55 protein-coding genes, 1 pseudogene and 2 riboswitches (1 of these 58 running past the window's edge) are annotated in these 57,671 nt (G+C 37.3%); of the genes and pseudogenes, 34 read left to right on the forward strand and 22 right to left on the reverse strand.

The window, feature by feature from the left end; genetic code table 11:
* Window positions 1–262: 262 nt before the first annotated feature.
* From phnE (BN986_RS18675) to BN986_RS18690, 4 genes are all read right to left on the reverse strand, one after another.
* On the reverse strand, window positions 263–1,075 hold the full coding sequence (phnE, locus tag BN986_RS18675) for a phosphonate ABC transporter, permease protein PhnE (RefSeq protein ID WP_040983000.1): 813 nt from the start codon (window positions 1,073–1,075) through the stop codon (window positions 263–265).
* Window positions 1,072–1,863 (reverse strand): phosphonate ABC transporter, permease protein PhnE, encoded by a 792-nt coding sequence (phnE, locus tag BN986_RS18680; RefSeq protein ID WP_148417182.1) that lies wholly within the window; start codon window positions 1,861–1,863, stop codon window positions 1,072–1,074. The genes phnE (BN986_RS18675) and phnE (BN986_RS18680) overlap by 4 nt, the downstream gene beginning before the upstream one ends.
* Window positions 1,863–2,636 (reverse strand): phosphonate ABC transporter ATP-binding protein, encoded by a 774-nt coding sequence (gene phnC / locus BN986_RS18685; RefSeq protein WP_040983003.1) that lies wholly within the window; start codon window positions 2,634–2,636, stop codon window positions 1,863–1,865. Before phnC ends, phnE (BN986_RS18680) begins: the two co-directional genes overlap by 1 nt.
* Window positions 2,637–2,985: 349 nt before the next feature.
* Window positions 2,986–3,921, reverse strand: a complete 936-nt coding sequence (locus BN986_RS18690; RefSeq protein WP_040983005.1) for a phosphate/phosphite/phosphonate ABC transporter substrate-binding protein — start codon at window positions 3,919–3,921, stop codon at window positions 2,986–2,988.
* An 846-nt stretch (window positions 3,922–4,767) separates the two neighbouring features.
* Here BN986_RS18690 and BN986_RS18695 point away from each other — a divergent pair.
* The 4 genes from BN986_RS18695 to BN986_RS18710 all read left to right on the forward strand — a co-directional run bounded on the left by BN986_RS18695 (window position 4,768) and on the right by BN986_RS18710 (window position 10,790).
* The gene (locus BN986_RS18695) at window positions 4,768–5,901 is read left to right on the forward strand and encodes a M24 family metallopeptidase (RefSeq protein WP_040983007.1); all 1,134 of its coding nucleotides are present in this window, start codon (window positions 4,768–4,770) and stop codon (window positions 5,899–5,901) included.
* Window positions 5,902–6,664: 763 nt separating this feature from the next.
* Window positions 6,665–7,840, forward strand: a complete 1,176-nt coding sequence (locus BN986_RS18700) for a metal-dependent hydrolase family protein (protein ID WP_040983009.1) — start codon at window positions 6,665–6,667, stop codon at window positions 7,838–7,840.
* A 273-nt stretch (window positions 7,841–8,113) separates the two neighbouring features.
* Window positions 8,114–9,514 (forward strand): sodium:solute symporter family protein, encoded by a 1,401-nt coding sequence (locus BN986_RS18705; RefSeq protein ID WP_040983010.1) that lies wholly within the window; start codon window positions 8,114–8,116, stop codon window positions 9,512–9,514.
* A 142-nt stretch (window positions 9,515–9,656) separates the two neighbouring features.
* Window positions 9,657–10,790: a M24 family metallopeptidase gene (locus BN986_RS18710; protein ID WP_040983011.1), complete on the forward strand. Its 1,134-nt coding sequence runs from the start codon at window positions 9,657–9,659 to the stop codon at window positions 10,788–10,790.
* 341 nt (window positions 10,791–11,131) lie between these two features.
* On the opposite strand, the gene BN986_RS18715 is transcribed toward BN986_RS18710, so the two are convergent.
* A complete protein-coding gene (locus BN986_RS18715) occupies window positions 11,132–12,853 on the reverse strand; it encodes a sigma-54 interaction domain-containing protein (protein WP_040983013.1) in 1,722 nt (573 codons plus the stop codon).
* Window positions 12,854–13,643: 790 nt separating this feature from the next.
* Here BN986_RS18715 and BN986_RS18720 point away from each other — a divergent pair.
* The 19 genes and pseudogenes from BN986_RS18720 (at window position 13,644) to mdh (ending at window position 31,553) form a co-directional block, all read left to right on the forward strand.
* Entirely contained in the window at window positions 13,644–15,575 is a 1,932-nt protein-coding gene (locus BN986_RS18720; protein WP_040983014.1) for a fructose-bisphosphatase class III, read from the forward strand.
* A 127-nt stretch (window positions 15,576–15,702) separates the two neighbouring features.
* Window positions 15,703–15,888: riboswitch (cobalamin riboswitch) on the forward strand.
* 511 nt (window positions 15,889–16,399) lie between these two features.
* On the forward strand, window positions 16,400–17,530 hold the full coding sequence (locus BN986_RS18725; protein ID WP_040983016.1) for a 1-propanol dehydrogenase PduQ: 1,131 nt from the start codon (window positions 16,400–16,402) through the stop codon (window positions 17,528–17,530).
* Window positions 17,531–17,770: 240 nt separating this feature from the next.
* The gene (locus BN986_RS18730) at window positions 17,771–18,343 is read left to right on the forward strand and encodes an ANTAR domain-containing response regulator (RefSeq protein ID WP_040983018.1); all 573 of its coding nucleotides are present in this window, start codon (window positions 17,771–17,773) and stop codon (window positions 18,341–18,343) included.
* Window positions 18,336–19,721 (forward strand): histidine kinase N-terminal domain-containing protein, encoded by a 1,386-nt coding sequence (locus BN986_RS18735; RefSeq protein ID WP_040983020.1) that lies wholly within the window; start codon window positions 18,336–18,338, stop codon window positions 19,719–19,721. Before BN986_RS18730 ends, BN986_RS18735 begins: the two co-directional genes overlap by 8 nt.
* Window positions 19,722–19,836: 115 nt before the next feature.
* Window positions 19,837–21,264, forward strand: coding sequence for an ethanolamine ammonia-lyase reactivating factor EutA (gene eutA / locus BN986_RS18740; RefSeq protein ID WP_040983022.1), 1,428 nt, complete (start codon window positions 19,837–19,839; stop codon window positions 21,262–21,264).
* 28 nt (window positions 21,265–21,292) lie between these two features.
* Window positions 21,293–22,660: an ethanolamine ammonia-lyase subunit EutB gene (locus BN986_RS18745; RefSeq protein ID WP_040983023.1), complete on the forward strand. Its 1,368-nt coding sequence runs from the start codon at window positions 21,293–21,295 to the stop codon at window positions 22,658–22,660.
* 12 nt (window positions 22,661–22,672) lie between these two features.
* Window positions 22,673–23,566: an ethanolamine ammonia-lyase subunit EutC gene (gene eutC, locus BN986_RS18750; RefSeq protein ID WP_040983024.1), complete on the forward strand. Its 894-nt coding sequence runs from the start codon at window positions 22,673–22,675 to the stop codon at window positions 23,564–23,566.
* A 75-nt stretch (window positions 23,567–23,641) separates the two neighbouring features.
* The gene (gene eutL, locus BN986_RS18755; protein WP_040983025.1) at window positions 23,642–24,295 is read left to right on the forward strand and encodes an ethanolamine utilization microcompartment protein EutL; all 654 of its coding nucleotides are present in this window, start codon (window positions 23,642–23,644) and stop codon (window positions 24,293–24,295) included.
* Window positions 24,296–24,304: 9 nt separating this feature from the next.
* Window positions 24,305–24,847: a BMC domain-containing protein gene (locus BN986_RS27930; protein ID WP_040983027.1), complete on the forward strand. Its 543-nt coding sequence runs from the start codon at window positions 24,305–24,307 to the stop codon at window positions 24,845–24,847.
* Between the two features lie 24 nt (window positions 24,848–24,871).
* Window positions 24,872–25,162 carry a BMC domain-containing protein gene (locus BN986_RS18765; protein WP_148417170.1) on the forward strand — a complete coding sequence of 97 codons (291 nt, stop codon included), beginning with the start codon at window positions 24,872–24,874 and terminating at the stop codon, window positions 25,160–25,162.
* A gap of 48 nt (window positions 25,163–25,210) precedes the next feature.
* Window positions 25,211–25,837: pseudogene (eutD, locus tag BN986_RS18770) on the forward strand (ethanolamine utilization phosphate acetyltransferase EutD); the annotation flags it as partial.
* Between the two features lie 242 nt (window positions 25,838–26,079).
* Window positions 26,080–26,349 carry a EutN/CcmL family microcompartment protein gene (locus BN986_RS18775; RefSeq protein ID WP_040983031.1) on the forward strand — a complete coding sequence of 90 codons (270 nt, stop codon included), beginning with the start codon at window positions 26,080–26,082 and terminating at the stop codon, window positions 26,347–26,349.
* Between the two features lie 29 nt (window positions 26,350–26,378).
* Window positions 26,379–27,500: an ethanolamine utilization protein EutH gene (eutH, locus tag BN986_RS18780; protein WP_040983034.1), complete on the forward strand. Its 1,122-nt coding sequence runs from the start codon at window positions 26,379–26,381 to the stop codon at window positions 27,498–27,500.
* A 55-nt stretch (window positions 27,501–27,555) separates the two neighbouring features.
* Window positions 27,556–27,894, forward strand: coding sequence for an ethanolamine utilization microcompartment protein EutS (gene eutS, locus BN986_RS18785; protein ID WP_040983036.1), 339 nt, complete (start codon window positions 27,556–27,558; stop codon window positions 27,892–27,894).
* A 23-nt stretch (window positions 27,895–27,917) separates the two neighbouring features.
* Window positions 27,918–28,439, forward strand: coding sequence for a EutP/PduV family microcompartment system protein (locus BN986_RS18790; RefSeq protein WP_040983038.1), 522 nt, complete (start codon window positions 27,918–27,920; stop codon window positions 28,437–28,439).
* Window positions 28,440–28,470: 31 nt separating this feature from the next.
* Window positions 28,471–28,677, forward strand: coding sequence for a hypothetical protein (locus BN986_RS18795; RefSeq protein WP_040983040.1), 207 nt, complete (start codon window positions 28,471–28,473; stop codon window positions 28,675–28,677).
* A 20-nt stretch (window positions 28,678–28,697) separates the two neighbouring features.
* Window positions 28,698–30,221, forward strand: coding sequence for an aldehyde dehydrogenase family protein (locus BN986_RS18800; protein WP_052400928.1), 1,524 nt, complete (start codon window positions 28,698–28,700; stop codon window positions 30,219–30,221).
* Window positions 30,222–30,239: 18 nt separating this feature from the next.
* Entirely contained in the window at window positions 30,240–30,518 is a 279-nt protein-coding gene (locus BN986_RS18805) for a BMC domain-containing protein (protein WP_040983042.1), read from the forward strand.
* A gap of 87 nt (window positions 30,519–30,605) precedes the next feature.
* Window positions 30,606–31,553 (forward strand): malate dehydrogenase, encoded by a 948-nt coding sequence (gene mdh, locus BN986_RS18810; protein ID WP_040983043.1) that lies wholly within the window; start codon window positions 30,606–30,608, stop codon window positions 31,551–31,553.
* 201 nt (window positions 31,554–31,754) lie between these two features.
* Here the strand turns inward: mdh and BN986_RS18815 are convergent, their stop codons facing one another.
* The 4 genes from BN986_RS18815 to BN986_RS18830 all read right to left on the reverse strand — a co-directional run bounded on the left by BN986_RS18815 (window position 31,755) and on the right by BN986_RS18830 (window position 35,499).
* A complete protein-coding gene (locus BN986_RS18815; protein WP_040983045.1) occupies window positions 31,755–32,984 on the reverse strand; it encodes a CynX/NimT family MFS transporter in 1,230 nt (409 codons plus the stop codon).
* A gap of 226 nt (window positions 32,985–33,210) precedes the next feature.
* Window positions 33,211–34,443 carry a CynX/NimT family MFS transporter gene (locus tag BN986_RS18820; RefSeq protein WP_040983046.1) on the reverse strand — a complete coding sequence of 411 codons (1,233 nt, stop codon included), beginning with the start codon at window positions 34,441–34,443 and terminating at the stop codon, window positions 33,211–33,213.
* A gap of 141 nt (window positions 34,444–34,584) precedes the next feature.
* Window positions 34,585–35,052: a DinB family protein gene (locus BN986_RS18825; RefSeq protein WP_040983048.1), complete on the reverse strand. Its 468-nt coding sequence runs from the start codon at window positions 35,050–35,052 to the stop codon at window positions 34,585–34,587.
* Between the two features lie 237 nt (window positions 35,053–35,289).
* A complete protein-coding gene (locus BN986_RS18830; protein ID WP_040983050.1) occupies window positions 35,290–35,499 on the reverse strand; it encodes a zinc ribbon domain-containing protein in 210 nt (69 codons plus the stop codon).
* Between the two features lie 230 nt (window positions 35,500–35,729).
* On the opposite strand from BN986_RS18830, the gene BN986_RS18835 reads away from it, so the two are divergent.
* Complete coding sequence (locus BN986_RS18835; RefSeq protein ID WP_074435717.1) at window positions 35,730–36,197, forward strand: GNAT family N-acetyltransferase; 468 nt, start codon at window positions 35,730–35,732, stop codon at window positions 36,195–36,197.
* Between the two features lie 156 nt (window positions 36,198–36,353).
* On the opposite strand, the gene BN986_RS18840 is transcribed toward BN986_RS18835, so the two are convergent.
* The 8 genes from BN986_RS18840 to BN986_RS18875 form a co-directional block, all read right to left on the reverse strand.
* Window positions 36,354–37,592: an IS256 family transposase gene (locus BN986_RS18840; protein ID WP_040982718.1), complete on the reverse strand. Its 1,239-nt coding sequence runs from the start codon at window positions 37,590–37,592 to the stop codon at window positions 36,354–36,356.
* Between the two features lie 138 nt (window positions 37,593–37,730).
* A complete protein-coding gene (locus BN986_RS18845) occupies window positions 37,731–38,570 on the reverse strand; it encodes a class II fructose-bisphosphate aldolase (protein ID WP_244445046.1) in 840 nt (279 codons plus the stop codon).
* A gap of 14 nt (window positions 38,571–38,584) precedes the next feature.
* Window positions 38,585–38,968 (reverse strand): tetratricopeptide repeat protein, encoded by a 384-nt coding sequence (locus BN986_RS18850; protein ID WP_040983054.1) that lies wholly within the window; start codon window positions 38,966–38,968, stop codon window positions 38,585–38,587.
* Between the two features lie 15 nt (window positions 38,969–38,983).
* On the reverse strand, window positions 38,984–40,267 hold the full coding sequence (locus tag BN986_RS18855) for a PTS sugar transporter subunit IIC (RefSeq protein ID WP_040983056.1): 1,284 nt from the start codon (window positions 40,265–40,267) through the stop codon (window positions 38,984–38,986).
* A 16-nt stretch (window positions 40,268–40,283) separates the two neighbouring features.
* On the reverse strand, window positions 40,284–40,574 hold the full coding sequence (locus BN986_RS18860; protein ID WP_040983058.1) for a PTS sugar transporter subunit IIB: 291 nt from the start codon (window positions 40,572–40,574) through the stop codon (window positions 40,284–40,286).
* Between the two features lie 13 nt (window positions 40,575–40,587).
* Window positions 40,588–41,580, reverse strand: coding sequence for a 6-phosphofructokinase (locus BN986_RS18865; RefSeq protein ID WP_040983060.1), 993 nt, complete (start codon window positions 41,578–41,580; stop codon window positions 40,588–40,590).
* Window positions 41,580–42,020, reverse strand: a complete 441-nt coding sequence (locus BN986_RS18870; protein WP_040983062.1) for a PTS sugar transporter subunit IIA — start codon at window positions 42,018–42,020, stop codon at window positions 41,580–41,582. Before BN986_RS18870 ends, BN986_RS18865 begins: the two co-directional genes overlap by 1 nt.
* On the reverse strand, window positions 42,017–43,972 hold the full coding sequence (locus BN986_RS18875; RefSeq protein WP_040983064.1) for a BglG family transcription antiterminator: 1,956 nt from the start codon (window positions 43,970–43,972) through the stop codon (window positions 42,017–42,019). Before BN986_RS18875 ends, BN986_RS18870 begins: the two co-directional genes overlap by 4 nt.
* A gap of 137 nt (window positions 43,973–44,109) precedes the next feature.
* Between BN986_RS18875 and BN986_RS18880 the strand changes: the two genes are divergently transcribed.
* The 3 genes from BN986_RS18880 (at window position 44,110) to BN986_RS18890 (ending at window position 46,435) form a co-directional block, all read left to right on the forward strand.
* Window positions 44,110–44,757: a uridine kinase family protein gene (locus tag BN986_RS18880; RefSeq protein ID WP_040983066.1), complete on the forward strand. Its 648-nt coding sequence runs from the start codon at window positions 44,110–44,112 to the stop codon at window positions 44,755–44,757.
* 32 nt (window positions 44,758–44,789) lie between these two features.
* Window positions 44,790–45,215: a GNAT family N-acetyltransferase gene (locus BN986_RS18885; protein WP_040983068.1), complete on the forward strand. Its 426-nt coding sequence runs from the start codon at window positions 44,790–44,792 to the stop codon at window positions 45,213–45,215.
* 356 nt (window positions 45,216–45,571) lie between these two features.
* On the forward strand, window positions 45,572–46,435 hold the full coding sequence (locus BN986_RS18890; protein WP_052400932.1) for a YitT family protein: 864 nt from the start codon (window positions 45,572–45,574) through the stop codon (window positions 46,433–46,435).
* A gap of 291 nt (window positions 46,436–46,726) precedes the next feature.
* Here the strand turns inward: BN986_RS18890 and BN986_RS18895 are convergent, their stop codons facing one another.
* Window positions 46,727–47,026: a hypothetical protein gene (locus BN986_RS18895; RefSeq protein ID WP_148417171.1), complete on the reverse strand. Its 300-nt coding sequence runs from the start codon at window positions 47,024–47,026 to the stop codon at window positions 46,727–46,729.
* A 340-nt stretch (window positions 47,027–47,366) separates the two neighbouring features.
* Window positions 47,367–47,468, forward strand: a riboswitch (SAM riboswitch).
* A gap of 116 nt (window positions 47,469–47,584) precedes the next feature.
* Here BN986_RS18895 and BN986_RS18900 point away from each other — a divergent pair.
* From BN986_RS18900 to BN986_RS18920, 5 genes are all read left to right on the forward strand, one after another.
* Complete coding sequence (locus BN986_RS18900) at window positions 47,585–48,637, forward strand: homocysteine S-methyltransferase family protein (protein WP_040983073.1); 1,053 nt, start codon at window positions 47,585–47,587, stop codon at window positions 48,635–48,637.
* 27 nt (window positions 48,638–48,664) lie between these two features.
* Window positions 48,665–49,414, forward strand: coding sequence for a cyclase family protein (locus BN986_RS18905; RefSeq protein WP_040983075.1), 750 nt, complete (start codon window positions 48,665–48,667; stop codon window positions 49,412–49,414).
* Window positions 49,415–49,449: 35 nt separating this feature from the next.
* Window positions 49,450–50,565 (forward strand): 5-methyltetrahydropteroyltriglutamate--homocysteine S-methyltransferase, encoded by a 1,116-nt coding sequence (locus BN986_RS18910; protein ID WP_040983077.1) that lies wholly within the window; start codon window positions 49,450–49,452, stop codon window positions 50,563–50,565.
* A gap of 75 nt (window positions 50,566–50,640) precedes the next feature.
* A complete protein-coding gene (locus BN986_RS18915; protein WP_244445047.1) occupies window positions 50,641–51,333 on the forward strand; it encodes a histidine phosphatase family protein in 693 nt (230 codons plus the stop codon).
* A 77-nt stretch (window positions 51,334–51,410) separates the two neighbouring features.
* Window positions 51,411–51,734, forward strand: coding sequence for a hypothetical protein (locus BN986_RS18920; protein ID WP_040983079.1), 324 nt, complete (start codon window positions 51,411–51,413; stop codon window positions 51,732–51,734).
* A gap of 54 nt (window positions 51,735–51,788) precedes the next feature.
* Here the strand turns inward: BN986_RS18920 and rsgA are convergent, their stop codons facing one another.
* Both rsgA and BN986_RS18930 read right to left on the reverse strand, forming a co-directional pair.
* On the reverse strand, window positions 51,789–52,835 hold the full coding sequence (rsgA, locus tag BN986_RS18925; protein ID WP_244445048.1) for a ribosome small subunit-dependent GTPase A: 1,047 nt from the start codon (window positions 52,833–52,835) through the stop codon (window positions 51,789–51,791).
* A gap of 313 nt (window positions 52,836–53,148) precedes the next feature.
* On the reverse strand, window positions 53,149–53,922 hold the full coding sequence (locus tag BN986_RS18930; protein ID WP_040983081.1) for an acetoin reductase: 774 nt from the start codon (window positions 53,920–53,922) through the stop codon (window positions 53,149–53,151).
* A 339-nt stretch (window positions 53,923–54,261) separates the two neighbouring features.
* On the opposite strand from BN986_RS18930, the gene BN986_RS18935 reads away from it, so the two are divergent.
* Window positions 54,262–55,032, forward strand: a complete 771-nt coding sequence (locus tag BN986_RS18935) for an SDR family NAD(P)-dependent oxidoreductase (protein ID WP_040983083.1) — start codon at window positions 54,262–54,264, stop codon at window positions 55,030–55,032.
* A 110-nt stretch (window positions 55,033–55,142) separates the two neighbouring features.
* Here BN986_RS18935 and BN986_RS18940 read toward each other — a convergent pair whose 3' ends face one another.
* Both BN986_RS18940 and BN986_RS18945 read right to left on the reverse strand, forming a co-directional pair.
* Window positions 55,143–56,204, reverse strand: a complete 1,062-nt coding sequence (locus tag BN986_RS18940) for an Rpn family recombination-promoting nuclease/putative transposase (RefSeq protein WP_040983085.1) — start codon at window positions 56,202–56,204, stop codon at window positions 55,143–55,145.
* A gap of 665 nt (window positions 56,205–56,869) precedes the next feature.
* The gene (locus BN986_RS18945; protein ID WP_040983087.1) at window positions 56,870–57,424 is read right to left on the reverse strand and encodes a TetR/AcrR family transcriptional regulator; all 555 of its coding nucleotides are present in this window, start codon (window positions 57,422–57,424) and stop codon (window positions 56,870–56,872) included.
* A gap of 169 nt (window positions 57,425–57,593) precedes the next feature.
* Here BN986_RS18945 and BN986_RS18950 point away from each other — a divergent pair, with 169 nt between their 5' ends.
* Window positions 57,594–57,671, forward strand: the 5' portion of a protein-coding gene (locus BN986_RS18950) for an efflux RND transporter permease subunit (protein ID WP_187378588.1). It continues 1,998 nt past the right edge of the window; 78 of the gene's 2,076 nt are visible here — the first part of the coding sequence; the start codon lies at window positions 57,594–57,596; its stop codon lies beyond the right edge, outside the window.

The following is a 57,671-nucleotide window of genomic DNA, read 5'->3' on the forward strand; positions in this document are numbered from 1 at the left end:
TTTTTTCTGCGGGGTCTTCCCTCCGCGCTTTCCCACAGGAGTCTCCGTGTTTTTCCTCCGCTAGTTAGCCTTATTGCTATCTACCAGTATCAAACATAATCTTAATGAAATTCACTAACCTGACAACATTGAGACCTGCGATTACTCGGTCTATTAAAACCGTTGCTGCGGTTACTCGTCCCATCGTAAAGAGTTGTGCGTCGAAAACTCCCACTGCGTGAAGTTTCGTTTTATAATGACGGAATGAATTGATGATATTATTTTAAACAATTCTCTTTCTCAACGCACTGGAAATAAAATCAACGATTAATACAACGATGACAATTCCAATAATAATTATCCCGACGCGATCCCAGCTGCGTCCTTGAATCGCAAAAATTAATGATGTTCCGATTCCTCCAGCACCAATCAGCCCTAAAGTAGCTGCAGAACGCATATTGATTTCAAAACGATAGAGTGTCGCTGAAATAAAACCAGGCAATACTTGAGGAATAACCCCAAAAGCCAGCTGTTGCAATTTATTACCTCCGACAGCCGTAATGGATTCAACAGGTCCCGGATCCATTGCTTCGACCTCTTCCGCATACAATTTACCGAGCATTCCGATTGCTCCGATACCAAGAGCAAGCATACCTGCATAGGCACCAGGTCCGACTACTTTGATAAAAAGAAGTGCCAGAATAATATCAGGAAGGGTACGGAAAAAGCTCAATACTCCTTTACCACTTTGAGAAGTAATGGAGCTGGAACTTAAGTTTTTTGCTGCCCAAAGGCCGACGGGAACAGCCAGGATGACAGACAAGAAAATACCGACAATGGCTATGGCCAGTGTTTCCAGCAGCCCTCTGATTAAATCTTCCCCATCCGGACTGTATACATAACTCCAATCCGGGGAGATGAAGCCTTTTAAGATACTTTGGGTAACCGGTCCTGCTGTTTCTTGAATCCCTCTAAACTCAATCCCGGCAATTGCCCAAACATATAAGGCAATTAGAACAATAAGAATAAATGCAAATTTTCCTCTTTTTTTGGCTCGTGCCGCCCGCGCTTTTTTTAGTTGATCACGTTGACTCATAGTAGTTTCTCCCTTATTTTCAAACTAATTAAATCAATGATAATAACCACGACTAACGTATACAGGATCAGTGCCAGAACTTGATCGTAGGCAAAAAATCCAAGTGCACGGTCGTAATAGATACCAATCCCGCCCGCGCCTACTAAACCGAGAATGGCTGCAGCCCGGATATTGATTTCAAATGTATAAAGCACATAGGAAACAAAATGCGGCAGGATTTGTGGAACAACCCCGAAAGCAATCCATTGCAATTTGTTCGCCCCAACGGCAGTCATTGATTCCAGTGGGCCATTATCAATATTCTCAATTGCTTCAAAGGATAATTTTGCAATAATCCCAATTGAAAAGATAGATAAAGCAACAATTCCGGCGAGTGGAGAGAAACCAAGAATTGCGGCGAAAATAGCAGCTAAAAGCAGATCAGGAATGGTACGTAAAACATTCAAACCGATCCGTGATAATTCCACTAGCCAGCGAAGCCGGAAAATATTTCGTGCACATAAGAACATAATTGGAATAGAAAATATCATCCCGATGGTTGTTCCTAAAAGGGCCATGCGGATTGTCTCAAGCATGGCCGGTGTTGTCGTTGCTATATACGACCAAGCCGGCGGAAACATACTGACAATTAAATCAATCATATTGTCGCTGTTCTGGAAAAAAGTAAGCGGATTTGCTTCAATATAAATGGCACTTAACAACACAATTGCAAATAGACCAATAAGAAAAAAGTAAAATGCCCACCTTGAAGGCTTTGTCGGAAGGGGTCCATTCAATTTTGTGTCCATCATAGATTTTCCTCCCCAAGCAATTCATCTTCTTTTAGCGATCGACCATAAATCTCCTCGAATACTTCTTCTGTAGCTTCTTCTGGAGTTCCATCGAATACGACTTTTCCTGCCTGAAGGCCAATGATTCTTGTAGAATATTCTTTTGCCAAATCGACAAAATGTAAGTTGATAATGACAGTGACATCATCTTCTGTATTAATTTTTTTAAGATCATCCATTACCTGCTTAGTCGTTACTGGATCAAGTGACGCTGTCGGCTCATCTGCCAGAATGATCTTTGCTTCTTGAGCTAATGTGCGGGCAATTGACACACGCTGCTGCTGTCCACCTGATAGTTCACTAGAACGAGTATACGCTTTATCTAATATATTTACTCTTTCCAATGCTTTTAACGCAAGGTCTACATCCTTTTGAGGAAATAAGTTCAAAAGAGTCCGAAACGTATTATTATAAGCAACGCGTCCAGAGAGTACATTACGTAGTACACTGGAACGCTTTACGAGATTGAAACTCTGAAAAATCATTCCGATATCTCTTCGGATTAGTCGTAACTTCTTTTCTGATGCATAAGTGATCGATTTTTCATCTATTTTTATTTCACCAGAAGAAATATCAATGAGACGATTCATTGAACGAAGCAGCGTGGATTTACCAGCTCCTGATAAACCGACAATGGATACAAATTCGCCTTTATCAATTTTTAGATTAACGTCTTCTAATCCTTTTACACCATTTGAATAAACTTTAGAAACGTCATTTAACTCAATCATATTTACCCAACTTTCTTATCAGAAATAGCCGGCTATAGCCTGACTGTTGTATGCAGCACCCCGTAATAAGGTGTAGAAAGACTTTAAAAAATGCTGATAAATCTTAAAAAGGATGAATAAAAGGACTTACCCTTTTAGACATCCTTTCAGGAATGGTACTATAAAGCTTGACTTGTATAGCAATCTATCATGGAAAAACATCTGCCAGACTCCCGCTATTAAAAGGTTTTTGCGGGAGAGCAGTTGAGCAATTCCCTGAATTAAATAAAGCACATGAAGCAAAGACGAAAGCAGCCTTTACGAAATGAATTTTTAATCATTTACCAATTCTTTAAAACAGTATCCTCTACTACTCCTGAATTCGTTCTGAATATTCACGGACAATATCAAAATTGGAATCCTCGGATTCAACATAACCTTCGTGTGTGTATATGTCACGAACGATTTCCCTGCCTTCTTCTGACTCACCTACATTGATAAATGCCTGCTGGATTTTTTCTTTCCATTCTTCATCCATATTTGTTTGTACCGAGATAGTGTCGTTTGGTATAGGTTCGGTATAAGCAACCACTTTTGTATCTTCAAACACATCAGGGAAATCATTTACAACAACATTACGCGCATCCTGGAAGATTGCTGCTGCATCAGCTTCTCCATTAAGTACTGCGGTAACAGCTGCATCATGCCCTTGAAGAACTAATGGGTTCACATCTGATAAGGGATCAATCCCTTCATCCAATAGAGCAGCAGCTGGCCAAACATATCCAGCTGATGAAGTGATATCTTGAAATGCGATGGTTGTACCTTCCAAATCAGCGATGCTTTCAATATCGGAATCAGATCTTGTAATAAACATCGCGTAATAGGAATCCACAAGTTCATCTGTATTGGAACCATCTTCATTTACGCCGTAACGCTGGGATTGCAGCAGGACATCAGCTGCCTCATACTCATCATGTGCTTGCACATATGCGTTAGGCGGCAGGAATCCTACATCAATTTGCTCAGAGGCTAATGATTCGACAACCGTATTATAGTTTGTTGAAACGCTTACGGTAACATCAATATCAAGTTCATTCTCTAATAAATCTTCTAAAGGTTTTGCTCTTGCCTCTAAAGTTTCGGCATTTTGAGAAGGAACGAATTGTACTGTTAATGAATCGGGTACGTATGTATCGCCATCTGATGAATTATCGTCGCCGGAAGAGTCGTCAGAATCTCCACACGCGGCTAAAAACAATAAAGAAAAGACAAATAGAAAAATAGCTGCTTTCTTCCACGTCATTGATAAAACCTCCTAGTTTTAAATGTGAATAATAGATTCGATTATCTACTATTTCGAAATTCTACATAATTATAACACGGAGTATGTTAAATAATATATATAATTTTGCTAAAAAAAAGTAAATTTTGGCAAAGTATTTAATTAGCAATATTTATTGGGAAAATTCAATTAATTCATGTTGTTTTTACTTTTTTGATAGGGTAGAGATATTTAAAATTCAATTTCAAAATATTTTCTTTACTTTCCAATACGACTTTTTATTATTCACTAGAAATTTATGATAATGGCATAGATATTGCATTATTAATAATAAAAGCGAGGTGATGAAAATGAATGTTAAGTGTTTAATTTTAATGGTAAATGTATATGTAGTTAAAGAATCGTTACGTATTAATACTGCCGAGCTTCCATAAATAAAGAAGAAGAATACAGTTTGAGTAAAAAGTTTACCGTGTGAAAAATTGGATCTTATCTGTGAAATGATGAAGTAAATTTTGGAGAAATACTGCCCGGCTCGGAAGATACTTGTTTTATACAATCATAGACAGTGTAAAATTAAATTTACACGTAAAATCGAAAACTATATAGATGGAATTAAATCTAACTTTTGTGTCTAACATAATAAGTTATTTACTTCATGGTTAAACATTTTAACCAGCGCAGTGTTTTTCCGGAGCGAATCCGAGAAAGGAAGAAAGAAACAAAAATTACTTCAGAAGGCGAGGGACGAATGAAAGAATGCCGTATGTGAAAGAGGAGCAGCTGATAAGAATAAAAAATGAATCAAGTGAAAGGCTCTGATAGTAATTGATTAGCAGACCCGATGCATATAAGGAGGAATAAAACATGAAAGTAGATAAAAGATTAGATGAATTAAGAAATTATATGGATAGCAAAAAGATAGATTTATCTATTATTACAAGTCCGGATAACCAATTTTATTTAAGTGGATTTAAAGCTTTAACATACTCACGGCCAATTACATTGATGTTAGAAAAACAAGAAATAAAATTAAGTGTGCCAGCATTAGAAGAGATACATGCAAAAGAGGAATCCAATGTTGATGAAATTTTTGTTTATTATGAACATCCTGAAGGGGCACATAAGGGGACGCATCCTTATCATCATGTTGGAAAAAACCTATCTAAATATAAACCAGGCTCAAAGGTTGGAGTTGATAAGGCACACACAGCTTCACAATTAGTAGATTATATCGAAAATTTAAATTTCGAAGTAATCGATATTAGTAAAAAAATTGCAGAGATGCGATATATTAAGGATAAAGCAGAACTACAGTTGATCGAAAAAGCAGGAGAGCTAGTAAATCTAGGGGTAAGCGAATCGTTAAAAGTTTGTAAAGAAGGTATTACTGAAATGGAAATGGATGCTAAGGGAAATACAGCTATCTTTAAAGAAACAGCTAAAAGGTATCCAAAAGCAACACTCGATTTTATGGTAATGTCTCCTTCAGGTGTGGAAAGGACGGTAATGCCTCACGTATTTTCCAATACACGTAAACTAAAAAAAGGAGATATTATCATTCATAGTAGACAAGTAGCGTTGAATGGTTATCGAGCAGAATTAGAACGTACAGTTGTCTTAGGAGAGCTGACTGATAATCAAAAGAAAGCTTTTGATGCAGCAATAGAAGCGCAACAGATTGCCATTGACTTTATAAAACCAGGAACCACAGCAGCCGAAGTAGATGAAGTAGCAAGAAGGCTTTTAAAACAAAAGGGTTTTGGAGATTATGCAATTAATCGAATGGGTCACGGTATAGGGATCTCTTTACATGAAGAACCATCCTTAAGGTTTGATAATGATCTAATGCTTCAAGAGGGGATGGTGTTCACTATAGAACCAGGCATTTATATACCAGGTGTAGGAGGTTTTCGTCATTCAGATACTGTTATTCTAACCAAGGACGGCAGGAAACTAATAACAGAATATCCAAGAGAGATGGAACAATTAAATTTTTGACATGTGATTTCTCAAAATATGTGACTTTTCGTTTAGGATGAATAAATGGGTAAATGTTCAGTTTAGTAGTTTCCGGAATATCTATGAAAATCCGATAAGAGAACGGGTTCAGTTGTGAGCTATCAATAGAGTCTACGCTGATACCTGTTCTTTTTATTTTAACAAGGGAGCATATGTTTTATTTGAGAAAAAGCTTGGTCAGGATTTTACTGATAGAAATATTACTTCAAATAGATCCCATTATCATTCTATATAAATTCTATTCTAAAAAGTTATTCATGTATAGATTCTTATACACATTATTCATTCTTAACATAAAAGAGTTAAAAACAACTTTTTATATGATTTATTGATAGATGTCCTTATTTACAGGTTGAAGTTAAAGATGCTTTATAAAGGCGATTTAAACCCTTTAATAAAGGGGAAAATAATAATTTCCAAAGCATAAGAAAGGAATTTACGAACTAAATAATCGCAGGGTACCGGGCTGTAAGACTTCCACTTCAAGAATAGGGAAAACAGAAAATTTTAAAGTGGGAAATGAAACAACCGGTAAATGCTCAAATTGTTGTAGTTTACAGGATAAAGGCCGACGTCTCAATTCTAACACACCACACTGAAAACTGTTGCGTTTAGTCGCTGATAAGCATTGTGCTATGACATACTTTTCTAAATAAAATTCTACTTTATAAAATTGGCATCTTTCTTGCTAGTAAATAGGTAAGTTAAAATGAAAAACATACTACTATATAGGAGGATTTTAATGGATCAAATTATAACTGATGTGAATCTTCTTTACGGTGATGAGTTAATTGAAAAATCGGGGGATGCAGTGTGGATTAAGAATGGAGTTATTCATAAGGTAGGACCAAAGAGCGAACTTCCAACAGATTTACCAACAACCAGTGCTTCGGGTCTATACATGGTTCCCGGATTGATCGATCTTCATGTTCATTTAATGTGGGATGGGTCACTTAATCCTGTAGAGACACAGGAAAAAGAAAGCTATGAACAGATGATAATACGTGCAGTTTCCAATTGCCAAAAATATCTTCGTCATGGCATCACAACAGTGAGGGACGTTGGTTCGGTCAATGATATATCTTTGCAAGTTGCGCAAAGTGTAAAAAGAGAAATTATTGAAGGTCCTAATATCATTGCATGCGGTAAAACGTTAACGATGACCGGGGGACATGATCCTTTTTGGGCAAGGTTTCTTGACGGACCAACTGAAGCGTTAAAAGCGACACGTGAACAAATTTATAAAGGGGCCCAGGTGATAAAGGTAAGTGCAACAGGTGGTGTTTATGGAAGAGCTGAAGGGGAGTCCGTATTAAATGCTGAGCTTACTTATGAGGAGTTAAAAGTAATTTGTGAAGTTGCCCATGATTTTGGACTCAAGGTTGCATCCCATGCCATCGGGCGTGATGGTATTTTAAATTCTATCAGAGCAGGTGTGGATACGATAGAGCATGGTCATTTTTTAGATGAAGAACTCATTCACATGATGGAAGATAGCAATATAGCATGGGTACCGACTTTATATACCTATCAGCAAAATGCTTATGCTGATGGAATACCCGATTATGCTCAAGAGAAGGCGAAAGAAATAGTCAGAATTCATGAGGATGCTTTTCGTAATTATTTCAATAATGACATTTTAATAGGGTGCGGTACTGATGCTGGGGCGCCATGTGTTGAACATCCTTCCATAGTAGAGGAACTCGTAATGATGCAAAAAATTGTTTCTGAAAATTCAGAAGTGCTTAAAACAGCTACATCAAATGCTGGTAAAATTCTAGGTAAAATGATTGGACAAATTAAAGAAGATTATGAAGCTGATTTTATGTTGGTAAAGGAAAATCCTTTAGATAATTTAAATAACCTTAAAAAGGTGGAACAAGTATATAAAAAAGGTGAATTAGTTTTTAAACTTTAGTATGGATTGTATTTAAAGTAGTTGTCGTATTTTACAGTGACAAATAAAAGTTATAAAAGATATAACGTTAAAATAATTATCAACGTTATCTTACTTGTATGGCTAAAATTACTTATTCAAAAAGGCAGGTGAAAGAAACGTGGAGATCGAGAAGATATAGTTTCGTACTGTGCATTTGAATATATGGACGCTGGAAAACAAGCCAACGGATAAATTCGATTTATCATTTTTAACCGCATTTTTATACGAAAATGAAAGGTTTGGTGGGTGTTAATGCATATATTTATCATTGTGGTGTATGTTATCGGCATGATGTTTCTTGGTATTTACTTTGCTAAACGGGAAGTTAAAACGGGTGAAGATTTTTTGATAGCTGGACGTCGTTTGCCGGGAATTGTATTAGCCGGAACGTTACTGGCTACGTGGGTTGGGTCCGGAACCATTCTAGGTGGTGCCAGCTTTGTTTACCAGTATGGTCCGCTTGCAGGCATTATTTATTTTGCTGGTGCACCGATCGGGATTATCATTTTGTATTTTATAGCTGGTAAAGTAAGAGGGTTAGAAAAAACCACATTACCGGAGATTTTAGAGATGAAATTTGGAAGTGCTACTCGTTTAGTGGCTTCAATTTTCATGTTATTAGCCTACGTAGGTATTGCAACATATCAATTTATTGGAGGTGGTAACCTTTTAAGTATTATAACAGATTTATCGGCAGAGACGGGAGCATTGCTAATAGCGATTTTTGTTATATTTCTAGCCGCAACAGGAGGTATGTTCTCCGTTGCTTATACGGATTTTATCAGCTCTATATTAATCGTTTTCGGATTATTATTAGCTCTCCCCTTTGTTTTACCTAACGTGGACGGGTTCTCAGGATTAGCAAATGGAATCCCTTCCGAACAATTATCTTGGACCGGCGGTTTGTCAGTTATTCAACTAATTGGATTCTTTTTACCAACACTTATGTTGTTATTGGGCGATCAGAATATGTATAATCGTTTTTCATCCGCAAGAGATGTTAAAACAGCTAGTAAATCGACTGTGGCATTTTTCTTTGGAAACGCTTTAATTTTGACGGCTGTAATAATCATTGCAGCATCAGCAATTATTATGTATCCTTCTTTGGAAAATACGGATATGGCAATACTGCAAGTTGCTGCAGATGGAGTGCCTATCCCAATTGGTTCTATTATTTTAGTTGCAGCCATCGCGCTAATAATTACAACATCTAACTCATTTCTATTATCAGGTGCCGGCAATATTGTATATGATATCTACATTCAATTTAAAGGTAAAGTGTCTCACAAAAAATATTTACGTCTAAATCGTATAGCCGTTGTTGGTCTTGGCGTTTTTGGTTATTTTTTGGGAGCTTTTTTTCCAGATGTATTAGAATTGCAAATGTATGCTTACACCATGTATGGTGCAGCTCTTACACCAGTGATATTAGCAGCATTTTTTTGGAAACGAGCAACTGCTGCGGGTGCAATATCTTCCATCATAGTTGGAGGAAGTGCAACAATTATCTGGGAACAGGTACTTAATCAGCCCTTAGGTTGGAATAGTATAATTGTATCTCTACCATTATCAGTTCTTACGCTTGTAATCGTATCATTAGTTACGAATAATAAAAATAGAATAATGGAGCAAAACACGAAAGTAAGTGGTTAAATAGAAATGGCGGAATACATCGTTTTAAAAAATAAAACTGCAAAATAAGGAAAAAATTATTTTTTATAACAGATAAACGTCAGTAAAATACCAGTTGATAGAAGTATCGATTTTATTAAAAACTATTTTAGGAGTGATTTAAATGAATGTTACCCATCGTTTGACTGAAATAAGAGATTTTATGGATGAAAGAAAAATAGAAGCTATTGTTGTTGGAAACCCAGACCATCAGTATTATTTAAGCGGTTTCAAAGCTATTTTATATTCGCGTCCAATTATTTATTTAGCAGATAAGTTTTCAACAAGCCTAATCGTTCCTGCTTTAGAGGAAGTGCATGCTAAAGAAGAAGCTAATGTAGATAATATCATAGTATATTATGAGCATCCTGAAATGGCGCATAAAGGAACCAGCCCATTTGAGCACCTTAAATCATTACTTTCAAAATATTCACCAGGGTCTAAAATTGGAGTCGATATGTCTTCGATTCCTGCAGAACAAGTTAATATTATTCACCAATCAGGTTTTGAAGTTGTAGATGTAGGTCAAAAAATTGTAGAAATGCGGTATGTGAAGGACAGCGAAGAGCTTGAACTAATTAAGGAAGCTGGAAGATTATCTAATCTGGCCGTTAGCACCTCATTAAATGCCTGTAGGGAAGGTATTACCGAAATTGAAATGGATGCAATAGGTACAAGGGCATTATTTGAGGAAACAGCTAAAAGACACCCTAATGCCACTCTTGATCTATTTGTTATGTCACCATCAGGAACAGAAAGAACAATTATGCCACATGTTTTCTCGAATACCAGGAAATTTCAAATGGGCGATATTATCATTCATAGTAGACAAGTCTCTTTAAATGGTTACCGGGCAGAACTTGAGAGAACGATTGTTTTAGGTGAACTAACTGAAGATCAAAAAAGGGGTTTTGAAGCAGCTAAAGTTGCTCAGCAGAATGCAATGGATTTTCTGAAACCTGGAGTTACTGCGGCAGAAGTAGATGAAGTTTCACGAAATACTTTAAAAAAGGCAGGGTTTGTAGATTATGCTAATCATCGAGTAGGTCATGGAATTGGCATATCCGCACATGAACAGCCATATTTAAGGTTCGATAATGATTTAGTACTTCAAGAAGGCATGGTATTTACAATTGAACCCGGGATATTTATACCAGGAATTGGCGGCTTTCGTCATTCAGATACATTAATCTTAACAAAGAATGGAAGTAAACGAATAACAGAATATCCGAGAGAACTTGAGGATTTAACCTATTAATTACTAAAAAAAGATATATAATTTTCTTATTTGCCACAAATAAGCATCTGTAAAACTCCTGCCTTCAAATAGAAAGTGGAAATCAATCTATTGAGGCAGGAGAACAGAGTGTGCTAATGTCCTGGTTTACTAAGGATAAATCAGTGAATGAAAAGGAAGCATACTAGATTGGTGATAGATAATCGCAACGTTTTGCACGAGTAAATCCAGCGAATGGAAAAGCGAACGCATTTAATATATCAGCCAACCCTTTAAACGTTCCTTCTTTAGTTCTACATATAATCACTCGATCTTCTTTGATATCCCTGAACAATTACAACAATCATATTAAAAACGTATCTTTATACGTCTAATCCTAATTTGTTTATGCGATTATAGAGTGTAGCCCGTGTTATTTGTAACGTTTTAGCACAAGCCAGTTTGTTGCCATTTTCTTTTTCCAGTTGTTTTAATATAATTTCTTTTTCAACTTCTTCAAGTCTTTCGCTTAAAGCTCTATTATCATACTCGGTGAAATAAGGAAGTTGCTTTCCGGAAGTTGATTTCGTTCCGCTTATTTCAAACGGGAGATCTTCCACCTTTATTTCTCCATTTTCAGAAAAAACAACTAATCTTTCTATTCCATTTTTTAATTCCCGTATATTTCCCGGCCAATCATGTTGCAGAAGTGCTTGCATGACGGCTTGTGATATCCCGTATATTGGACGGTTATATTTAATGGAAATTTCGTATAAAAAATAATGGGTTAATTCGATAACATCTTCTGGACGGCTTCGTAAAGGGGGGATTTCAATATTTACCACGTTCAATCTATAGTAAAGATCCTCCCTAAACTTGCCTTCTTCTACTAGTTTTTTTAGATTCCGATTAGTAGCGGCCACTACTCTGAAATCTACTTCTTTTTCTTTTGTTCCGCCAACAGAAAAAAACTTCTTTTCCTGTAGTAATCTTAATATTTTCACCTGCATGTCCAAAGGCATTTCTCCAATTTCATCTAAAAACAATGTTCCTCCTTTGGCTAACTCCACTTTTCCTTTTTTTCCTTTTTGATCAGCCCCGGAAAATGCTCCCTTTTCATAACCAAAAATTTCGCTTTCAAATAATGTAGAAGGAATCGCACCGCAATTGATCGGGACAAATGGTGCATTTTGACCTTCGCGTATGTTGTGGACTGCTTTTGCGAAGAGTTCTTTACCAACACCACTTTCTCCATAGATCAATATATTCGTATTTGTTGTTGCGGCTTTTCTTGTCATTGAAATAGTCTTTTTTAAAATGTTGCTGTTTCCTTTAATAGCTACAAAAGGATCTTCAGAAGGCATTAGCTTATTGACTTCTTTTTCTAAATTAAAGAGTTTTTCTGTTGTATTAGACAGTTCATTATGTAACCGAATTTGACTAGTAATATTTGTTTCAGAAACCACTGCGCCAATTACTTCCTTATTAAGATAAACAGGATTTGAGTTGATCATTACAACTAAATCCTCTCTCGCATGATGTTGACTATTCGTTACAGATGATCCTTCAGTTAGCGATTTTAAAACTTCCAGGCGTTCAGGAGCAAAGAAATCAGTTATCTTTTTGCCAATTATATCTTCTTGTTTTACAGAAAAAATACGTTCCGCTCCTTCTGTCCAGATTAAAACATTTTGATTAGAATCAATGGCTGTACAGGAACTGTCAATAGTTTGAAGAACTGTTTTGAAGTAAGCTTCCATTTTCTTATAAGTATTCATGATTTGTTTTAAAATTGCAGTTGCATTAACATAGCCGATATATTTTCCATTATCCTGAATAATTACATGACCAAATGTTTCAACAGTATTCATTAACTTTGTGAAAGATATGCTTGATGAAGCCTCCTTGCACGGTGTGACAACGATTTCATTTGTTTCGTTAAAAAGCTGAACGAATTGGATTTCTTCGTTATTTTTGAGGAATATTTTTGTCGGATTTGCCTCTTTTGCAACTTTATATAAATCGAATGTTTTCCAGATGTTTTTCTCTAAAACTTTCAAATTACGGTTCAATACATGAGTTATTTCAAATGGAAATAAATTCATTTTAGCCCTCCTGGTGTAAAAGTTGATTTACATTATTTTAATTATTTTTACACAAGTTGGTCATCATATCAATATAAATGTCAGAATAGTTTTGTTATTAAGTTAATAATGAGAAAACCTACGCTAGCAGCTGATATATTCTCTGTTTATCATCAGATAGTGGTGTTTCACTTTTTTACTATTTTATCACGGAGAACCGTCCGTAAAACTCCCGCCTCCTAATAAAGCGTAAAGATAAATATATTTAGGCGGGAGATCAGGTGAGCTAACTCTCTGGATCACTTAGGTTAACTCAGTGGGAGAAGAACAGCAGACTAAGTTCGCGACGTCCTGGGGCTGGGACTAGGACTGGGACTAGGACTGGGACTGCGATTACTCGCCTCGTCGAAGAACTTTTGCGATTACTCGTCCCATCGTAAAGAGTTGTGCGTCGAAAACTCCCACTGAATGAAGTTTCGTTTTATAAATAAGGAAGGTAATTCTTTATTGATAAGTTTGTATATATAGAAACTATTTTTTTATAGCAGTGCAATCGACTTTAAGATTCTTACTTCAAGAATAGAAGAAAGCTGAAAATGTAAAGTGAGAGTCGGGTAACTGATAATGGCTTGATTTTATCAGTTATCCGACTCAATTTATAATTCATTATCGTTTGAATTATATTGTAAAGCTATTGTATTATAGTACAAATCTATAACTATGAGAGCAAGGAATAATTACTGCAATCCCTGCCTAAAAGTGTTATACTATTTAAAAATAATACGGCATAATTCGGAGGAGGATATGAAAGGTGGATACAAAATACCTTGATTTATTAGCAGAGAAATTTGACAGAGAAGAAAAGGTAGTAACCGAACTTATCAATTTAGAATCCATTTTGGATCTTCCAAAAGGAACAGAGCATTTTGTAAGTGATTTGCATGGGGAGTATCAAGCTTTTCAGCATGTTTTACGAAATGGTTCCGGAAAAGTAAGAGAGAAAATAAACGATATATTTAAGGATACATTGTCTGAGGAAGATATTAACGATTTTGCTGCGCTTGTTTATTATCCTGAAGATAAACTGAAGCTCATTAAACACCAATTCAATTCAAAGCAGGCGTTAGAAGAATGGTATGCAGAGAAAATTCATCATATGATTCATTTAATTTCTTATGCATCTTCTAAATATACCCGTTCCAAGCTGCGTAAGGCATTGCCGGAGCAATTTGTGTATATTATAGAAGAACTTTTGTATAAGACGGATGAATATACGAATAAGAAGCCTTATTATGAAAAAATTGTTCAAAAGATAATCTCGCTTGGACAGGCGGAGAAACTCATTATTGGCTTATCTTATACTACACAGCGTTTGGTGGTTGACCATCTGCATGTTGTTGGAGATATCTATGATCGCGGACCAGAGCCGGATAAAATTATGGAGACATTGATCGGGTACCACTCCATTGATATTCAATGGGGGAATCATGATGTTCTATGGATTGGTGCGTATGCAGGATCCAAAGTGTGCCTTGCCAATATCATTCGAATTTGTGCGCGTTATGATAATTTAGATATCATAGAAGATGCTTATGGAATCAATTTACGCCCATTACTTAACTTGGCTGAAAAATATTATGGGGATAATCCTGCTTTTCGTCCTAAAAAGCATCCAGATCAAGATATTACAGATCAGGAAAAATTACAAATTACGAAGATTCATCAAGCAATTGCAATGATTCAATTTAAGCTGGAAAGTCCGATTATTAAACGGCGCTCCTTCTTTAATATGGAAGAGAGACTTGTGTTAGAGAAAACAGATTACGAGAAACAAGAAATCACGGTTTATGGGAAGACCTATCCATTAGAAAATACATGTTTTTCTACCATTGATCCTGCTGATCCTGCCAAACTATTGCCGGAAGAAGAAGAAGTCATCGACAAGCTATTGCTATCGGTACAGCAATCAGAGAAGTTGAAAAGACATATGAATTTCTTAATGAAAAAAGGAAGCTTATACCTGAAATATAATGGAAATCTATTAATTCACGGCTGTATTCCTGTTGATGAAAATGGAAGTATGGAGAAGATGGAGATTGAAGGAAAAGCCTATAAGGGCAGAGAATTGTTGGATAAATTTGAGTCCTATTTACGCCATGCTTTTGCCCACAGAGAAACAACAGACGACCTTGCAACCGATATGGTTTGGTATCTATGGACAGGGGAATATTCTTCTCTTTTTGGAAAACGGGCAATGACTACTTTTGAACGTTACTTTATTTCTGATAAAGCATCTCATAAAGAAGAAAAGAATCCATATTATTATTTACGTGAAAATGTGGAAATGTGCCGGAAGATGTTGGAAGAATTTGAATTGGACCCTAGTCAGGGGCATATTATTAACGGTCACACGCCAGTAAAAGAAATAGATGGAGAGAACCCAATCAAAGCAAATGGAAAAATGATTGTTATTGATGGCGGTTTTTCTAAAGCATATCAGTCTACAACAGGTATTGCAGGCTATACCTTATTGTATAATTCATTCGGAATGCAGCTCGTTGCCCACCAGCATTTTAATTCAAAAGAAGATGTTGTATTAAATGGAGCAGATGTGTTATCGGTTCGACGAGTGGTAGACAAAGAGCTGGAACGGAAAAAAGTTAGGGAAACGAATATCGGAGCTAAGTTGCAAGAAGAAATTGAGATGTTGAATCAGCTGATGGAATACCGTTATATTAATTAAATAAGATTAAAACAAGCTATCTCAATAAATTTATTGAGATAGCTTGTTTTAACCAAAGAAATACGTATCTTCAATAAATCCCCCTATGAAAAATAATCCGTTTACTATATAATAAAATTAACAAACTTTATATGGAAATTATTTTGGTTCATTTACAATGCTGTGAATGATTAAAAAGGAATCAGGTGTAAATCCTGAACGGTCCGGCCACTGTGAATGGTAGGTTTGCTCTGTATTGCCACTGGATAATCCCGGGAAGGCGGAGTAGATAATAGCCATGAGTCAGGAGACTTGCCAAAGTAATATGCACAGCTGCCTTCTGGGAAAAGGAGATGCATACTAGTAATTCAATGAAATACAAATTGAATTCTATTAGCTGCTCTCAACTAAAGACAGGTGAGGGTTTTTTTTAATGTGTATAGAGCGGTAAGTAATAGGTATCATGCTTATCGTCGTTGCTTACTTTGGTTTGTGCGAAACCAAAAGTTTGTTAACCATTTGGAGCATTGCGGCGCAGCAAACTCTCTAAAGCCTTACATTCGTCGTAAGGATGTATAACGTTACAAAGAAGTAACCGAACGGACAGGTCATTACAAAGAAGTAATACCTGCAATGATGGAAGGTTTACTCCAAAGTAGTGGTAGATCTTCCTGTTTTTATCTTTAAGAACCTTTTTAAGTCAAAATTGACAAGGCTAACAGATTAATAGTACACTACAGTTAACACAAAGACGTGTCGTTTAAAAGCAGAGGAGCTTTACAGAATGATAAATTCTGTAGGGTTCCTCTGTCTTTTTTTATGTCAAAAAATGAGGAGGGATTTTCTTGAAAAAGGTTGCTTTTCAAACAGATATTTATTATGGAAAGAATGCATTAGATTATTTGAAAACGATTCATGAACAGCGGATTTTTATTGTTTTAGATCCATTTCTTCAAGAGACAAAAATCCTTGAAAAAATAGAAGACTACCTTTCAACAGGAAATAATACGTGGCAATTATTTGCAGAGGTGGTACCGGATCCACCGATTGAAAATGTTACTGCTGGTGTAGAAGCGATGAGAGACTTTGAGCCTGATTTTGTTATTACCATTGGCGGGGGTTCTGCAATGGATGCTGCAAAAGCGGTAAAAGATATTGCTAAGAAGGTTTATGCTATGGAAGAACTGCCGCTGCTTGCTATTCCAACCACGAGTGGTACCGGCTCGGAAGTAACTTCCTATTCGGTGATCACGGATCAAAATAAAGGGGTGAAGTATCCATTAACCGCAGATTCTTTAATTCCGGAAACAACTATTTTAGACGTAGAGCTTGTGAAAACTGTTCCTAAGTCAATTGTAGCAGATACAGGAATGGATGCTTTAACCCATGCTGTAGAGGCTTATGTAGCTAAAAATGCGAATGATTTTTCAGATGCCATGGCGGAAAAAGCGATTCGTTTACTTTTTGATTATCTACCAAAATCTTATCAAAATGAACAAGACGATGAAGCGAAAGAAAAGGTTCACCATGCATCTACATTAGCAGGTTTTGCATTTAACACAGCTGGTTTAGGAATCAATCATAGTATTGCACATGCCTCAGGAGCAAGATTTCATATTCCACATGGCCGACTGAATGCGATTTTACTCCCATCTGTTATTGCGTTTAATGCCGGTGTTCATCAAAATGATAATCAGCATTTAACTCCGGCAGCAGATAGGTATGCAGCGCTTGCCCGTTTATTGAATCTTCCTGCAACGAATCAAGCAAGTGGAGTAAGAAGCTTTATTAAAGAAGTGAAGAAGCTTCGGAAAAAATTAGATATCCCTGCTAATTTAAAGGCCTATCAACTGGAATACAACGATGAGATAGAAACAGAAATTGTGGAGGCTTCCTTAAACGACAGCTGTACAAGTATGAACCCGGTAAAACCAACATATCAGGATATTGCAGCTATTTTAAAAAAGATAAGATAATTATCAGGCTGAGTCTAATAGAAAATAAGCTTGCAAGAAAGTGCTTTCAAATATATAATGATGATAGAAGCACAATGGGGTGCGTAAGAAATGAAATGAATGCAATTCGTTGATGATAAAGCAAAGGGGCTTTGAAAAGGATGTATCTTTTTCGGGGTCCCTTTTGGCTTTTTTAGGCTATTAGATAGAGATGAGGCTTTCCTTAAGTGTCATTGAATTATACTGCTAAGGAGTATGGATATGAATGCAAAAATTGTGATAGTCGACGATGAACCTATTACAAAGATGGATTTACAGGAACTTTTGGAGGAAGCTGGATACGATGTCGTAGGACAAGCTTCTGATGGGTTTGAGGCAATCGATGTTTGTCAGGAACAACGCCCGGATTTAGTCATTATGGATATAAAAATGCCTGTATTAGATGGGCTAAAGGCTAGTAAAAAAATTATGTATGATAAAATTGCTGGTGGAATATTGCTGCTGACTGCTTTTTATGATGAAACATTTGTAAAAAAAGCAAGAGAGATCGGAGCACTTGGATATTTAGTAAAGCCACTGGATGAAAAATCTTTTATTCCAACAGTTGAAATGTGCCTATCTAGAGCAGAAAAAATCCAATCTCTGGAGAAACAAGTAGAAGAAGTATCCCAAAAGCTGGAAGATCGGAAGATTATTGAGATTGCTAAGGGTTTATTAATGAAGGAGAGAAATCTGGATGAACAAGAGGCTTATAAGCTCTTGCGTAAAATGAGTATGGATGGAAGGAAGTCTATCAGTGAAGTTGCCAGGACGATAGCGATAGTATATGAATAAGCAAAAAAATAAAATTATGGAATTATGCAAGAAGTATACAGAGATGACAGAGGAAGAAATCGCAATTATCTATCAGAAATCGCAGGCACTGGATGAATTAGCAGCTATTTTTGATTGCGATATTTTCATCGATGTTCCTTTAAAGAACAGTACTGCTTCTATTGTTATTTATCATGTACTTCCTGTCTCCAAAGGATCTCTCTATGAGCAATCTCCTGTAGGTCAGCCGGCAATGAAGATGAATGAGCCCGGGGTTTGGAAGGTCTCTCGAACTGGAGGAAAGTTAAAAGGATATAAAGCGTTTACGCAAGAGAACGTATTTATTCGTCAAAATATATATGCCATTGAATATCAGGATAAGATCCTGGGTACCTATATTATGGAAGAGCCTTTTCATGAAGTGCAAGATGATGAGGGAGAAGAGCAAAATGATTATATGGTTATGACAGCACGATTAAATAACTATATTGACGATGCCATCTATTTTTTTGATGCTTCTAGTAAACTTATTTTTCAAAATGAAAACGCAGATAGTATTTTAAAGGATAGCCTGCAGGATGAAGTTTATTATAATCAATTATTTGGTGATCAAATTCCTTATAGTGAGCTTGTATTAAGCAATAAAAAAACAGTGATGAAAGAAATTGAACTTGCTGATAAGTTTTATATGATGAAGCGGATTATTTTAGAGGATGATAAGTTAGAATTTGCAATTATTTTAAGAGATATCACACAATTGAAAAATAAAGAAGCGGAAATCATCTCTAAGACAGAGGCAATAAGAGAAACGCATCATCGTATTAAAAATAACTTACAAACCATGGCATCTCTCCTGCGAATGGAGAAAAGAAGAAGCAATAATGAAGAGATTAAACATATTCTATCAGACAATATGAACCGGGTTATGTCCATTGCTGCAACACATGATATTTTAGCAAGACAGCTTGGGGACGAGGTTGAGTTAAGTGAAGTCATTAAATTTATTGTGAATAATATGCATCGAAGCTATATGCTGTTAAATAATCTTGAATTAAGCCTTGATGCAGAAGAATCGATTATTGTCAGAAGTGAAATTGCAACTTCTGTATCCCTTATTGTGAATGAACTTGTACAAAACAGCTATAATCATGCTTTCGCAGGAAGAAGCAGCGGAAAGTTAAAAGTATCTTTGAAAAAGCATGGAGACAAAGTGATTATTACTGTTGCAGATAATGGAATTGGTTTTTCCATTGATGAAATAAAAAAGAACAGTTTGGGATTAGTTATTGTTCAAAATTATGTGAAAGACAAGCTAAAGGGAACGATTCAATTTAACCGCCTGAAAAGAGGAATGGAAGTTACCGTTCAATTTAAACAAACACTATACGATGATGTATAAGTGGATCCGGAAGCAATGAAGCTTAAGGTATAAAGAAGATTGCTGTGTGCAATTTTTTATGCTTTAAGCTTTTTTGCTTTTTTTAATACATCTAATAAAGAAGGGAGGCAGGGAAATGGCTGAAGATGTTTTAAGTGTCGGAATCGATATTGGGACGTCCACAACACAGCTTGTATTCTCTCATCTGACGATAGAAAATACGGCATCTGCATTTAATGTTCCACGCATTGTGATTATAGATAAGAAAGTCATTTATAAAAGTGACATTATTGATACACCACTCCTGGAAGGAAAACGGATTGATCAAACGCAGATTGAGCAGTTTGTAGCGAGAGAATATCAGAAAGCTAAGATTGCGAAAGAAACGATCCAGACAGGTGCTGTCATTATTACTGGAGAAACAGCCAGAAAAGAAAATGCCGAAGAGGTTTTACAAGGATTAAGCGGCTATGCAGGAGATTTTGTTGTCGCAACTGCCGGACCTGATTTAGAGAGTATTATTGCAGCGAAAGGAGCTGGACTGAATCGTTATTCCAAGGAGCATGCCGGCAAGCTGGCCAATCTCGATGTGGGTGGTGGGACAAGCAATATTGCTGTGATGGAAAGAGGCAATATCGTCGACACAGGCTGCTTAGATATCGGCGGAAGACTGGTCAAAGTAAATAAGGAAACAAAGAAAATTGAATATATTTCAGAAAAGATTCAAGCCTTAATTGAAGAAAATGGCTGGCCGATTTATATAGGAGAACAGGCTACAGAGAAACTGCTTGAGCCGTTAATTGAACGGATGGTACAGCTTCTGGAGGAAAGTGTTGGTGTTCGTAATCCAACAAGAGCATTTTTCAATATCGTGACACATAAAGGAATTAAAAATATAGCAGATATGTCACATATTTCATTTACAGGAGGAGTAGCGGAGGCTATCTATCGACCGTCAGAAGGTGACGTGTTCAGGTATGGGGATATTGGTATTCTGCTGGGAACAGCAATCAGGAAATCTGCATTAACTCAACAGTTGACACTGATAGAGCCGAAAGAATTAATACGGGCCACCGTTGTTGGAGCAGGATCGCATACAACAGAAATTAGTGGGAGCACGATTCATTATTCTCAAAATAAATTCCCGATTAAAAATATCCCGGTTATAAAAATATCCAATGAAGTTATTAATCATGGTGACGCTATTGCAGGTTATATAGAGGAAAACTTAAGCAGGTTTCAATTAGAAGAAGAAAAGCAGCGAGTGGCGTTATCCTTTTCAGGCAGAGAAGTATCAAGTTTTAAAGATATAACAGAAGTAGCTGAAAAAATGGCGCAAGGTGCCCGAAATTATCTTCGTTTAGGACTTCCGCTCATTGTCATTGTAGAGAAGGATATTGGGAAGGTACTTGGGCAGACGCTTTATACTATGCTTGGCCAAGATATGGAAATTATCTGTATTGATAGTGTTTTTGTTGAAGATGGAGATTATATTGACATTGGACATCCACTTGCTGAAGGGAGTGTGTTGCCCGTCGTAATTAAAACACTCGTATTTAATTAGTACTGTAAATTTTGAGAGGAGGATAAGCATGATTTTAAGCACTGTATTATTTGGAAGAAACTATCAATTTAAATCTATCAACGAAGTCATGGCAAAAGCAAATGAAGAAAAATCAGGCGATGTGATGGCTGGAATTGCGGCGGAATCAGCAGAAGAACGCGTCGCTGCCAAGGTTGTTTTAGCAAATTTAACACTGGAGGATTTACGGAACAATCCAGCTATCCCTTATGAACAAGATGAAGTGACACGAATCATTCAAGATGGCTTAAATAAAAAAATCTATGATTCTATCAAGCGATGGACTGTCCAGGAGCTGCGCGAGAAATTACTTGATTACAATACATCAGGAAATGATATCAGAAGAATTTCAAGAGGATTGACATCAGAAATGGTTGCCGCCGTAACAAAGTTAATGTCCAATTTAGATTTGATTACGGCAGGAAATAAAATAACCGTTACAGCACATTGTAATACAACGATTGGCTTGGAAGGAACATTATCAGCAAGATTACAGCCGAACCACCCGTCTGATAATGAGGATGGAATTGTCGCTTCTATTTTAGAGGGTCTTTCTTATGGTTCAGGCGACGCTGTTATTGGATTAAACCCGGTGGATGACACGTTAGAGAGTGTAAAGCGGATGTTCCATCGTTTAGAGGAAGTGAAAAATAAGTATGCGATTCCTACGCAAAATAGCGTGCTTGCCCATGTAACTACACAAATGCAAGCTATTCGGGAGGGAGCACCTGCTGATCTCATCTTCCAATCGATTGCTGGTTCTGAAAAAGGAAATAGAGCCTTTGGAATAAGCGGCGAATTAATTGCGGAGGCAAGAGAGCTTGCTTTGCGTGAAGGAACCGCCGCCGGGCCTAATGTGATGTATTTTGAAACGGGACAAGGTGCTGAATTATCTTCTAACGCACATCATGGCGTAGACCAGCTTACATTAGAAGCCAGATGCTACGGATTTGGTAAAACCTATGAACCTTTCTTGGTAAATACCGTGGTAGGGTTCATTGGACCGGAATACTTATATGATTCGAAGCAGGTTATCCGGGCTGGCTTAGAGGACCATTTTATGGGGAAACTTTCTGGATTACCGATGGGTGTGGATGTTTGTTATACCAACCATATGAAAGCAGATCAGGATGATATGGAGCTGTTAGGCACATTACTTGCTCAAGCCGGAGTTAATTTCTTAATTACTGCTCCGCATGGAGACGATGTCATGTTGAATTATCAAAGTCTTGGCTATCATGAAATTCAAACATTGCGCGAGTTGCTGCAGTTAAAACCGATTAAGGAATTTGAAGAGTGGTTACAGAAAATGAATGTTATTGATCTTTCCGGAAGGTTGACTGCTCCAGCCGGAGACGCATCATTATTCTTAGTGTAAGGAGGAGAAACGATGGCTACAGATACAGAATTAAAAACGTTGATTGAAAAAATTGTCCGGGAAATGGCTGGAGGGGGTACAACCTCTGAAGAGCATGCTCCAAAAACGCAGCCGGAAAGCAATGCAAACCAGACAAGCAGTGATGAATTCTTGCCGGATATATCCGAAGTATTGATAAAGAAAGAACTACTTGTACCAGAACCGGCAGATGAAGCAGGATATTTGGATATGAAAGATAAAACACCTGCGCGCTTAGGCGTATGGCGGAGTGGAGCACGCTATATGACCTCCAGTTCATTACGGTTTAAAGCGGATCACGCTGCTGCTCAGGATGCTGTTTTCTCTTATGTAAGTGAGGATTTTGTAAAAGATAATAATCTATTTCCTATTGCAACGGTGTGCCAGGATAAGGATGAGTATGTTACCCGTCCAGACTTGGGAAGACAATTCACGGATGAAGTGAAAGAAAAAATTAAAACACATTGTGGAAACCCTAAAGTACAAATTGTGGTGGGAGATGGTTTGAGCTCTGCTTCTATTGAAGCTAATTTGGAAAACACATTACCTGCTATCAAACAAGGCCTGAAACTTCACGGCATAGAGGCGACCAATGATTTATTTATTAAACATTGCCGTGTGCCGGCGATGGATGTTGTTGGAGAATTGACCGGAGCGGATGTTGTTTGTTTGCTTGTTGGAGAGCGACCGGGGCTGGTAACAGCAGAATCGATGAGTGCTTACATTGCCTACAAGCCGACTGTTGATATGCCGGAAGCAAGGCGTACCGTTATATCAAATATTCACGAAGGCGGTACACCTCCAGTGGAAGCAGGAGCACATATTGCGGAATTGATAAAGAAAATGATTGATAAAAAAGCTTCTGGTCTTGACCTGAATAAGGTATAAAGGGTACCGCCTTTTTGAACACGAATGACAGGAAACGTTCAAAAGACGAAAAAGCATAGAAACGGAGGGTTTACCATGAAGGGTGATGCGCTTTATGCACAGGTCTTGGGTGTGAAGCTGATTTCAAATGTAGATGCACATTTAGCAGACGAATTAAAATTACTTCCTGATCAGCGAAGTATCGGAATTTTAACAGGGGATACCGATGATGTAGTCTACACGGCCTTAGATGAAGCAACAAAGAAAGCAGACGTAGAAGTTGTTTATGCAGAATCCATGTATGCCGGGGCAGATAATGCAACAACGAAGTTAACCGGAGAGGTTATTGGTATTTTGGCAGGCTATAATCCCGAGGAAGTAAAAAGCGGATTGGATGCTGCACTGTCTTATATAGAGCATGATGCTTATTTTGTCAGTGCCAATGAGGATGACTCGATTCCTTACTTTGCACATTTGGTATCACGGACAGGAACATTCCTTTCCAAGCAGGCAAATATAGCAGAAGGAGAAGCAATTTCATATTTAATTGCTCCTCCATTGGAAGCTGTCTATGCCTTAGATATGGCCTTGAAGTCAGCGGATGTAAAGTTGGCTGCATTCTTTGGACCGCCATCTGAAACAAACTTCGGAGGCGCCTTATTAACTGGAAGTCAATCTGCCTGCCAGGCTGCCTGTGAAGCATTTGCAAGTGCAGTAAATGATGTGGCAGATAATCCAAAAGGATATTAGGTGAGTTAAATGGAAGCATTAGGATTAATTGAAACAAGGGGATTGTTAAGTTCAATAGTTGCAGCTGATGCAGCTGTGAAGGCGGCAGATGTGAAGCTTTTAGATACAGAAATTATCAAAGGCGGGCTGGTCACTGTTCAGCTGCTGGGAGATGTTGCTGCAGTTCAAGCTGCTGTGGAAGCTGGTGAACATGCGATTACTTCATTCCAAACATTGATTTCTGTACACGTTATTCCGAGGATGCATCATGAAACCAGTACCATCTTAAAAAAATTTCCGCAAACAGCGCCGGCTCCAGTGCCGGAAACAACACAGACGGAAATAGCTGAAGCAGAAGTGGAAGAACAACAGTTGGATCATACAGCTGCAGTGGATGAACATCCCATCCAAGACTTCGATCAGGAACAGTTGGAAAAGATGACAGTACTTCAATTAAGACAGCTTGCCAGAGCAAATAATGTAAGTTTGTCAGATGCAACAAAAAATATAAAGTATGCAAGAAAAAGTGAACTCGTTCAGGCAATATTAGCAAAAGATAATAATAAAAAATAGGTTAATTCATTAAAGGAGGAATTTATAATGCAAACAAATGCGTTAGGAATGGTAGAGACAAAAGGTTTAGTTGGAGCTGTTGAAGCGGCAGATGCCATGGTGAAAGCAGCGAATGTAACGTTGGTAGGGAAAGAACAAATTGGAGCAGGATTGGTAACGGTACTCGTCAGAGGGGATGTAGGTGCTGTAAAAGCAGCAACCGATGCTGGAGCAGCGGCGGCTGACCGTGTTGGAGAACTAGTATCCGTTCATGTTATTCCTCGCCCGCATGCAGAAGTTAGCGCGATCCTTCCAAAGGAATTAGGGGAAGCTTAAATTCTGGAAGTCCAGAAGTAGCTGATCGAGAGAATTGAGGTGAGAGATTTGGACGAGCTACTTGTAAAAACGATAGAAGAGGCAGTAAAGAAAGAAATGCTGAATCAATCCTTAGTTGAAATGGAAGCATCAGGAAGACATGTTCACTTAAACAGAGAAGCAATTGATTATCTATTTGGTACAGGCTACCAATTAACAAAGGCAAAAGAATTATCCCAACCAGGTCAATTTGCTTGTAAAGAAAGAATTACAATTAAAGGACCTAAAGGGAGAATTGAAAATGTTGTCATTTTAGGTCCTGAAAGAAGTGTCTCCCAGGTGGAAGTATCTAAGACAGATGCAGTTGTTTTAGGAGGCAATATCCCGGTTAGAGAAAGCGGGGATATTGATGGAACACCTGGAATCACACTCATTCATGGAGATAAGGAGCTTCACTTGGATAAAGGGCTCATTGTCGCTAAGCGGCATATCCATGTCGCTTTACATGATGCGGCAAAACTTCAGGTGGAGCATAAAGAAATTGTGCAGGTGAAAGTGTTTGGAGAGCGATCCCTTATATTTGATGATGTTGTCATTCGTGTCCATCCTAACTATCAGACCTATATGCACATTGATTTTGATGAAGCGAATACCTGTGGTTTTCAGCGGGGAGCACTTGGTAAGATTATAAAGAAAAATAGCGGAGCAACAGGTTCCGGTATAAATACAGAAGTGATCTCAAAAGAAAAGTGCTCCGCACCAGAGTCTGATGCGGAGTTTATAGAAAAGAAGGTTATTACAGAAAGAGATGTACAGAAGCTGTTGATGCAGAAAAAGAAGAAACTTCTTATCCCGCAGAATAGTATTACAACACCGCTGGCTGTAGATTATGCGAAAAAGCATAGATTAGTAATTCAACGATGTGAGGAGAATGAGGTATGATCATCGGCGATGTGATGGGCTCTGTATGGGCGACCAGAAAAGATGAAAAACTAAACGGGTTGAAACTATTAATTGTTAAACCAATCTATAATGATGATTTGGCCTCGACCTTTGTTGCGGCAGATTTAGCGGGAGCAGGAGTCGGAGATACCGTTCTGGTTACAAAAGGGAGCAGTGCGCGGTCAGCTTTTGGAAAAGAAAGACTGCCCATTGATTCCGTTATTGTAGGAGTGGTTGATTCGATTGATATGATTCAGGATGAATAGAAATCACTGGAGTTTGGGAGGGAAGAGGCATGGGGATCAATGAGATCGTAATCTACATTATGGTTATTTTTATGGTGGTAGGTGCGCTTGATAAAATATTTAAAAATAAGTTAGGTCTCGGAGATAAATTTGATGAAGGGATTATGGCAATGGGGGCTCTGGCCCTTGCGATGGTTGGTATTATCGTTATGGCCCCTGTCCTGGCAAATGTGCTGAGTCCGATTATTGTTCCGATTTATACCGCTCTGGGTGCAGACCCGGCCATGTTTGCCGGAAGCTTATTAGCGATTGATATGGGAGGTCTGCAGCTGGCTCAAGAACTGGGACACAGTCAGGATGCAGCGATGTTCTCGGGAATTATTCTGGGGGCAATGATGGGGGCGACGATTGTTTTCTCTATCCCTGTATCCCTGGGAATTATTAAGAAAGAAGATCAGCGTTATCTCGCAACAGGAATGCTGGCAGGCTTTATTGCTATTCCTTTTGGAGCAATTATTGGCGGATTAGTAGCTGGTTATTCCTTCTCTATGGTTATCATGAATTTAATTCCGATCTTTCTTTTAGCAGCACTTGTTATTTTAGGCCTTTGGAAAATTCCAAATCAAATGATTAAAGGCTTTACGATTTTTGGTTATGGTGTTGTTGTCGTTGCTACAGCAGGCTTGGCTATCGGAATCATTGATGTTTTAACAGGCATTACAGTTATTCCTGGAATTGCTCCTTTAGAAGAAGGAATAGAAGTAGTTGGAAGTATTGCGATTGTGCTTGCTGGAGCATTTGTCATGGTCGAAGTAATTACGCGTGTATTCAAGAAACCGTTAATGGGCATGGGTAAAATGCTGGGAATGAATGATGTTGCTGCAGCTGGAATGGTCGCAACACTAGCGAATAATATTGCCATGTTTAACCTGATGAAGGATATGGACAACCGTGGGAAAGTAATTAATGTAGCCTTCTCTGTACCAGCGGCCTTTGTTTTAGGAGATCATTTAGGATTTGCTGCTGGAGTAGCCAGGGAAATGATTTTTCCAATGATTATCGGAAAGTTTGCCGGAGGAATTATCGCGATTGTTATTGCCATTGTGATCGCAAACGCTATTTTAGGAAAAAGTGAAGAAAAAGCAAATAAATTAAAGAAAACAGCCACTTAAAAGATATGAAAACAGCTTTCCTGTCGAGTAAAAGGGAAGGAAAGAAGGAGTGCATATGGAAGAGAAAAAAAGATTTATTCAAGAGTTTGTCCCCGGGAAGCAAGTAACGTTAAGCCATTTAATAGCCAACCCTGTCGAGGATATGTTTGATAAATTAGGTGTTCAGCAGGCAGGAGCATTAGGGATACTAACACTGACCCCAAGTGAGACAGTTATCATAGCTGGAGATCGCGCAACAAAAGCTGCAAATGTGGATATTGGCTTTCTTGACCGGTTTACTGGCAGTCTGGTGATTGTCGGCAGTGTTTCTGAAGTCGAGACAGCGTTAAATGACGTTAATGAATTTTTAGAAGAAATCTTACATTATACTCCTGCAGCCATTACAAAATCTTAAAATTCTGAGGGGAGGAAGTATGAATGCCATTGAAAAATCGAGCCATGATTTTAGGTGGAATCGATGCTGGAAAGACGACTTTAAAAGAAGCGCTTTTTGGTAGAGAGAGGCAGCCTAAAAAAATGAAAACACAGTCTTTAATTTATGAAGACTGGATTGTTGACACACCGGGTGAATATACAGAGAATCCCTTACATTATCGGAGTATTATGGCAACCTCCCTTGAGATAACACATGTATTATTTGTACAGGATGCAACAAATGAAAAGACGATTTTTGCACCTGGATTCAGCTTAGGAATTAACAAAATGCCAATTGGTGTCGTTACAAAGGCAGATGCAAGGGAAGCAAATATAGAACGGGCAATCCATTTATTAAAAAAAGCCATTGTTAAAGGACCAATTGTGATTACATCTGCTTATACAGAGGAAGGGATAGATGTCATTCCTGCTCTTGTGGAGTGTGAGTCATTAGATGAAATGAGAGCGTATGTTACCAATCACCCATCTGAGAATCTAATCTTCTATGAAAATGCTAAAACTTAAAGGTAACAGCAGGGTAGGAAGGAGAAATAAGATGGATAGAGAGCTTGTAGAAAAAGTAACGAAAATGGTTGTCACCGTCTTAGAAGAAATAAAAGAAGAAAACGTTGATAAAGAAGCAACGGTTAAAATATGGCCTCATGAAAGTCCGCCTCCAGCTCCTATAGAACAAAAGGTGGAAGAGGTGGAATACAAGCGGGATGAGATCATTATTCTTAAGCCATATACAGAGGGAAATTAGGCAAGGAAGGAGTGTTACGATTGACACTAGATAAAGATTTATCCTCTATTCAAGAGATGCGGGATGCAGTGGAAAAAGCGAACAAAGCACAACAGGAATTTATGCAATTCTCGCAATGGAAGATTGATTCTATTGTGAAAGCCATTGCGACAGCCGCTTTCCATCAATCCAAAGAGTTAGCACAGCTGGCAGTAGAAGAAACAGGCATGGGGGTTGCAGAGCACAAGCTTTTGAAAAACCAGGTCGGTTCAAGAGATGTTTATGAATCGATTAAAGATGAAAAAACAATCGGGATTATTCATGAAGATAAAGAAAATAAAGTAACGGAAATCGCTTATCCTTATGGTGTAGTAGCTGCGATTATTCCGACAACCAATCCAACTTCTACAGCAATGTTTAAGACATTGACAGCTTTAAAGTCGGGAAATGCGATCGTTGTCAGCCCGCATCCGCGTGCTAAAAAATGTACTGTTGAAACATTGAAGGTTTGTATGCAGGCCGCATTAGAAGAAGGTGCACCAGAAGGATTAATTGGCTGGATTTCGGAACCAAGTATGGAGGCAACAAATCAATTAATGACACATCCGGATGTGAATTTAATTCTCTCAACCGGCGGCGGAGGACTCGTTAAAGCAGCCTATAGTTCAGGGAAGCCTGCATATGGAGTAGGCCCTGGAAATGTTCCGGTCTATATTGAGAAATCAGCAAATGTTGCGAAGAGCGTCCAGATGGTTGTTGATAGTAAAACCTTTGATCATGGAACCATTTGTGCCACAGAGCAAGCGATTGTTGTAGATCAGGCAATTCACGAACAAGTGAAAAAAGAACTGCAAAAGAATGGTTCCTATTTTTGTAACGCTGAAGAGAAAAAGAAAATGGAACAGGTTATTTCCATTGGGCCAGGTAAGGTAAATCCAGATATTGTCGGAAAGTCGGCTTTAAAAATAGCCGAATTAGCAGGATTAAACGTTCCAAGTAATACGAGGCTCTTAATAGCAGAAGAGGACCAGGTAGGGAAGAATATTCCGTTTTCTCTGGAAAAACTGGCTCCGGTATTTGCATTATACACCGCACAAAATTCGAATGATGCAAAGAAAAGATGTTTAGAGCTGCTCAATCTGGGAGGAAGAGGTCATTCCTTCTCTATTCATACGGAAGACGATCACCTCGTCCGTGAATTTGGAAAGGCAATGCCAGTTTCTAGAGTGCTCGTAAATACACTATCATCGATAGGAGCAGTAGGAGCAACAACAGCATTAGCGCCTTCCATGACTTTAGGCTGCGGAGCATATGGTGGAAATATCAGTTCCGATAATATTACGGCACGTCACCTTTATAATGTGAAACGAATTGCTTATGGCGTGAAGGAAGCAGATATTCCGCAACCTGGAAAAAACGATGCAAAAATAGAGTCAAACAAACAAGTAGAAAGTTTGATGAAGGATGCAGTTGAAAAATCTGGAGTAGCTGCTGAGGGGATTGATAAAGCAAAGATAGAACAGCTTGTAAAACAGGTTTTAACAGAATATCAAAATCAATCATAATTTAAGGAGGAATTTAAAATGGGTAAAGTAAATGGAGCACTAGGAATGGTAGAAACAAAAGGATTAGTAGGGGCAATTGAAGCAGCAGATGCGATGGTAAAGGCTGCGAATGTGAATTTAATCGGGAAGGAACAAATTGGTGCAGGCTTAGTAACGGTCCTTGTTAGTGGAGATGTAGGGGCAGTAAAAGCAGCTACCGATGCTGGAAGTGAAGCAGCAAACCGTGTTGGAGAATTATTATCTGTGCATGTCATTCCACGTCCGCATAGCGAATTATCTGATATTCTTCCAGATTAATAGAAGGAATAGGTGTTTCCATGCGGGAGCACCTATCTTCTTTAAATCTATGAAAAGAAGGAAATACATAACAAGGAGGGACTTACATTGACTTTTAAACGAAGAAAATTTGCAGTAATCGGTGCAGGATTTACTGGCGCAACAACAGCTTTTTTACTCGCTCAAAAGGAGTTAGGGGATGTTGTTTTAGTAGATATTCCTGATCAGGAGAATCCAACAAAAGGAAAAGCTTTGGATATGTTAGAGTCAGGACCTGTAGAAAAGTTTAATGGGAAAGTTATTGGCACATCAGATTATGAAGATATAAAAGATGCGGATATGGTAATTATTACTGCAGGAATTGCCAGAAAACCAGGGATGAGCCGTGATGACCTTGTCGCAATTAATGCGGATATTATGGTGGATATCTCGAAGAAAATTGTCCGCTATGCTCCAGAAAGCTACATTTTAGTATTAAGTAATCCTGTAGATGCGATGACGTATACTTGCTTTAAAACGACTGGATTTCCAAAGAATCGGGTAATTGGTCAATCCGGCGTTTTAGATACTGCGCGTTTTAATACATTTGTGGCAGAAGCGTTAGAACTTTCTGTAGAGGATGTCACTGGGTTTGTGCTTGGCGGCCATGGAGACAGCATGGTTCCGTTAATCCGCTATTCCAATGTAGGTGGTATACCAATCAGCAATTTATTGCCAAAGGAAAAGCTGGATGCGATTGTGGAACGAACTCGAAAAGGCGGAGGAGAAATTGTAAATCTTCTTGGTAATGGAAGTGCTTATTATGCTCCTGCTGCCTCCCTTGTTGAAATGGCAGAGGCGATTGTAAAAGATAAGAAACGCATATTACCATCCATCGCGTTTTTAGAAGGAGAATACGGCTACAGTGATATTTATTTAGGAGTGCCGACCGTTCTTGGTGGCAAAGGGATTGAAAGTGTGATTGAACTCCCATTAACAGATGAAGAAAAGCAACAGTTAAATCAATCAGCAGATGATGTGAAGCAGGTTATTGCATCTCTTCCGCTTGATAAATAAAAAATGAGACCGGAGTAAATTTCTCCGGTCTCATTTTATCACGGAGAACCGTCCGTAAAACTCCCGCCTCAAAATAAAGCGTAAAAATAAATTTATTTAGGCGGGAGATAACGGACGCTACCTCCCTGAATCACTTAGGCTAACTCAGTGGGAGAAGAACGAAAACTCCCACTGAGTGAAGTTTCGTTTTATTATAGGATTTTAGTTTGCTGGTGTATCTGCAGATTCAGAAAAAATCTTTTGATTTCTGCCTGCAATATCTCCAAGAAAAGCAATACAAAGAGCTGCAGTTAGTAAAATGATAAAAGGTACTGTCCAGCCTCCAGTCATTTCAGAGATTGTTCCGAGAAAGAGCGGACCGGCAGCGGCGATAATGTACCCGATAGATTGCGCCATACTGGAGAGCTGTGCAGATTCTGCGATCGTATTAGTGCGGAGGACAAAGAACATCATGGATAAACTGAAAGCAGCTCCTGCACCAATACCAGTCAAGATAAGAAAGCCAATAATGATATGTGATGAAGTGAAAGCGATTCCTAATACACCAACGAAAAAGAGTAAACCAGAACCGAAGCCAATTAGGCGTTGATTCTGCATCTTGTCAGCTAAGATAGGAACAATAAACGTCGCTGGAATCAGCCCGGCCTGACAAATAGCAATAAACCAGCCAGCTTCACTTTCATTAAATCCTTTTGTGAGTAAAATATCAGGAAGCCAAGTGAATAAACTATTTGGTATCAATGATTGCAACCCCATAAAAAACGTAATCGCCCAGGCAATTTTCGATTTGAAGATCGCTTGAGACGGCTGGTCCTTTACCTCTGCAAACACTTTTTTTCTGCTGGAACGACTGATTGGAAGCCGAAGTAATAAGACGACAACAGCTAATATAGAAAGGAAGCTCCAAATCTGCATCGCATTCCGCCAGTCGAACCCGGATATGGAAGCAATCGGAACAGAGATGCCAGAGGCAAGTGCTCCAAATACATTCATGGAGACGGAATACAGCCCTGTCATTAAGCCGATTCGGTAAGGAAAGCTTGATTTAATTAATCCTGGCATGAGGATATTTCCAACAGCGATAGCCATTCCCATTAAAAGTGTCCCAAAAAGTAATAAATTTATTCCACCACTTGCCCGAATAAATATACCAAAGGATAGGATAATCATAGCTATTAAAAGCGTCATCTCCATCCCATATTTTCTGGATATCTTCGGTACAAAAGGTGAAAATATACCAAAAGTAAGTAATGGAAGTGTATTGACCAGTCCAACCATTGTATTGGAAGCTCCTAATTCCCCCCGGTAAAGAGGAATAAGTGGTCCAACAGATGTCATTGGAGAACGTAACGTTGCTGCAACAAGTAAGATAGCTAAGAGTAATAGAAATAGATAATACCTTTTAGTAAAAGTTTTCTTAGAAAGAGGCATAAGAACAATTCCTTTATAACGTGTTTAAAAAATATATAAAGGATCATCTTAACAAAGAAGCCAAGCAATTGTAAAGATATCTTCATATCAAATGAATATTTCTGTATAAGATAATACGGAAGGAGTGAAAGATTAATAAAATAGTATTGTGGATAGAAATAGAGACACTTATTAAATGTAAACCAAAAACATTTTTAATAAGTGCCTCTTTATTTTACCTAAAACATTATTTTACAGCAGCTTCTTTATTAGATTCAAAAGAAACTTTTTCATCCTTTCCTGCAATTAAGCCGAGGAAAGCGATGCATAAAGCGACCGCCATTAAAATAGCAAATGGTACAGCCCAGCCTCCGGTCTTCTCAGCAATGGTTCCGAGAAAAAGCGGACCGGTGGAAGCAACCATATACCCAATGGATTGAGCCATGCCGGATAATTGCGCAGATTCCATCGCAGAATTAGTACGCAGCACAAAGAACATCATAGCTACACTAAAAGCAGTCCCTGCCCCGATACCGGCTAGTATAAGAAAGACAATAATTAAATGAGTTGAAGTGAAAGCAACTCCCAATAAACCGAAGAAAAATAATAAACCGGCGCTGCAGCCAATCAGCCGTTGATTTTGCATCCGTCCGGCCAAAATCGGCGCAATAAATGTTGTTGGAATAAGTCCAAATTGGTAAATAGCAATTAACCATCCGGCTTCACTTTCATCAAATCCTTTTGCAAGAAAAATATCAGGTAACCACGTAAATAAGCTGTATGGAATAAGTGATTGCAGCCCCATAAAAAATGTCACGGCCCAGGCAATTTTTGATTTGAAAATAGCCTTAGAGGGCTGACTTTTTACATTAACAAACACTTTTTTTTCACCTGAACGCATCATAGGAAGACGAAGTAATAAAACAATCACGGCAGCTAAAGAAAGAATACTCCATATTTGCATGGCATTTCGCCAATCAAATACAGCTATAGAAGCGATTGGTACGGAAATACCAGAAGCGAGAGCTCCAAATAAATTCATGGATACAGAATAAAGTCCTGTCATCAGCCCCATCCGGTAAGGGAAAGTTGATTTAATTAACCCTGGCATGAGTATATTTCCAACAGCGATAGCCATTCCGGTTAAGAGCGTCCCGAAAAGTAATAGCTCTATGCCGCCACTGGCCCTAATAAATACGCCAATGGAGAGGAAAATCATAGCAATTAACAAAGTAAACTCCATACCAAACTTACTCGATAGCCTTGGTACAAAAGGAGAGAACAAGCCAAAGGCAAGCAATGGCAGGGTATTAATTAATCCAATCACCGCATTGGAAGCTTCCAGTTCACCGCGGAAAAAGGGAATAAGCGGTCCTACAGACGTAATTGGAGAACGTAAGGTTGCCGCAATTAGTAAAATAGCTAAGAGTAATAAAAATAGATAATATTTATTTAATAAAGCTTTTTTTGAGTAATGCATCAAAACAATTCCTTTACAACGTATTTTAAAATACACAAGAAAATATTCTATCAAAGAATATGTGCAGTTGTAAAGAGGCTTTTATATCTGAGAGATAATGATATTTTTACGTAAGCAACATAACTAAGCCATTTAAGTAAGTTATTTTTGCATTTTTCTTAAATAAACAATTTGTCCAATATGGTAGGCATTATGTGTGGCTGCATTGCTGATTAAAGCCCACCATTCTGCCTCTACAGGGAATCCTTTTACTTTAGAATCTAATTTATGTTCACTAGTAATCATTTTTTGCCAATGCAAAAGAATACGTAATAAGTCATTTGTTAAATCAGAAAAAGATTTTCCCTTAGGGGCATGGAAGGTATTTGTATTGTCTTCTAATGTCTCTACTGCATGAACGTCAGCTTGTTCATAACGCTTTTGCCATACTTGATTCCAGTAAATAAGGTGATACGTAAGTTCAGCAATACTATGGCTGTTTGCGTTTGGTTTCCAGCCTGCTTCTTCCTCTGTGATATTTTCAACAGCCTGCTCAAAAGAAAGATACCAACTTTGATTATTCGCATTTGCTAATAATTGATCTAACAAAACCCTTTTAGCATGGGGCATTCACATCAAATCCTTTCATAATAAATAAGCAGTATTCGCACTTAAGTATATCAATATCTTTTATATTATATATGATACCATAATTCATATTTTCACAAAGACAGTGAAATGGATAAGAATGAATTTATCTTCACATAAAAAGAAACATGGAATAATATGAGACCATGCTTCTTTTCTGTTAATAAATCCTTTGAAAGAGTTTCAGCTTTTGTTAGTCTGATTAATTATCTGAGAAAATTATCCTCCAAAGAATAAGTCAAATACATTGCTTGCGGTAGAGCTTTCTGTGTTATAAAATTCTGAATACCCGCAATCTGTACAATATACAACTGTGAAACGATTATGCTGCACATCAAATACCTTAGATAAACCCGATCCGGTCATGGATACATCTTTTTTGTCTGCATTTTGACTGCCACATTTGATACAACCTTCTCCAGTTTTCAACTTAATCACCTCTTTATAAATATCTACGTGTACAGCTATTACTTTGTTTCAAATGCTTTAAACTTATTTTATTTACAAAAAAATGAAAATATTTGTTATAATCATATATCAATCAGGAATAATTTTAATAATAAACCATAGAAAAATTAGACAATAGATGAAGCATAAAAAGTAAAAGGGGGAATAAGATAGTTTACATTCGAGAAGCAATAATTTCTGATGCAAGTGGAATGGGGAAAGTGAATGTAGAGAGCTGGCAGACAACCTACCGGGGGCTAATGTCTGAAACAGTTTTACGGAACCTTTCTGTAAAGGATAAGAAAGAGAAATGGGAAAATATCATTCGAGCTGGTAACAGTACTACATTTGTAGCTGTAGATGAAGAAGAAACGGTTGTGGGATATTTAAATATGTTTATCAAGAAATCTGCAGTAGGTGAAGTGACAGCTATCTATTTACTGAAAAACTGGCAAGGAAAAGGGATAGGAAAAGCGCTATTATTGAAATGCTTTCAACGATTTTTAGAACAATCTATTCACACTATTCAAGTTGGGGTCCTAGTTGGAAATGATAGCAGGCTATTTTATGAAAGAATGGGAGCAGAACTTGTTGAAGAGAAGGGTATTCAGATTGATGGTAATGTGCTGGATCTGCTTGTGTATGAATGGAAGGATATCAGCGAAAATGTTCTAGCCTAAATAGGAGAAGCCATAAAAATAATCGTCCAAACGGTTTAAACTTAATCGTTTGGACGAAAGAATGTAACTTGCCTCAGATTTTTTCAATAAAATGCGTCACAGTTTTGATAGAGAGAAGGATGCCGGGTTTGTCAAATAAAGTGTGTAAGTTCCCATTCACTCAAGGTACTTTAACACTCTATCTTTCAGTTCATCATGAAGTAGAAGTTGGTTCATGACCATTGCCCAGTTTTGGATATGGCCGCCTTCCCACTTGGATTCCAGTTCTCTGATCCGTAAAAATAACACTTTTAACAGAGCGTTCTCGTTAGGGAATGCTCCTTTTTTCGTTACTTTTCTAAAACTGGAATGGACGCTTTCTACAGCGTTTGTGGTGTACATGACTTTCCGGATGGCACTTCCATAATCATAAAGCTGCTCTACATGACTAAAATTCCTTGTCCATACATCAATCGCGCCCTGGTAAGTCGCCCATTGTTGTTTAAAGGATTCAAAGGCATTTAAACAAGCCTTGAGACTTGGTGCTCCATAGACTTTTCTTAAAGCTTTGGTGAAAGCCTTGTAATCTTTGCTTGGCACGTATCTGATCGAGTTACGAATTAAATGAACCATACAACGCTGCACAATGACTTCAGGGAAAATAGCTCGTGCACCTTCTTCTAAGCCACTCACTCCATCTATCGATAGAAAGAAAATATCTTCTACACCTCTCGCTTTGATTTCATCAAAAATCTGCATCCACTTATGCTTGCTTTCTGTCTCGTTTAACCATAATCCAAGTATTTCTTTCTCTCCTTCGATGGTGTAGCCCAGAATGGTATAGACTGCATATTTCCTTGTTTCATATTGGTTGCGGATGGTGGTATACATACAATCAACAAAAACAAAGGCATAACAGTTACTCAAGGGACGATCCTGCCATTCTTCCAAATCAGGAAGAACTTGGTCGGTAATGTCCGATACCATTTCATGAGAGACAGAAAAGCCATAAATATCCTCAATGGTGGAGGAAATATCTCGCTGGGACATGCCTCGTGCGTACATGGAAATCACTTTATTTTCAATGGCTGATACATCTTTTTTTCGTTTCGGTATCAGTTCCGGTTTATAGGAGCCGTCTCGATCTCTTGGTACCTTGATATCTACTTCTCCTGAGCTTGTTTTAATGGTCTTCTTACCATAACCATTTCGTCTATTCTCTGTTGTTTTTTCTGTTTTATCATTGGATTCATAACCTAAATGATGATTCATTTCACCTTTCAACATGGACTCAAACATCGGCCCAAAAATGTCTTTCAATGCGTTTTGCATGTCTTCTACGTTCTCTGGTTGGTAGTTTTCTAGAATTTGTTTGGCTAATTCAGCTGATTTCTCTTCTCGCTTTGACTTAGACAATAGAATAACCTCCCAATCGTTATATATTTATTCTAACAATAAAAAACTAAACTGCGTAGTAAGAGCCGTACGCTCTCTTACTTACACAGTTTAGTTTACACTCCCAGGATGCCAACTCCTGTGGAATGAAATCTCCTTTTACACTAATTGAAAAAGCTCACTTTTCTCTTTAACAATCTCCTTAATATGCTGGTTTGCCGGTATAAACAGCTTACGAAGTGACGTTAAAGGAGTTGCTTGAGAAAAAGCATGATTAACATTATCTATATAAGATTTATTTAACTCTGTTCCTACATTTACTTTCTTCATCCCAAGAGCTACACATTTTTTCATGTCTGCTTCAGAGACACCCGTACCCCCGTGTAAAACTAAACCTACATTATTTAAATTATCCGCTAGTTCTTCTAACAATTGAAAGTTAAGCTTAGCTTTTGAGTTATACAACCCATGTGCCGTTCCAATAGCTACTGCAATGGCATCTACTTTGGTTTCTCTTACAAATTGATAAGCGTCTTTAGGATCTGTATAAATAGCTTCTTCTTCGCTTACGACAATTCCATCTTCAGCACCACCAATGGCACCAACTTCCCCTTCGACGGAGACGCTTCTTTCTTTTGCATAGGCTACAACTTCTTGTGTGTTCTTAATATTCTCTTCTAATGGCAAGCTTGAGCCATCGTACATTACGGAAGTATAACCAGTGTCAATAGCACGTTTGATTACCTGAATATCAGTGCAGTGGTCCATATGCAGACAAACATCTACGTTATTCCTCTCACTCAAAGTTTGGATAGATGAAACAAGTAAGTCCAATCCAATATACTCTGCTGTTCCAGGTGAAGTTTGAATAATAATTGGTACATTTAATTCTTTTGCTCCTTCAATCATGGCTGGGAGCATTTCAAGGCAGTGGACATTAAAGGAACCAATCGCTCTTTTTCCATCATTTTCATTAAACAATTCAGTCAAGTTTTTCATTATCATTTTCCTCCTTATATATTTCCCCGAATGGTATCTTTTGTTAATTTCATTAATTCATCTGATTTGGCAAGGTAATGCTGTACTTTTTCATTATCATTTTGTTCAGAAGCTTCTTTTCGCTTGATATTATAAAGTTTTGTCAGATCAGTAAACGCTTTCCCCATTTCCGGTTTTTCTGAAATACTTGTTTCATAATAAGAGATTGCTTGATCATAATCTTCTATTTCCAAATAAAGACTCCCAATTTTATTTAAATATGAAATTTTATTCTCATTGTCAGCTTCGTTAAGCTCTTGCTTTACTTGCTCAATTTCAGTAAGAATTTCTTCTCTGTTTATCACTTTTTCTTTCTTAGGAGAAGAGGCTTTCTCTTTTTTTCGTTTGAAGAATGGCATATTATTTCATCCTTTCTAGTTGAATATATTCATAATTGGGTCAACTAACCATTGAATAAGTAAACCAGCAGTAACTGTATCGACATCCGTTGCGGTTGCGTTGATAAAACCCAAATCATTAAAATATGGAACCAGCAGTGCAGGTAATAGAGTGATAAATATTCCATGAGCAATTCCGCCTATTAATACACCTCGTCGACCGCCAACTGCGTTCATAAATATCCCTGCTGTGCCACCAGCGAAAAAGTTGGTCAACATACCTGGAAGAATCATAGCTAATCCAAACATCGGCAATATAAACATTGCAATTACTGTGCCGATAGTAGTAGTAACAAATCCAGCCGTTACAGCATTAGGGGCATACGGGAATAGTACCGGACAATCTAATGCTGGTTTTGCATTTGGAACTACTTTTAATGCAATACCGCGAAAAGCTGGAACAATTTCTGCTAGCAGCAAACGAACACCAGAAAGCAATACGTATACACCAACAACAAATTGAACTGCTTCTAGAAATGCATGCACAATGAAGTTTGTATCACCAGAAAGTTGAGAAGCAAAATCTGCACCTGCAAAAGCTGCTGTGATTATATAAAGAGGGACCATTACAAAAGCGACAGACAAATACGTATCGGATAAGAAACTTAATCCTTTAGGGAATTTGATATCTTCTGTAGATTTAGATCCTTTGCCTACTATTTTTGAAACTCCTGCTCCAAAAAGATATCCCACTGTACAAAAATGACCTAATGCAATATCATTTGATCCAGTAATTTTACGAACAATTGGTTGAGCAATAGCAGGCATTGCCACTGCGAAGATTCCCCCAACTAATCCTCCGAATAGAATGAGTGTAATTCCAGAGAATCCGGCAGCACTGCCAAAGATAGTGGTCATGGTTGCCATCCATAAGATTGCTTGTCCTGTTAGGAAAATATATTTCCATCTTGTAATTCTTGCGATAAGGATGTTAAATATAAAAATCGCCAGAAACGTTAATGCAATCTGATTTCCTAATCCAAGCTCATTCATCGCTTGTCCATTTATTGCTTCAATGGAAGGAACGATTCCCTGCATACCGAATGCTTCTGTGAAAATTTCTCCAAAATAGGTAAGAGAGCTCACAATAATAGCAGATCCAGCTGATAGAACCATAAACCCAAGCATTGTTTTAAAACTGCCAGACATTACTTCGCCAAATTGCTTACGTTGGAGAAGTAATCCAATAAACGCGATTAAGCCAATTGTAATAGCTGCCTGTGTGAGAATACTTTCAATAATAAAGTTAAGAATGGACATCTCAGATCATCCCTTTCTATAATTCTCCTTTTTCTTGTAAAACTGGGGTTAATTTTTCTCTGATTTCTTCTTTATCTACCAATCTTTCAAGAAAAATAAGGTCTTGTGATAAATCATATCTAGAAAATTGTTCCTTGAAATTTTGTCCTGAGATAATGATATCTGCGTTTGTGCCAGCGGCAGAAGCGATATCAGAGTGATCAACCTTGGCTTGAACATTTAACTCCTTAAGTACTGTTTCAACGCTCATTTGACAAGCAAAGCTGCTTCCTAATCCGGCTCCGCATACGACTAAAATTTGTAACATGATGCAACACTCCTTATGAATTTAGTAAATTTAAATTTTTTGCTATATCTATATTTTCTTGATTCGTTGTGCTAGCTGAGAAGTCTAATTCTTTATAATCAACTGTAATTACAGCATCCTTTTTGATTGCTATCATTTTTCCAAAGTTCTTGCTTAAAATTGTAGCTGCAGTGAAATAACCCAATTTGGAAGCAATTATTGCATCCCGGTTAGAAGGATGGCCTGCTCGGATATAAAAGCCAACCACTGTTTTTCGCACACGTATACCAGTTAAATGTTCAATACTATCTGCTATAGAAAAGGAAACACCTTGGTCTCCTGCTTGGTAGTCTTTACTGTCATAAGCAGATTCTGAACAAGTGATAATTAATGATTGCTTTTCTCTCAGTTTAGCTTGTACTTTTTTTGCAATTTGTTCTCTGTTGGAGGAATATTCAGGAATGATAGCTAAATCACATCCTCCTGCTAATGCACTTTCTAAAGCAAGGTTTCCTACGTTCCCACCTAAAACTTCTACCATAAATATCCTTCCTGGCATATTTGTCGCTGTGTTTTGGATGTTTGCAATAATATTTAATATGTGATTGAGAGCTGTATCATAGCCGATCGTATAGTCTGTTCCAATCACATCGTTATCGACAGTCATAGGAATAAACAGTGTATTCATACCTTCTTCATGAATTTGTTTTGCCGCAATTTGAGATCCGCTTCCTCCGCAAACGATAAGACATTCAAATTCTTGTTCAACTAAGGATTGAATAATTTTTTGTCTGCCATCTTTTGTGAATGGCAATTTACTTCGTGCAGTTCTTAAAAAATGAGCACCGTCTAAGGAATGATTTGCACAATGTGTTTGTGTTAAATGAATAGGCTGATTAACCAGAATACCATCGTAACCATCATGAAAACCGTATAAGTCAATTCCCTCATATCTTGCAAGCATTTCAATCATAGAATTAATGCCTGCACCATCACCGCCACTAGTAATTAAAGCAACTCGATGCATTATTCATCACCTCTGATTAAATCATTCAATTTTTGGATAGATGAAATGCCAGCTATTTCTTGAATTAGTCCTTCTTCAATAATTTTTACAATCATTTTAATGATGTTTAAATGCTGGTCATTATCTTGAGCAGAAAAACTAATAAGTACACGAACCGGTGTTTCGATGTTATGAAAATGAACAGGATGTTCTAATGTTATAAGACTGACTCCAATGTCAATGGCCCCATCTTCTGGTCTGGCATGCGGAATAGCTATTCCTGGAGATATAACAATATAAGGTCCGTATTCATGAATGTTGCGAATGATATGAGACGCGTACATTTCTGTGACTAACCCATTGTGCTCAAGTAAAGCAACTCCTTGATGTATAGCTTCTTTCCAATCAGCTGCTTGAACGTTTAAGCGGACATTTTCTTTTGTGAATTTGATTTCTTTCATAAATGAAACTCCTTATATTGGTACAATTTTCTGATGAAATCATCATAGCTGTAATCAGAAATAAGTTTTGTAATTCCATAGTCTTCAATTAAAAAACGATATAATTTTTTGAAAATAGTTTCCCATTGTTCTTGTTGATGTTTAGGAATGCATAATATAATGACAACTTGAACATTCTCTTTTTCCCATAAAATTGGTTTACTAAGAATACCTACTGCAATACATGGACGTCCTGTTGTATGAACAAGAGGATGTGGTATAGCGAGTAAGTTACATAACTCTGAGGAAGCCATTTCTTCTCTTTCAAAAATAGATTCAATTGTAGTGTCATTAATATAATTATTATCTTTCATTCTTTTCGTTAAATAATTTAATACATCTTGTTTCGTTTCTAAGTTCAAATTTTTTATGAATAAATCTCTTTTAAATAAATTTTTATATGTTTCTAAACTAAATGTTTGATTTGTCACGTTTATTTTTTCACGTATAGTAATTAAATCTTGATTATTAATGATAGGATTTACTTTTAACAGCTTTTCGGAATCAATATTTGGAATATCTATCGTAGTTATGATGAGATCGACATTTTTTGCTGCTTCTTCTTTAAATTCAGATAAACTCATTGTATTAACAATATTTAGTTGATCACCGTAAGACTGTAAAATTTTTTCTTTAATTAATGCAGCTGTTGCCATTCCTGAACCGCAAACAATAAGTATGTTCTTCATGGGTGTATGATTTAATCCTATTCTTTCCAGTGCTACTCCAAAGTGAATTGCGATGTATCCAATTTCATCCTCATGAATATTTAATTTCATGGCTTTGGTTAGATAATTACTCATTCTTAGTGCAAGTTGAAATGCTAAAGGATAACTATTTTTAATACTGTTTAATGCATCATTTCGAATGTTCATTTGGTATACAATTCGTTTAAATGCAACAATAAGATGTGTAATCAATCCATTAATTAATTGCTGATCTTCTATTAAATCAATTGTTGTAGCATCTTTTATTTCATATAATGCTTCGATCAATATTTGTTTGATTTGATTGTAATCCTTTGTGTCAATATATTGGCTGGATAATCTGCTACTGGCACTTAAATGCTGCGTAAGATAATAAATCTCATCTTTAAGATCAACTCCCATTTTGTTATAAATGGTTTCAATGATGTCAGTAGCTACTATGAATTCTTTGGTATGCTCCATTGTAGACTGCATCTCTTTACTTAAAATAGATTCTTGGTGGTTTTGTGTTCTCCAAATTGTAATGACGATGTGAATGATTAAATTTTTTATCGCATCGTCTGTAAGACGTAATTGGTGTTTTATTAAAAGGTCTAAGATGATATCTTTCAAACTGTCTACATCTAGAAAGTTATTTGGAAATAAATCATCTAGCAATTCAAATTTTTCATTTTGAAATAGGAAGTCAGATATGCAAAACCGGATTTTTTCCTCCTTTCCATGAATGACAAATCCTTTCTTCTTGTCAGAGACTAACGTAAGGTCATATTTCTTGAAAGCAGTGCGAACAAGTGGAAGATAACTCTTTAAAGAAGTGACACTGATAAATAGGTTTTCAGCAAGTTCTTCTTGAAAAATAACTTCACCATTTAGACTGTTCATCAATATTTTCCTAATGATTTCATCAATGTACTGTTTGCTTTCTGAATCATCAGTATTTCGATGGCTTACTGAATAATCAAATTCAGATAATAACTCTCTAAAAGTATCCTCATTCTTAACAATTAATTCGTAGCCTTTTCCTTTTTGAGAAATAATTTTTGCATGATATTTAGGCAATAGGGTATTTAGGTTTTTAATATCATTACGAATTGTTCTGGATGATACATTTAAAAATAATGCTATTTCTTGTCCTGTATGCATATCCTTACTATTCGATAGAAGGTGAAGAATCTTTATTTCTCGTTTATTTAGTAGTAATCCCACTGTTCAACAATCTCCTTTCTAATTCCATATTACGAAAACGCATTCATTATATTAAGGCGGTCTTTTTCCTCTCTATAGGAAAAATCGTTCTACTTTGCTTATTTAATTAAGATATAATGTAGATAGAGGTGAATCCTATGGATAGTATCATACAAGATTTAATTACATGGATAAATACACAAGAAAAGCAAGTCATCATTGGTATTACAGGACACGGCGGAGCTGGTAAAACAACATTTGCTGACCAATTGAATCAGGCTTTGAATCAAGAAGCAAATTTGATTTGTACGGACCCGTATATCGTCAGTTCAGAGCTGAGACGAGAGACGAAAATTACATATTCATATCAAGAGGAAGTCCGTGCTGCTAAAATGACTGCTTGTCACCCGTTAGCACATTATGTAGACGCATTAGAACGTGATATTCAAATGACCCGTGCTGGCATGCGGTGGAATACAATTGACAGGGATTATTTGCCGAGCAAATTGATAGAGCCAAATAAAAAATGTACTATTTTTGAAGGAATGAGTGTTGCTTTTGTAAACACAGCATATTTTGATGTGGAAATTTATCTTTATACGGATGGGGAGACAGAATTAGTTCGCCGCTCTAGCCGGGATACAGCGGAACGAAATCGAAATCTGGAAAATATACAAAAAACACATCAGGAAAGAAGAAGGCAATACAGCCATTTTATGCACCTATATAAAGATAAGGCCGATATTATTCTTTTTACCGATGAAAAAGGGATGCATATTGAAAAGAACCAATTAATGGCAGAGTAAGATTAGAGTGATTCTAAAAGGAGAAATAATATATGAAAATAAAAGAACTAAAAACAGAAAAAGAATGGCTGGATGCTTATCAAGTGATGCGGCAATTGCGTACACATCTGGATGTATTTGATTATCTGGATTTGGTAAAAGAAGCGGTGGAGGTGGAACGTTACCATTTAGCTGCTTTGTATGAAGGAGAAAAAATCGTTGCTGTGACAGGATTTAAACCAATGACTACCTTGTATTATGGGCGATTTGTCTGGGTATGTGATTTAGTAACAGATGAACACAGTCGTTCCAAAGGATATGGAGAGCAACTTTTAAATTTTGTTCATCAATGGGCGGAAAATTATCAATTTGAGTCGGTAGCCTTGTCATCTGGCTTGCAGCGTCACAGTGCACATCGGTTTTACGAAGAGAAAATGGGTTACTCTAAAGCAAGTTATGTGTTAAAGAAAACTTGGTAAATCTACACCGGGGTTTTGCTTTGTAAGGGCTGAGACAGAGAAAGGAATTATACCTGTTTGTCCTTTGATAATGAATATATTTTTCTTTGTCATACAAAAAAATGTATCTAATTGTGTTTTGGATCATTATCCATTTTTTAACTGCGTCATAGTTGAGTTTGAAAAAGAGAAGCGTATAATAATTACTGTTGAAAAAGCTATCTTTATAAGATTATTTTGTGTGAAATGAGGAAATCTAAACCTAAGTAGAAATAGATGTTTTTACAATCAGACATGTAAGTGACTTGAAATAGAATAGGGACAGATTAACTTGTTTTACACAGCGGCAAGAATGCAGCAGAAAGAAGGAAAGTTCAATGAGCAAAGCACAAACGAAAACATCAAGAAAGGCAATGGCCTTTGTAAGAGGATTAATTATTATCATTGGCGGATTCATTACGGCATATGGATTAGAGGCCGTATTGATTCCTAATAGTGTTTCCGATGGAGGCGTAACAGGTCTTAGTATCGTCGGATCCCAATGGACAGGACTGCCGTTAGGGATCTTAATCGCCATTTTAAATATTCCGTTTATCTACTTAGGGTACAAGCAAGTCGGAAAGAATTTTGCAGCTTTTTCCATACTGGGAATTGCTTCTTTAGCGGTTAGTACAAGCCTGATGCATCATATTCCGACGATTATTGAAATTGAAGGAGATACTTTACTAGTCACGGTTGTCGGTGGTATTATTATTGGTTTTGGTATGGGGCTAGCGCTTCGTAATGGTGGTGCATTAGATGGCATTGATATGTTAGCTGTTTTGTTATCACGCAAACTGCCTTTTGGAACAAGCGATTTAATTTTGTTTCTTAATGTATTTGTATTTATCGTCGTATCCACTGTATTTGGATTACGGGGAGCGCTGATGTCAGGGATTGCTTATTTCATAGCTTCTAAAGTAATTCACGTGATCGAAGAAGGATTGAGCAGTACCAAAGCAGTGTATATTATTACTGAGCAAGATGAGGCAATGATAAAAGAGATTGGTGAGCGATTAGGCCGTGGATGTACGCTGCAGCATGTAGAGGGCGGTTATTCAAAAAAACAATTTAAACAAGTTAAAAGTATTATTACGCGTTTGGAAGAAAGCAAAATGAAAGAGATTATTCAAGATGTTGATCCGAATGCATTTATAACTGTTCACGATGTTTCGGAAGTACGGGGCGGTAATTTCGATTAAATCAATGATAAGAAAAAATTCGGATTCGTTAGAGAATGAGTGAATCCGAATTTTTTATATTTTCCAAGTGTGTAAAAAAGGCAGCTAATGAAAAATTCATCGGCTGCCTTTTGAGTAGGACATTCATTATGATCTTGTTCTAAATATATCCGCAAATGCGTGAAACACTTCAATACCTTGGTAAGTGAATACGGACAATGCAGTAAGTGAAAAGAATCCAATAACGATTAATCTGAAAATCATCATTTTATTAACCTCCTCTTTTGATTTTAAATTTATATCAAAAGAGGTTTAAACCACGAAATTGGATTGATAGAACACGGGGGTCAACAGCTGCTTTGTTCGAGCGGCTCTGACAACTGTCGTAAATAAACATAGACTACCCAATAAGAATAAAGCAATAACCAATTCTGAATTAGCAATAAATGATTTATCCGGTTGATCATTTCCACCAAGACTTAAATCATGAGAAACCTGATGATCAATTAGTATATCCTGCTCGGCGAGAACGTAGTTGTGATGGATATCTGAAAATAACTGTGTCATTGGTAAAATAATAATCATTAAAGCAATAATTAAGTATCTATTCAACATCTACGCCTCCTTCCATCATCAGTTTTATGTGTTTAAGTTGTTCTTTACCAAGGGAAAAACTCAATTATAACAATATTACTAGATGAGTTCAATATAACTTACTATAATTGTTAGAAATTAATGTGTATTATATTCCTATTTAGCAAATGTGTCTACACTTTTTGAACATTTTATGAATTTTTCTTCATAAAAAGAATATAACCAACCTATCGATATCTTTAAACATATGCTTAGAGGCTTGGAAATTATGTATATCTGAAATATTTTTAAAATTTCTTATTGACATGGAATTCAAATAGATATATAGTTATCTACAACAAATAAATAGCAATACATTTTCTTATCCAGAGAGGTGGAGGGACTGGCCCTTCGAAGCCTCGGCAACAGACTTATTAAAGAACTGTGCCAATTCCAGTAGCATGAAGCTAGCAGATAAGGAGAGACATTGATATCGTATTCAAACCTCTTCTTTCTGAAAAGAAGAGGTTTTTTTCGTATTTATATCAACTTATCGGCAGCGATCAAAAAGCAAAAGTATACAGGAGGAATGGAGAAATGGCGAAAAGAAGTTTAGAAGAACGTTTAAAACAGGGAACAGTAATTGCAGGAGAAGGATACTTATTTGAACTGGAGCGCAGAGGTTACTTGCAGGCAGGCTCCTTTGTACCTGAGGTGGCACTGGAAAATCCAGAAACATTAAAAGCAGTGTATCGTGATTTCATGAAAGCGGGATCTGATGTCGTGCTGGCATTTACATACAATGCACATCGTGAAAAAATGCGTATTATTGGAAAAGAAGATTTATTAGAACCTTTAAATAGAAATGCAATCAAATTAGCAAAGGAAGTAGCCAAAGAACATCCAACAGAAGAAGCGTTGGTGGCTGGAAATATTTCGAATACAAATATTTTTAATCCAGAAGATCAGGAATCAAAGGATAAAGTAAGAGCGATGTTTAATGAAATGGTTTCCTGGTGCAAGGATGAAGAGGTTGACTTTATTAATGGAGAAACCTTCTACTATCATGAAGAAGCATTAATTGCTTTAGAGGAAATTAAAAAATATGATTTGCCGGCAGTTATTACCCTGGGGTTAATGGGAGAAAATATACTTCGTGATGGCTATACAGTGGAAGAGTCATGTAAGATTCTGGAAGAGAATGGTGCGCTGGTTGTTGGAATGAACTGTTTCCGTGGTCCGGATACCATGCAGCCATATTTAGAGAAGATCCGTGACAACGTAGATGGATATGTAGGAGCATTGCCAATTCCGTATCGTACGACAGAAGAAAATCCTACATTCTTTAACTTGCCGGACGGTGGATGCAGCTGTCACTTGCCGACGGAAACAACCTTTCCAACGTCTTTAGACCCGCTTTATCATAACCGTTATGAGTTAGCGGAATGGGCGAAAAAAGCACATAACATTGGCGTCAATTATATTGGTTTATGCTGTGGGGCTTCACCGGCAATGCTGCGTGCAGTTGCAGAGGCTGTAGGAGTTGAGACGATTAATTCGATCTATTCTCCAGATATGCACAAGCATTTCTTATTCGGTAAAGATGAGACGTTACAGGACCATATTACGGGTTACAAAACAAAAGCATAATTAAAATGATATGGGAGGCGGCTAATAATGACAGTTACAAAAGCAAATGAATTAATACAAGCGCTTGAAACATTAAAGTCAAAAACATGGGTAGATTTAACACATACATTTGGTCCTGATTCACCACATTTCGCAGCTTTTAAAGATGCGAAGTTTGAGACCTTATATACACATGATGACGGTTTTTTTGCACAGCAATTCAGTGTTTCCGGTCAATATGGTACACATATTGATGCGCCGATTCATTTTGTTCGTGATCAGCGCTATTTGGAAGAATTAGATTTAAAAGAAGTTGTCCTCCCGCTTGTTGTAATTGATAAATCGGAAGCTGTTAGGGAGAACCATGATTATATTTTAACAGTCGAAGATATTTTAACTTTTGAAGAAGTGCATGGAAAAATTGAAGCGGGCACATTTGTAGCTTTGCGAACAGATTGGAGCAAACGCTGGCCGGATAGAGAAGCTTTTGAAAATAAGGATGAAAATGGGGACAGTCATATACCTGGATGGGGGCTTGATGCTCTGAAATTCTTATTTGAAGAAAGAAATATTAAATCAGTAGGCCATGAAACATTTGATACAGATGCTGCTATTGATGCCAAAAAAAATGGTTCTTTAATTGGCGAGTATTATGTATTAGAACAAGATACTTTCCAAGTGGAGTTGTTAACGAATCTGGATCAATTACCGGCTAAGGGTGCAGTAATTTTTAATATCAGCCCAAAGCCTGAAAAAGCAAGCGGTTTTCCAGTTCGTTCATTTGCAATCCTGCCATAATTAATCATCATTACCGAAAATGAGGAGAGAATAATATGACCAAAACAGCAGTAAAAGCACCATTTCGCGCAGATCATGTTGGTAGTTTATTACGTCCAGAGCGTATTCACCAGGCAAGGAAGAATTTTCAAGAAGGAGCACTTTCCAAGCAAGAGCTTCATCAAATTGAAACAGAAGAAATTAAGCGTATTGTAGATAAACAAATTGAAGCAGGTCTGCATGCGGTCACAGATGGAGAATTCAGACGCCGTTTCTGGCATACCGATTTTCAGGAGCATTTAAATGGTGTGGAAGGATATGTGCCGGAACAAGGGTATCAATTTGTAGGGGAAGAAACAGAGCGTTATAATGTGCGCGTAACAGGAAAAGTCTCTTTTAATCCGGATCATCCACATGTGAAAGAGTTTGTGGAATTTAAAGAGATCGTTGGTGACCGTGCGATTGCGAAACAAACGATTCCAAGTCCCAATCAATTATTCAATGCAGGCATTAGAAATCTAGAGATTTATCCAGATATTGAGGAATATGCAAACGATGTTATTCAAACTTACCGGGACGCCATTAAAGCATTTTATGATGCAGGATGTCGCTATCTGCAGCTGGATGATGTTTATATTGCCGGTTTAAATGCACCGGAAATTCCATTTAATGACAGCGGATATGACCGGCAAGAATTAATTGACCTGGCATTAAGAGTTGTGAACCGTGTTCTGGAAGATAAACCGGAAGACTTGACCATTACTACGCATCTTTGCCGCGGAAATTATCGTTCTAAATGGGCATTTGAAGGCAGTTATGCAAAAATAGCTCCAACCTTATTTGCAAAAGAAAAGGTAGATGGTTTTTTCTTGGAATATGATGATGATCGTTCCGGCGGCTTTGAACCGCTTGAATATATTCCGGACGGCGGTCCACGTGTCGTGTTGGGCGTTTTTACCTCAAAACATGGGGAGTTAGAAGACAAAGAAAATATCAAAGCAAGAATAAAAGAGGCATCACAATATGTGCCTAAAAATCAGCTATGCATCAGCCCGCAATGCGGTTTTGCATCCACCCATCACGGTAATTTGTTGACGGAGGAAGAGCAGTGGAACAAATTAAAATATATTGTGGATGTCGCTAAAGAAGTTTGGGAGAGCGAAACACTTTAATCAAAGAAGCAACGTGTTAACACATTGTATGGAAATAAATAGACAATCAAAACAGGCTGAAGGAGATTGGAACCTTTGAGCCTGTTTTTTCATGCAAATAAAGCACAAGTTGATAGATATAAAGATAGAAATAGTGCTAGAATAGGGATAACCAGAAAAATAGTTCGAAAGTGGGGAATGACTTTGACAGAGATATGTATGATACGTCATGGAGAAACGAATTGGAATAAAGAAAAAAGAATTCAAGGCAACACGGATATTCCTTTAAATGAAACGGGGAAATCGCAAGCAGAGGTTTGCTGTGCGGCTGCAAAGCAGTTTGAACCGACTGTATTAATTACCAGTCCGCTAGCTCGTGCAAAGGTGACAGCGGAAATTATTAATAAGGATCTGCGGCTGCCGCTGCATGAAATGAAGGCTTTTGTAGAGCGTTCTTACGGGGGTGCGGAAGGAATGACGATAGAGGATCGAAATCGCTATTTCCCTGATCGTGAAGATATTCCGAATGTGGAGACGTTTGAAGATTTAAAGCAGAGAGGGCTAAAAGGGTTGGAAGAAGTGTGTGAAAGATATCCAGACGAACGTGTTCTTATCGTTTCCCATGGTGCATTAATTAATAGTCTTTTATCTGTTATTTCAAAAGGAGAACTGGGTACAGGGATTACATTTCTTCAAAATACATCGATTACAAAGTTTGCTCATGAAAATAGGGAGTGGCGTGTGATAGATTATAATAATACAGACCATCTTGCAGCTGTTAATGAATAATAGCTGCATAAAAAAACGTATCATTTGTATATGAATTATTTTAAAATAGAGAGATGTTCAAGAAAGGGGGGATATGGATGAAAATTAATTTTGTAAAGGTAGAAGTCCTGATGGCAGAAGAATATATTAGTGATTTGCGAGAACAGCTACATGAACATGGATTTTTACACTATGGTAATCAGGATAACGTTCTTTCTTATACAAAATACAAACATTACTCTCGGCCTTTAGAGTTAGCTTCACTGGACATGTCTTTACCTATAGAAAGTGAATGTTTGCAGACAATTCATAAAGTTGAATTTCGTTGTATGATCCATCAGATTGAGAAGGTCAAGAAAATCATCCATGATATCCACCCGAATGATCATCCTGTTATTTATTTTATTCCTATACTTGATTAGTTAAAAGCAGCCATTGGATAGGGCTGCTTTTAACATTAATGTATAAACAGTAGTTTATTTTGAGCGGTGTTTCATTGTCGCTTTTTTCCATTTCTTTTTTTCTTCCGCAGCAAGTCGGGTGTTTTGCTTGCGTTCCAAATAAGCAAGCTCCTTTTGCAATTTAACATAACTGTTCCAGCGTTCTCTTTCCAACTCTCCAGTTTCCAATGCTTCTTTTATGGCACAGTCTGGCTCTGTATCATGTTGGCAATCATTGAACCGACACTTTCCAATCAATATTTGAATATCGGAAAAGGTATGCGATAAACCTGTTTCTTCTCCACCCCAGAGTAAAAAGCTTCGCATCCCGGGAGTATCAATAATTACACCGCCATCTGGCAATCGGAATAGCTCTCGGTGTGTTGTTGTATGTCTACCGCGTTTATCCGAATCACGAACAGCACGAGTTTTAAGCACTTTTTTTCCTAACAAATGATTAATCAGTGTCGATTTACCGACACCAGAGTTGCCGATTAATACAATCGTATCATCTGGATGGATCGTGTTTTGTATTTTATCTTTTCCAATTTCATTAACTGCGTCCCAAGTCAGAATAGGGACGCCTAAGGCAACTTGATCAATTTCCTGCTTGATGGCTTCTAGATTCTCCGTTAAATCTGCTTTAGAAAGAATAATAATTGGACTAGAACCGCTCTCCCAGACAGTTACTAAAAAGCGCTCTAATTTACGCTCATTTATTTTCTCCTCTAAGCTAAGAACAATAAATACTTTGGTAACATTACTGGCGAGAATTTGAACGTTTGTTTCTAATTCATCTGCTTTCCGGACAATACAGCTAAAACGGGGAAGCAATTTATTGATAATCAGCACATCATGAGGATTATTTTCTTTCAGAACGACCCAATCCCCAATAGAAGGAAAATCTTCTCTTGATGCGGCATCGTGCCGGAATTTTCCTTTTACAATTGCCGGGCGTGATCCATAGATAGTTTGAACGGTATATCTTTCTTTTTGCTCGTTAATAACACGAGCCAACAGGTCTATAGAACCCTTATAGTTTATTTCCGGGCGATAAGCATAGTTTTTTTGAAATTCGTACAAGTGAATTTCCTCCTTATATTTTTGAATAAAAAAACGGACTGGTACACACCGATCCGAATACATCAAAAATATAGGAGTTCTTCTAAAATCCAAATAAATATTGATCACGTATGGGAAGGTGAGTACCTATGAAAAATAGCTGCTAATGTGTTCATATATACTTTTTTCATAAGACATCACCTTCTCTCTTTTGTAATTGCTTACATCATACCGGATTATTTAAGAAAAGTAAATAGTTAAAAAAGAAATACACATCTGGAATTTTCTAATAAAAGGGATTCCGAAGCGTATTTTTATGGAGTGAAGTTTCGTTTTATCTGTATACGATTCCACCGTCAGTGATTATCGCTTGCCCTGTAATATAGTCTGAATCATCGGAAGCTAGGAAAGAGACAAGGTTTGCAACGTCCTCAGGCTCTTGAGAACGTCCTAGCGAAATGCCATTGACAAATTGCTTATAAGCATCCCCCGGTTCCATATTATCATAATATTTTACCATTTCTTCATCAATACGATCCCACATTGCTGTTCCCGCAACACCTGGACAATATGCGTTGACACGGATATTATATGGTGCCAATTCTTTGGAGGCAGAATGCGTAAAAGAACGAACCGCGTGTTTGGTAGCGGAATAAGTCCCCAGCATTTCAAAAGATTCATGACCAGCGATACTACATGCATTAATGACTTTCCCTTTTGAATCTTGTTTAATAAATTGTTCGGCTGCAGCCTGTGTACCAAATACTGTACCATTTACGTTTACTGCAAATGTTTTATTTAATTGATTTTCGTCAATTTCAAGGAATGGAGAAACAACATCGATTCCAGCGTTGTTCACAAAAACATCAAGGCGTCCAAAAGCCTCCACTGCCTCTTTGACAAGGATAAATTGATCATTACGTTTCGACACATCACCTACAACGGAAATGGCATCCACACCAGAATCCTTAAATTCTTTTAATGTACTGTTCAGCATTTCTTTATTAATATCATGCAGAACGATTTTGAAATCATCTTCACCAAGACGTTTCGCGATTCCTTTCCCTAACCCGCCTGCAGATCCTGTAATAATTGCCACTTTTGACATAGAAAAGACCTCCAATTAAATGTACGTTGAATATTTAGATGCTATTATTTACATCTAAGTATACTATCCCTCTTTTAAAGAGATTAAAACAAAATAGTTAGAAAAAGTTTTTCAGAAGTTCCTTAGTAATATTTTCCTTTTAATCTTTAGTAAGAAATTTTTTACGTTAAGAAAGAAAAATTAAGAAGCCGAAACCGGCACACCTTTGTGTTAATCGAGGCAGACTAAGAAATAACTTATCTGTCTAAACGTAACATATATAGTTATAAGTGTTGCAAATTTTGAAATAATAAAAACAAAAGCGTATGCTAAAAATAGAAAGAAAAGGAGGAATAAAAAATGACAACATTAACTGGAAAGGTTGCAATTGTAACAGGAGGAGCTTCCGGAATTGGATATGCGATGGTACAAAATTTACTGGAAGCTGGAGCAAAAGTAGGTGTAGCCGATTTAAACGAAGAAAAGCTGAAAGAATTGGAACAGCAGCATCAAGGGAATTTACTTGGGATTGTAACAAATGTAACCAAAGAGGATGACATTAAAAATCTTGTGAACAAAACAGTAGAAGCATTTGGTGGATTAGATATAGCCTTTAATGTGGCTGGTGCATCTAAATCAGGAGCAATCATTGATCAGCCGGAAGAAGATTGGAATTTCACTGTTGATTTGTGTTTAAAAGGTGTTTTCCTATCTCTAAAACATGAAGCAAAATACATGAGAGAACATGGTGGTGGAGCAATTGTAAATGTTGCTTCTTTAAATGCACATGTTCCAATGCATTATGGAGCAGCTTATTCTTCTGCAAAAGCGGGAGTGGAGATGCTTACCAAAAATGCTGCGCTTGAAATGTCCAAGCATAATATTCGTGTTAATGCTATCTTGCCAGGTCTAGTATCAACACCGTTAACCTCCGATTTAACGGATGTCGATGCAATTAATGAAGCTTATTTGGAGCGGATCCCAATGGAGAGAGCTGGAGATCCGAAAGAGATAGCTGGTCCGGCATTATTCCTTGTCAGCGATGAGGCATCCTATGTGAATGGGGCCAGCTTACTTGTAGACGGTGGATGGGCTGTGACAGGTTATCCGGATTTAAGCAAGTTTATGTAACGAAAGCTGTTTGGTTAGGAAAATTTAGTTATACTTATGCAGGAAGTAACTTTAACCTTTACTTCCTGCATAAGATTAGAAACAAAAGAGCTGCTCTTTTTGCTCTTATATTAATTTTTAAGTGACTTCCGAAGTATACTTATTTCCTTTAAATCCAGACTGGTTAATTCAGATATCTCTTCATCTGAATAATTTCTGTCTAAAAGCTTTTTAGCAAAATTCCGTTCCGCTTCTGCTATTCCTTTCTCCAGGCCTTTTTCTATACCTTGTTCTATGCCTTGTTCCATACCTTTCTCCATCCCTTGTTTCATCCCTTTTTCCATACCCTTTTTTGTCGCTTCTTCCTCGATTTCTCTAAATAGTCTTCCAAATGTCGGGGTATCTCTCAACTTTTCCATTCCCATGATTTTTCCTTCCTCCTTTTCGTTTTGGGCGATTGGCAACGACTCATACAGTTTTTCCTGCAATTCTGATGGTATCTGCAGGATATAATCAATAAAGTATAATAGGGCTGAAAGATAGGCCTCACGGTGCGAATACTTTTCGAATACCAAGCTGATAAGCTGTTGTTTAAATTGGAACCTTTCTTCATGATCTTTCTTTGCCTTGCCAGTGTTTTTACTAACATAGATTCCTGCAAGCACAGCTAAAGCGAATGGGTTATCAGATTTTTTCAGCTTCTCCTTATCTTTTCCGTAAAATCGATAGATATTGTATGCGTAAGTTAATTCTGTTCCGTAGAAAGAGTAACGAAATGTATCTTCATAACTCTGATGATTTGCATCTGTCAACAGGGCGATGGAATAAATCGGATGATTATACTGGTCATATATCCGGTAAAAATATTTAAACATACGCTCAGCAAAGATTTGTTCTCCAATGGCCTGTACTTCGATGTGGATGAAAACGTATTTTTCTTCTCCGTTCTTCAGCATTATTTTGACTAATTTATCCGAATATTTTCTGCCTTTTTTTGAATTGATTACAAACTGAAAAAGTTCTATATTTTGGAAATCTGCTCCTTTTTCAAAATCAATTTCCGGATACAGATCCGGTGCAAAAAATTCCATAAATTCTTGAAATAGTTCTTCAATTAAATTTTTCCAAAGCCCGTCATAATCCGTCTTCTTTGCATCGTAACTGTTTTTATTTTCTTCTACTGTGGTTATCATTATTTTATCACATCCCCAAGTAATATTACATTTAATTTTAATCATAGGGAATTAGTGTGGAGAAAGCAAAACGGTAAAATTAGATTTCCTACATGAAAAATGGTTGTATAAATGGAATTTCAACTTGGTTTTTTACATTTTATCGGTAACAGTATGGCAGTTATATTTAATTTTTAATGATTTTTTAGGATAAAAAAGGAATGATCTTTATTTAATTACTCAATTTTCGCACCTTAAAAAGTAACTTCATTTCCATAGAAACAGGAGTTGATCGTTCTTTTGATAACTCCCTTGACAAAGAATAGAATTTGTAGTGTAAAGCACCGTTGCGGCGGACCGTTTTGCTTTCCGACGTACAAATGTTTTCGATGGGGTGAGTAATCGCAGTCCCAACCCCAGGACGTTGCGACTTTAGTCTGCCTAGGAGCACGCTCTTCAACTAACTTTTGCCAAGAAGAGCACTTGGCAAAAGTGAATTTTCAGATGATGCTAATCCCTCAGGAGTCAAAACAGTCCGCCTCCACTAGTAAGATATTCTATACGTGGAAAACAACTCACCAAATAAATGTTTGATCAGATAGAACATATTTTTCATGCTGCATGATCAAATGATGCAAGAAGCTTAGCAAAGGTTCTTATCATTCATCGTCATTTTCCTTTGGTATTCAACAATGCTTGCTTATTTCCGTAATAATCCTTGCTATTTCATCTGTTGATTCCTTCATCCCGTGTTCCAGCCAGTATTCAATCACTGTAATACTTCCGCTAATAGAGTAGATGGTCATGTACTTTGCAGCCGTTTCGCTCATTTTATGTTCTGGTTCGTTAAAGTCATTCATAATATGAGTTTGGGCGGCAAACATGACTTTATGTGTGAATCTTTTATTGCCGTGTTCACTAAAAAGAATCCGGAAATGCTCATGGCGGCTGTAGACATATTCGAGTAAATAATTTAACATCGCCAGCGCTTCTTTTTCCTGTGTATAGTCATACTGAAGCAGCGCTTGATTTAGTTCATCGATAATTTCATCCTCAATATTGGTCAGTAAATCATATTGATCGGTATAGTGGCTGTAAAAGGTAGAACGATTGATGTCGGCCTGCTCGCAAATCTCTTTAATCGTAATCGAAGAAATTGGTTTTTCTTTTAAAAGCTCCATCAGAGCATTTTTAAGAACCATCCGGGTATATCGTTTTCTGCGATCTAGTTTTTGTACCATGATAAAAAACTCCTTTTTTGAACAAAATATGAAATTCTAGCTGTTTATCCAACATATAATGATTTTTTGTTGTGAAACGTACATATTTTAAACAACTGTTTGTTGTCTAACTGACAGTGTGTAGATATAATAATAAATTATATGAATGAAATCAGCAAGGTAATGGGGAATGACAGTGGCAAATTTAATTATTCGTTTTAAAAAGACAGTGGTAACACTTTTTATAATACTTATGATTCTTTCTTTA

It is taken from the genome of Oceanobacillus jeddahensis, assembly GCF_000750635.1.
Classification (GTDB): Bacteria; Bacillota; Bacilli; order Bacillales; family Amphibacillaceae; genus Oceanobacillus; species Oceanobacillus jeddahense.

Coding starts and splice junctions, on each gene's coding strand:
- phnE (WP_040983000.1), bottom strand. CDS start 1,075: ATGAGTCAACGTGATCAACTAAAAAAAGCGCGGGCGGCACGAGCCAAA.
- phnE (WP_148417182.1), bottom strand. CDS start 1,863: ATGGACACAAAATTGAATGGACCCCTTCCGACAAAGCCTTCAAGGTGG.
- phnC (WP_040983003.1), bottom strand. CDS start 2,636: ATGATTGAGTTAAATGACGTTTCTAAAGTTTATTCAAATGGTGTAAAA.
- BN986_RS18690 (WP_040983005.1), bottom strand. CDS start 3,921: ATGACGTGGAAGAAAGCAGCTATTTTTCTATTTGTCTTTTCTTTATTG.
- BN986_RS18695 (WP_040983007.1), top strand. CDS start 4,768: ATGAAAGTAGATAAAAGATTAGATGAATTAAGAAATTATATGGATAGC.
- BN986_RS18700 (WP_040983009.1), top strand. CDS start 6,665: ATGGATCAAATTATAACTGATGTGAATCTTCTTTACGGTGATGAGTTA.
- BN986_RS18705 (WP_040983010.1), top strand. CDS start 8,114: ATGCATATATTTATCATTGTGGTGTATGTTATCGGCATGATGTTTCTT.
- BN986_RS18710 (WP_040983011.1), top strand. CDS start 9,657: ATGAATGTTACCCATCGTTTGACTGAAATAAGAGATTTTATGGATGAA.
- BN986_RS18715 (WP_040983013.1), bottom strand. CDS start 12,853: ATGAATTTATTTCCATTTGAAATAACTCATGTATTGAACCGTAATTTG.
- BN986_RS18730 (WP_040983018.1), top strand. CDS start 17,771: ATGAATGCAAAAATTGTGATAGTCGACGATGAACCTATTACAAAGATG.
- BN986_RS18735 (WP_040983020.1), top strand. CDS start 18,336: ATGAATAAGCAAAAAAATAAAATTATGGAATTATGCAAGAAGTATACA.
- eutA (WP_040983022.1), top strand. CDS start 19,837: ATGGCTGAAGATGTTTTAAGTGTCGGAATCGATATTGGGACGTCCACA.
- BN986_RS18745 (WP_040983023.1), top strand. CDS start 21,293: ATGATTTTAAGCACTGTATTATTTGGAAGAAACTATCAATTTAAATCT.
- eutC (WP_040983024.1), top strand. CDS start 22,673: ATGGCTACAGATACAGAATTAAAAACGTTGATTGAAAAAATTGTCCGG.
- eutL (WP_040983025.1), top strand. CDS start 23,642: ATGAAGGGTGATGCGCTTTATGCACAGGTCTTGGGTGTGAAGCTGATT.
- BN986_RS27930 (WP_040983027.1), top strand. CDS start 24,305: ATGGAAGCATTAGGATTAATTGAAACAAGGGGATTGTTAAGTTCAATA.
- BN986_RS18775 (WP_040983031.1), top strand. CDS start 26,080: ATGATCATCGGCGATGTGATGGGCTCTGTATGGGCGACCAGAAAAGAT.
- eutH (WP_040983034.1), top strand. CDS start 26,379: ATGGGGATCAATGAGATCGTAATCTACATTATGGTTATTTTTATGGTG.
- eutS (WP_040983036.1), top strand. CDS start 27,556: ATGGAAGAGAAAAAAAGATTTATTCAAGAGTTTGTCCCCGGGAAGCAA.
- BN986_RS18790 (WP_040983038.1), top strand. CDS start 27,918: ATGCCATTGAAAAATCGAGCCATGATTTTAGGTGGAATCGATGCTGGA.
- BN986_RS18795 (WP_040983040.1), top strand. CDS start 28,471: ATGGATAGAGAGCTTGTAGAAAAAGTAACGAAAATGGTTGTCACCGTC.
- BN986_RS18805 (WP_040983042.1), top strand. CDS start 30,240: ATGGGTAAAGTAAATGGAGCACTAGGAATGGTAGAAACAAAAGGATTA.
- BN986_RS18815 (WP_040983045.1), bottom strand. CDS start 32,984: ATGCCTCTTTCTAAGAAAACTTTTACTAAAAGGTATTATCTATTTCTA.
- BN986_RS18820 (WP_040983046.1), bottom strand. CDS start 34,443: ATGCATTACTCAAAAAAAGCTTTATTAAATAAATATTATCTATTTTTA.
- BN986_RS18825 (WP_040983048.1), bottom strand. CDS start 35,052: ATGCCCCATGCTAAAAGGGTTTTGTTAGATCAATTATTAGCAAATGCG.
- BN986_RS18835 (WP_074435717.1), top strand. CDS start 35,730: ATGGGGAAAGTGAATGTAGAGAGCTGGCAGACAACCTACCGGGGGCTA.
- BN986_RS18845 (WP_244445046.1), bottom strand. CDS start 38,570: ATGAAAAACTTGACTGAATTGTTTAATGAAAATGATGGAAAAAGAGCG.
- BN986_RS18850 (WP_040983054.1), bottom strand. CDS start 38,968: ATGCCATTCTTCAAACGAAAAAAAGAGAAAGCCTCTTCTCCTAAGAAA.
- BN986_RS18855 (WP_040983056.1), bottom strand. CDS start 40,267: ATGTCCATTCTTAACTTTATTATTGAAAGTATTCTCACACAGGCAGCT.
- BN986_RS18860 (WP_040983058.1), bottom strand. CDS start 40,574: ATGTTACAAATTTTAGTCGTATGCGGAGCCGGATTAGGAAGCAGCTTT.
- BN986_RS18865 (WP_040983060.1), bottom strand. CDS start 41,580: ATGCATCGAGTTGCTTTAATTACTAGTGGCGGTGATGGTGCAGGCATT.
- BN986_RS18870 (WP_040983062.1), bottom strand. CDS start 42,020: ATGAAAGAAATCAAATTCACAAAAGAAAATGTCCGCTTAAACGTTCAA.
- BN986_RS18880 (WP_040983066.1), top strand. CDS start 44,110: ATGGATAGTATCATACAAGATTTAATTACATGGATAAATACACAAGAA.
- BN986_RS18885 (WP_040983068.1), top strand. CDS start 44,790: ATGAAAATAAAAGAACTAAAAACAGAAAAAGAATGGCTGGATGCTTAT.
- BN986_RS18890 (WP_052400932.1), top strand. CDS start 45,572: ATGAGCAAAGCACAAACGAAAACATCAAGAAAGGCAATGGCCTTTGTA.
- BN986_RS18900 (WP_040983073.1), top strand. CDS start 47,585: ATGGCGAAAAGAAGTTTAGAAGAACGTTTAAAACAGGGAACAGTAATT.
- BN986_RS18905 (WP_040983075.1), top strand. CDS start 48,665: ATGACAGTTACAAAAGCAAATGAATTAATACAAGCGCTTGAAACATTA.
- BN986_RS18910 (WP_040983077.1), top strand. CDS start 49,450: ATGACCAAAACAGCAGTAAAAGCACCATTTCGCGCAGATCATGTTGGT.
- BN986_RS18920 (WP_040983079.1), top strand. CDS start 51,411: ATGAAAATTAATTTTGTAAAGGTAGAAGTCCTGATGGCAGAAGAATAT.
- BN986_RS18930 (WP_040983081.1), bottom strand. CDS start 53,922: ATGTCAAAAGTGGCAATTATTACAGGATCTGCAGGCGGGTTAGGGAAA.
- BN986_RS18935 (WP_040983083.1), top strand. CDS start 54,262: ATGACAACATTAACTGGAAAGGTTGCAATTGTAACAGGAGGAGCTTCC.
- BN986_RS18940 (WP_040983085.1), bottom strand. CDS start 56,204: ATGATAACCACAGTAGAAGAAAATAAAAACAGTTACGATGCAAAGAAG.
- BN986_RS18945 (WP_040983087.1), bottom strand. CDS start 57,424: ATGGTACAAAAACTAGATCGCAGAAAACGATATACCCGGATGGTTCTT.